Origin of the sequence: Shewanella decolorationis, from assembly GCF_004354305.1 — a bacterium.
GTDB lineage: Bacteria > Pseudomonadota > Gammaproteobacteria > Enterobacterales > Shewanellaceae > Shewanella > Shewanella decolorationis.
Window position 1 is genome coordinate 922744 of record NZ_CP037898.1, and the last position, 57671, is coordinate 980414.

Here is a 57671-nt window from a genome sequence, read left to right on the forward strand (position 1 = left end):
CAAAGGTCATTTCCACGCCTTCGCTGCGACCAATCCAGTTGCGCTGCATGGTCTTAACTTGCTCAGGCCAGCCGTCTAAGGTGTCGATGTCGTTTAACAGTTCTTCGGCGTAGGCGGTGATCTTAATAAACCACTGTGGAATTTCTTTTTGTTCTACAGGGGTATCACAACGCCAGCAGCAACCGTCTTGTACCTGCTCGTTAGCCAGTACGGTTTCATCGTTAGGGCACCAGTTAACAGAAGCTGTCTTCTTGTAAACTAAGCCTTTTTCGTACAGTTTAGTGAAGAACCATTGTTCCCAGCGGTAGTATTCTGGGGTGCAAGTGGCGATTTCACGGCTCCAGTCATAGCCAAAACCTAACAGTTTTAGCTGATTCTTCATGTACTCAATATTTTGATAAGTCCATGGCGCAGGAGCGGTTTTGTTGTTGATTGCGGCGTTTTCTGCTGGCAAACCGAAAGAGTCCCAACCGATAGGTTGTAGCACGTTTTTGCCTTGAAGACGCTGGAAGCGGGCAACCACATCGCCTATGGTATAGTTGCGAACGTGTCCCATGTGGAGTCGACCTGAAGGATAGGGGAACATCGAAAGGCAATAAAACTTTTCTTTGTTTGGATCTTCAGTAACTTCAAAGGTTTTGTTGTCGTGCCAGTGCTTTTGCACTAAGGCTTCAATTTCTGAGGGATTATATTGCTCTTGCATCACGCTATTTCCGGCAGTGCCGCCTATTTATTTGATCTAACGCCATATCGACGCGAATAAGATCTGCATAGAATAAACTAGAAGCGATGCATTAAAAAGGTTCTATGAAGGAGTATTGGTTATGAATGATAGAAGTAGTGCGCTACTAGGACTGTATCAAGCCTTAATTAACGAAGTGAAAGCGCAATTTACGGAAGATAACTCGCTGACTGCAAAGAATTTATTTAAGTCTGTCACTCAAGGGAAAGAGTTTTTACGCCTCAAAGAACAAGCGGGGGAAGATGAGCTCGCCTTAGTGGAGCAATTCTTAAAGCGTGATATTGCCAGCTTTTTGCGTGAGCAAAACGCCGATAGCTTAAGTCACAGCCCAACGGTGATCACCCTAGAAAATACTCTATGGCATTGGTTAAGTGAAATCACTGACCGCAGCCAAGTGGAGTGGCATGAGTTGGCTCAAGACTTCAAACATCACGGTTATTATCAGAGCGGCGATATTGTTAGCCAAGGGGTGATGGTGTGCACTAACTGCGGCCATGAAATGAGTATCGAGTTCCCGGGAGTGATCCCAGATTGTCCCGAGTGTGACCATGAAGAGTTTACCCGCGAGGCGTTAACGCCTTAGTCTTATAGTTTTCCCAAAAATAAAAAACGACGCTTAGCGTCGTTTTTTATTAATCATCAACAGCCTTGGATATTGATATCGTAAAGCGGTGGTGTGCTGGCATCGGCGGCTTGGGTGTAGCGGAAATAACACTGATCGTCATCGACTAAGGTGTTGTCATTCAAGTCGTAGCCAATATACGTAATATCAATCCCTTGGTATTGAATAACGAGTTTATCGTCTTTCTCAATCCATTTTTGGATATCGGTATTGTCTAGATATCCCCATTTGAGTCGGGTTTCGGCCACGCCATCACCATCAAGATCAACGTCAATAATATCGTCACGGCCAGCAACGGCTTGGCTCTGCAAGCTCGGCATTTGGGTCTTGGAATAGGCTAAGGTATTCGCGGTTTTAACGCTGGCTTGGAGTTGCAGCAGGCTTTTTTCCCGCGCCTCTTTACTCATGCCGATAAATTTCGGTGCCGCGATAACCGCTAAAATCCCCAGCACGATAATAACGACCACGAGCTCGATTAAGGTAAAGCCTTGATTGCGTTTGTGATTAATCATTTCAAATTCTGTTGCTGCTTTTGACGACGAATAAAACCGAGTAACAGCAGTGCTCCACATAGGGCTAACAGTGGTGTTTGGCCAATTTTGGCAAACCAAGTTTGACCTGTGACCAATGGAATCGTTGCGCTCAGTACGCCCGTTTCAAATTGTGGCAGTGCAGCTGTTATATTGCCATGCTCATCGACAACCGCTGTTACACCATTATTGGTGGCGCGAACCAAAGGGCGGCCCAATTCAATGGCGCGCATTTGGGCTATTTCCATATGCTGCAACGGACCATTTGAGGTGCCAAACCACGCATCATTCGATACGGTTAATAGCAGATCCGTACCGAGGTTAACACTGTCACGCAGCTGCTCTGGGAAGGCAATTTCATAACAAATTGCCGGAGCAATTTTATGGCCTACGGCGCTCAAATTCGGCTGTTGATAATCGCCCCGCGCGAAGGAGGACATGGGCAGATTGAAGAAAGGGGCAATCGGGCGCAGTAAAGCTTGAAAGGGCACAAATTCGCCGATAGGCAGTAGATGGTGTTTCTTAAACTGGTTGCTGCCATCGCTCTCATAATCGGGCGTGTCTTGCTGCTTCTGATTATGGTTACCTAGCACTATCAAAGAGTTATAAAACTCGTCCTGTTGACGGCTAATAATCCCGGTAATGATTGAAGTGTGGTTAAGGTTGGCGACCTTGTTAGCATTATCCAAAAAGTCTTGCACTTGGTAGTCTGGTGCAGGGATCGCGGCTTCTGGCCAGACGATAATGTCAGCGTCAAAGTGCTCACGGGATAAATCCATGTATTTCAATAGGGTTGGCCAGAGTGACTCGGGTTCCCATTTCATACTTTGGGGGATATTCCCCTGAACAAGTGCAACTTTAACCGACTCGCCCGTTGGCTGGATTTGCGTTAGCTTTGGCGCAGCCCACGCCGCAGCTGCGATGATGGGCAGTAAAATCAATAGGCTTTTGTAGCGCTTGCTAAAACACAGAGCTAAGGCGCCCGCGAGCATCGCAATTAAGAAACTGAGTCCTAGGGCGCCAATGATACTCGCGAGTTCCTTTAATGGACCTTGGGTTTGGGAGTAGCCGGCCCAGATCCAGGGAAACCCTGTCATCACCCAGCCTCTGGCCCATTCGGTCAAGACCCAAAGCGCGGGGAAGAGTAATAGGTTACGCCATAAGGAGGGCGTATTAGTGCGGGTCAACCACACTAAACCGAGGCCCGTTAAGGCCGGATAGAGGGCTAAATAGAGGGCTAGCAGCGCCATTAGCCCCACTGACGCGGCTAAGGGGAGGCCACCAAAGGTGTCCATACTGACATGCACCCAACTGATCCCAACGGCAAAACAGCCAAAACCAAAGCTTAACCAATGAAAAAAGCTGGCTTTCGGATTTAGGGAGCCACTCAGCCATAGGGCTAAGGCCATGGCGACGGGATAGATAATCCACAAGGAATAGGGGGCAAAGGAAAGCGCCGTACTGGCGCCTAAAATAAACGCCAGTACGAGCCGTAACACGCTCAGTCGGGACTTTTGTTGGGCAAAAGCCCGAATGTTAGTTAGCACGGATAATTCTTCTTACACTGAGCGTTATTCTTACGCAGAGGGTTATTCTACGTCTTCACCGATATTGGGATCGGGGAGTTTAACTCTGAGTTGGATTAAGCGTCTGGTATCGGCATTGATGACTTTAAATTCAATACCTTCGATCATAATGCTTTCATTGCGCTCTGGCAGATGACCAAAGGCATGGGACACTAAACCACCGACGGTATCAAACTCTTCATCGCTGAAGTGAGTATTAAACTCTTCGTTAAAATCCTCGATAGGCGTCAACGCTTTCACCATGTAGACAGTGTTACCGACCTTGCGGATCTCTGTGTCTTCAGGGCTATCGTGGTCGAATTCGTCTTCAATCTCACCGACGATTTCTTCGAGAATATCTTCAATGGTTACCAGACCCGATACTCCGCCGTATTCGTCGACGACAATCGCCATATGGTAACGCTGGGAGCGGAATTCTTTGAGTAACACGTCGACGCGTTTGCTCTCAGGCACAACGACGGCGGGGCGGATCACGCGCTCAAGGGAGAAGGGTTCTTCACTGTTTGAGAAACCATAAGGGATCAAATCTTTAGCCAGTAAAATACCTTCGATATGGTCCTTATCTTCGTTCACCACAGGGAAGCGAGAATGGCCTGAACCGATAACCGTTGCGAGCAATTCTTCGACGGTATTGTCGATTTGAATCGCGACAATTTGAGCTCGTGGGATCATAATATCCCGAACACGCATATCAGAAACTTCTAATACACCTTTGATCATTTCGCGGGTGTCTTCGGTGATTAACTCGCGCTGCTCCGCGCCATCAATCACATCGACTAAGTCTTCGCGATTTTGAGGTTCGCCCTGAAATAACTGACTTACTCTGTCAAACCAGCCTTTCTTTTGGGCGCTCGTACTCGGGGGGATATCGTCACTCATAGTTTTCTCATTAACTTTGATGTATGACATCTTAGCTAATTATTGTTCCTTATATGGGTCAGTAAAACCTAAGCTTTCAATGAGTTGAGTCTCTAGCGACTCCATCTCTTCGGCTTCTTCGTCTTCAATGTGATCATAACCTAGCAGATGCAGGCAACCATGTACAACCATGTGTGCCCAATGGGCTTCTAGGGTTTTATCTTGTTCACGCGCTTCATTTTCAACGACTGCGGCACAAATGACAAGATCTCCAAGCAGTGGAAGTTCAATTTCTGGTGGTGCTTCAAAGGGAAACGACAACACATTGGTCGGTTTGTCTTTGCCTCTGTAGGTGCTGTTTAGCATTTGGCTTTCACGGGCATCGACGATGCGAATTGTCAGCTCCGCCTGTTCCATGCTGTTACCAATGGCGGTTTTTACCCAGAGAGCAAACTGCTCTTCACTCGGCAGATAGTCACTCGCCGTGGCGTATTGCACATCTAAGGCTAAATCAAGACTCATGCTTTAAAACTTCCGGTTGCGTTTGTGGGTGTGCTTGTTGATAGTCGCGGCGCTCTTTTTCGGCCTTTAATGCCTGCTCTTTACGATCGTAAGCATCATAGGCTTCGACAATCCGAGCAACCACTGGGTGACGCACTACGTCTTGAGACACGAAGAAGTTAAAGCTGATTTCCTCGACTTGGCTCAGGACTTCAATGGCGTGGCGTAGACCCGACTTAACATGTTTGGGTAAGTCCGTCTGAGTGATGTCACCGGTGATGACCGCGCGCGAGTTAAAGCCAATACGGGTTAAGAACATCTTCATCTGTTCAACCGTGGTGTTTTGGCTCTCATCGAGAATAATAAAGGCATCGTTTAAGGTGCGACCGCGCATGTAAGCTAGAGGCGCCACTTCGATGACGTTTTTCTCGATTAAGCGTTCCACCTTTTCAAAGCCGAGCATTTCGAACAAGGCATCATAAAGTGGGCGCAGGTAAGGGTCGACTTTCTGGCTTAAATCGCCGGGTAAGAAGCCGAGTTTTTCCCCTGCTTCAACCGCGGGGCGGGTAAGCAGAATACGGCGCACTTCTTGACGCTCTAATGCATCAACGGCGGCGGCCACTGCTAAATAGGTTTTACCCGTTCCCGCAGGGCCAATACCAAAGGTAATATCATGGCGCACAATGTTGGCCACATAGGTGCTTTGGTTGGGGTTACGCGGTTTAATAACGCCACGGCGAGTTTTGATAAACAAGGCTTTATCATCACCGCTATCGTCCTGCTCTAAGGCGATGGCTTCTTGGATTGCCAAGTGCACTTGTTCAGGATCGAGATCCGGCGTGCTGCCCTTGACCGTTTGGGTCTCGATATAGAGCTGCTTAAGTAAGTTGTTAGCACTTAAACAGTTACGTGGCAGTCCGGTAATTTGAAAATGGTTGTTCTTACGGACTATCTCAACGCCAACGCGACGCTCAATCTGTTTGATATTGTCATCGAAGGGACCGCACAGCGAGGCCAAACGGCGGGTTTCTGCGGGTTCGAGATACAGATTCATTGTGGTTAATTTACTGGACAAATAGTACTCCTATTGTCAAATACCAAGCAAAGTGCTGAGTGAAAAGCCAAGTGCGATGCCTGTTTGCTATCGCAACTTCTGATCAGAAGATAAACTCAGTTTACGAGCCATAGCAGATAATTGCTAACGGAAAATCGTTAAGCCCAAGGGTTTTGAATAGCTTGTTCAATACAAGGCAAAAGTACACAAAACAAAAAGGGCGACACTGAGGTTAATTAAACCATGTCGCCCTGATATAGGTGCTACTCGCTAAATTTTAAACCCTTAAGGTTTAAATTGTGTCACACCGAGATCGTCATCCTGTTTGTGTTTCGCCAGAATATCCGATGGGCGCAGGTTGCGGCGCAGATCCATTTCATCTTCACCGCGGATAAATTTACCGCGCAGTGAGTTAGTGTAAACGTCGACAATTTCGACATCCACAAAGCTACCAATGTGCTTTGGCAGGCCTTCGAAGTTGACGACACGGTTGTTTTCGGTACGGCCGCGCAGCTCCATGGGGTTTTTCACCGATGGGCCTTCAACCAGAATACGTTGTACTGTGCCCATCATATGGCGGCTGTAACGCATGGCTTGTTGAGTGATACGGTCCTGCAGAATCGCCAGACGTTGTTTTTTCTCTTCCATATCAACGTCATCGGGTAAATCTGCCGCAGGTGTACCTGGGCGCGCACTGTAGATAAAGCTAAAGCTGTGGTCAAAGCCTACATCTTCAATCAGCTTCATGGTATCGGCGAAGTCTTCTTTGGTTTCGCCTGGGAAGCCAATGATAAAGTCAGAGCTGATTTGGATATCAGGACGGGCTTTGCGCAGACGGCGGATGATTGACTTGTACTCAATCGCCATATGGCCACGCTTCATTGCCGTCAGAATGCGGTCAGAACCGGATTGCACTGGTAAGTGCAGGAAGCTGACTAATTCAGGAGTATCTTCGTAAACGTCGATAATGTCCTGCGTAAATTCAATCGGGTGACTGGTGGTGAAGCGAATACGGTCGATACCATCGATAGCGGCGACATAGCGTAATAGCTCGGCAAAGGTACAAATGCCGCCGTCGTGGGTTGCACCACGGTAGGCGTTAACGTTTTGACCGAGCAGGTTGACTTCGCGCACACCTTGTTCTGCCAGTTGGGCAATCTCGAGGATGATGTCGTCCGATGGACGGCTGACTTCTTCACCACGGGTATAAGGCACCACGCAGAATGAGCAGTATTTGCTACAACCTTCCATGATAGACACAAACGCCGTTGGGCCTTCGGCGCGCGGTTCTGGTAGACGGTCAAATTTTTCGATTTCAGGGAAGCTCACGTCGATCACGGCCTTTTCGCCACGACGTACTTGGTCGATCATATCCGGCAGACGGTGCAGTGTCTGTGGTCCAAAGATGATGTCGACGCACTGAGCGCGGTCTTTGATCGCCTTACCTTCCTGCGATGCAACACAACCACCCACACCAATGATCAGATCGGGATTTTTATCTTTAAGGGTTTTCCAACGACCTAACTGATGGAACACCTTTTCCTGCGCTTTTTCGCGGATAGAACAAGTGTTTAGCAGTAGAATGTCCGCTTCTTCAGCTTCTTCAGTCAAGGTGTAACCTTGGTATTCGCCTAAAAGATCCGCCATCTTGGATGAGTCATACTCATTCATTTGACAGCCCCAAGTTTTAATATGGAGTTTTTTGCTCATCAGTTGTGTTGCCCTACGCTGCCCAGTAAATATGTGCCCAAGCTGCCTTTGCCCTGTTAGAGACAAATCCGGCCGCCCAGTAAAAATAGCGCGACATTTTACCCGCAGTTATGGCTGCTGACCAGCTTTGTCCACATTTTTACTCGCCAATCCCCTGAGATTGTGATACCCACAAAGAAGCTAGGTTTATCTCAGCGGATGAGTTTTGTGCGAGGGATGGCTGGCTAAATTGGGCTGCATTTGCCATTTCTAACAAGCTATTACGGGCTTGAATGCTAATGTCTTCACGGATTTCGAGTCGAAATACGCTCAACATTTCCGTGGTATGTAGATATAGGGCATAATCGAGTGGGTCGCGGTAACTGACTGTGATGGTTTCCATCACTGGCGTTGCCGCCAGAGCATGACTAAATGGGACTGCGCTGCAAATCAGTAGACTACTGGCTATCTGCAAGTGGATGAGTGTTTTCATGACATCCTCACTAACTCTATTAAGTGGATTCACTGGTAACTCGTCCCGAACGGCTAGGGCTCGCTAAGTGAGATGCTAATCGGCTTATCCCGCAGACCGCCTGAGATCCCCGCGGGGTTGACTTAGAGTGTTGTGGCTTTGTTAAGCGTGAAAACTTGCCTTTGTAAGCAACTGTGAGCAAATGCGCCCCTAGCAACATTTGCTCACCTTTGAGCTGAAATTGACATGCTTTTGATACAATGCCCGCGATCAGCGTGATGCGCTTTAAGCTTGAGCCTTAATTTCGAGCTCTAGCTAAGGGTAAAGTGCGTCAGATAAATGGAAAGAATTCTAAAGAGTGGTAACTAAGATGAGCCAAGCGATAAGCCAAACACAGCAACCAAGCCAGACAACCACAGATGTTCAACAATTTGATGTGATCCTTGTCGGTGGCGGTATGGTGGGCGCGGCAACGGCTATCGGGCTGGCGAAGCAAGGCTTACAAGTGGCGGTGATTGAATCATTTGCCCCCAAGGCTTATTCCCCCGAGCAGGCATTAGATGTGCGCGTGTCGGCGATAAGCGTGGCCTCTGAACAGTTACTCGAGCAGCTAGGCGCGCTCGAGAGTCTGCTTAACATGCGTAATGTGCCTTATCTGGGCTTAGAAACCTGGGAGCTTGATGGTTGCATTACTCAATTCCATAGCTCACAAATCGGCGCGAGTCATTTAGGGCATATTGTAGAAAACCGCTTGGTGCAACTCGCCCTGTGGGAGCAAATGCAGCAATGGGATGCGATTAAATTGTTTTGCCCCGAGCGTGTGGCGACATTTTCGCGCCTCTCAGACGGGGTGAGCGTACACTTACAATCCGGTATTCAGCTTGAGGCAAAGCTGCTCATCGGGGCCGATGGCGCCAACTCGCAGGTGCGTCAATGGGCGGGGATTGGCATTTCGGGTTGGGACTATGCCCAATCGGCGATGCTGATTAATATCCAAACCGCCCAAGGCCAGCAAGATGTCACTTGGCAACAATTTACCCCTAACGGCCCGCGCTCGTTATTACCTCTACCCGGCAATCATGCGTCGTTAGTCTGGTATGACGATGCCAATCGCATTAAACAGTTAATGCAGCTGAATCATAAGCAGCTTGCCGACCAAATCCGCCAGCATTTTCCCGCTCGCTTGGACAGTGACTTTACCGTTGAAGCCAAAGGCAGTTTTGCCCTCACGCGCCGCCACGCGAATGCCTATTTTAAGCCGAATGTGGTGATTTTAGGGGATGCGGCGCACACCATTAATCCGTTGGCGGGCCAAGGGGTTAACCTCGGCTTTAAAGATGTAGAAGCCTTACTGGCGGTCATCAAGACTGCATTAACCGAGGATAAACCTTGGTGGTCCACCGAGGTTTTAAATGCCTATCAAGCTAAACGTTATCGCGATAATCAACTGATGATGACGACCATGGATGTGTTTTACGCAGGCTTTAGTAATGACATTCTGCCGCTTAAATTACTGCGTAACGGCGCGTTAAAACTGGCCAATATTAATTCTCCTATCAAGCGAACCGTGCTGAAGTATGCGATGGGGCTCAATTAGGCCACATCGTGAGTGTTGACTCACTCGGCATTTGTTGACTTACGCATTGAGTGCTAAAATGCCGCGTTTTTAACGAGCGTAAGCGGCATTATTAACTCAAGATGGTCGTCCATGTGCGTTTTGCCAGCGACCAATTAACGCAGTATTGAGTGCCATTAGTGAGTGTCATGAGCGAAATTAAATTAATCGTAGGTCTTGCCAATCCGGGCGCCGAATATGCGCAGACTCGCCATAATGCGGGCGCTTGGTATGTGGAAGAATTGGCCCGCATCTGTGGCGTCAGCTTAGTGCCGGACAGCAAGTATTTTGGCCTCACCGCCAGAGCCGTATTGCATGGCAAAGATGTGCGTTTGCTGATCCCAACCACTTATATGAACTTAAGCGGCAAAGCCGTGGGGGCCTTAGCGAATTTCTTCCGTATTACGCCTGAAGAAATTCTAGTGGCCCACGATGAGTTGGATATGCCGCCAGGTGTGGCTAAATTTAAACTCGGTGGCGGTCATGGTGGCCATAACGGTTTAAAAGACATTATTGCTAAACTGGCTAATGATAAAAACTTCTACCGTTTACGGATTGGGATTGGCCATCCTGGCGATAAGAATAAAGTCAGTGGTTACGTACTGGGTAAGGCGCCAGCCAAAGAACAAGAGCTGATCAACGCCGCCGTGGATGAAGCCGTACGTTCCACTGAAGTGCTATTTAAAGAGGACATGGTGAAAGCCATGACTCGCTTACACTCCTTTAAAGCGGAGTAAGCCAAGTGCTCGCGGCCTGCATAAAGGACGGCGAACACCAAGACAATAGAATTAATCAATGTACTGCCGAAGGGCAGGGTGACTATAAACTTGCTGGTGAGTGTGACTCGCCAGCCTATCATCGAGAGAAAGGTAAGAATATGGGTTTTAAATGCGGCATTGTTGGTCTTCCTAACGTAGGTAAATCAACGCTTTTTAATGCGTTAACTAAGGCTGGCATCGAAGCGGCAAACTTCCCGTTTTGTACCATCGAGCCAAACACTGGCGTAGTACCTGTGCCGGATCCACGCTTAGACGCGTTGGCGGCAATTGTAAATCCGCAACGTGTACTGCCAACCACCATGGAATTCGTGGATATTGCTGGTCTAGTGGCGGGCGCGTCTAAAGGTGAAGGTTTAGGTAACAAGTTCCTTGCCAACATCCGCGAAACCGATGCTATCGGTCACGTGGTGCGTTGCTTTGAAGATGACAACATTGTCCACGTGGCTAACCGTGTTGACCCTGCACGCGATATCGAAGTCATCAACACTGAATTGGCATTAGCCGACTTAGACAGCTTAGAGCGTGCGGTGATCCGCCAACAAAAACGCGCTAAGGGCGGCGACAAAGACGCTAAGTTTGAAGTGGATGTTCTCGAGAAGATGCGTCCCATCCTCGATGAAGGCCATATGCTGCGTTCTATGGATCTTTCAAAGGAAGAATTAGAAGCCGTTGCTTACTTAAACTTCTTAACCTTAAAGCCAACCATGTACATTGCTAACGTGGCTGAAGATGGTTTCGAAAACAACCCACACTTAGATGCAGTACGTGCCATTGCTGAAAAAGAAAATGCCATTGTCGTGTCTGTGTGTGCCGCCATTGAGTCAGAACTGGCTGAAATGGAGGCCGAAGAGCGTGATGAGTTTATGGCGGACCTCGGGTTAGAAGAGCCAGGGTTAGACCGCGTGATCCGCGCTGGATACCAATTGCTGAACCTGCAAACTTACTTCACTGCGGGTGTAAAAGAAGTGCGTGCTTGGACAGTTTCTGTAGGCGCGACGGCACCACAAGCAGCGGGCGTTATTCACACCGACTTCGAACGTGGCTTTATTCGTGCTCAAGTGATGGCATTTGATGACTTTATTACCTATAAAGGTGAAGCGGGCGCCAAAGAAGCAGGTAAGTTACGTGTAGAAGGCAAGACATACATTGTACAAGACGGCGATGTAATGCACTTCCTGTTTAACGTATAACAGCTTTGATAAAAAGGGCTAAGCTTTAGAAAGTAAGGCAAAATACGGGCAACAGAGGTTGATTTAGCGCATCTGTTGCTCAGTTTGGTGAAGTAATAGCCGAACGGTTTGTCTCGAGGGAAATAGCGAAAAAAAGCTGTTGACCTCGATACCTCGAATAAGCATAATACGCCCCGTTCCTCGCTACGAGGGGCGCGCAATAACGAAGTGGCAATGTAGCTCAGCTGGTTAGAGCACAGCACTCATAATGCTGGGGTCGCAGGTTCAAGTCCCGCCATTGCTACCATTTCGTTATCCTAGCGTTTGCTAGCATCAATTCAGGATGTCAAATTGAAACAGTGCGGGAATGGTGAAATTGGTAGACACGCCAGATTTAGGTTCTGGTGCCGAAAGGTGTGAGAGTTCAAGTCTCTCTTCCCGTACCATTATTTTTAAACATCGGCGTTAGCGGATGTATGAAACAAGTTAGTGATGGGGTATCGCCAAGCGGTAAGGCACCGGGTTTTGATCCCGGCATACCTAGGTTCGAATCCTAGTACCCCAGCCATCATTTCATGTTTCTCAGTTTTTGGGGTATCGCCAAGCGGTAAGGCACCGGGTTTTGATCCCGGCATACCTAGGTTCGAATCCTAGTACCCCAGCCATGGCAATGTAGCTCAGCTGGTTAGAGCACAGCACTCATAATGCTGGGGTCGCAGGTTCAAGTCCCGCCATTGCTACCATATTTAAATCCACGTTAAATCAATTTGATTTATCTGGTAAAAATCCAGAGACGCCTTTGTTTGCCAATCTGGTACATTTTGATGCGGGAATGGTGAAATTGGTAGACACGCCAGATTTAGGTTCTGGTGCCGCGAGGTGTGAGAGTTCAAGTCTCTCTTCCCGTACCATCAAAATGCAACCTTTAGGTTGATGACAAGTTAATTGGGGTATCGCCAAGCGGTAAGGCACCGGGTTTTGATCCCGGCATACCTAGGTTCGAATCCTAGTACCCCAGCCATAGTTAAAAAGCCCGTCCTACGACGGGCTTTTTGCTTTCTGTCTTTTGTATGTGCTTATCGAGTCACTCTCTCATTACTTCGTTATTTTCCAATCTTCTTTCCGATATGGTTAGCGTGCTATGGCATCACTAGCGCAAGCCTTGAATTTTGGCTATGTGCTAATGGCTAAGATGTGCTTAATGGGTGTTTATAGAGATAAAAAAGCCACAGTGTTGAATAAACACTGTGGCTGACACCGACAAAAGTGAAATGCGGCTAAAACGCTCGCCGAGCGTCGAGCAGTCGTTATTGTACGGGTTTTACTTCTTTAATCGCTGCGGGGGCTGCGACTTCACTCACCGCCTTTTCAAGCACTGCTTCCTGCGTCGCTTTTACATCGCCTGTGGCAACCGCTTTTAGGGGCGCAGCCGCTGGGACTTGTTCTTGTAGTTTTTCCGTGCCTGCATCTATCGCCTTTTGCTGTAGTTTTTGCGGATCTGTGTAGTCAGCCAGTTCTTTAGGCCAGCTTGGTACCAGTTTCTCTGCCTGATCGGTAAATTGCTCAGAGATAATTTTTGGCGAGCCACCCGTAAGCAACATCACCGCTATTTGGTTGGTTTCTGAGTTCCACACAAAACCTGCTTTTTCGGCCATTTCCGGCACAGGCGTATAGGTCGACACCATATAAAACAGCGGACCTTCCTGTTGGATTTTATCGGCGGTTTTTAGCAGCGATACCGTGGTCTCGTAATTGTCTCCGAGCAGGGCCTTCATCCGATCTTTAATCAGTGGCTGTTCGAACAGCCCCACGTCATTTGGATTTAATCCGACAAGGGGTTTTAGCAGTGCCCACATCAGTTGGCCTTGGGGGGACATTAACAGCAGCGGAGCAACACAGGCATTAAGCATTAATGCGAGCCAGATAATGTGTAGGCAACGCATTTTTTTGAGCAGAGTTGTACTCAAGATGATATTTCCTTTGGAAGTACCAGCAAGTCGCCGGCGGCGGATTGTAGCCGATTGCGATTCTGTAAACGAGAGGGGTGAATAAGTAAATTTTTACAGTGATTAGAGGGTAAAAGGTTAGGTTTTATCTAATTGAAATTGTATTGGTTTTACAATTGTTTCTGTGTTCTCAGCTTCTTTTTTCACACTGTGAGTTTGTGATATTTCCCATCAACCTTGCCGTTATACCGTACTTGAGATGTAAAGAATGTAAATTTGAGTTTGTTGATAATAAATATCATTTAATCTCTATCCAATTAATTTTCGTTAATACAGGCTATTAGCTAACGGTTGGTGGCGATTTAGGCGCTCGCCTAATATCCCTTCTTGAGAGTCAGTCATTGAAATTAAAAGTCAGTAAATCATCGCTTTCCTTCGCTCGGATTATTCATGTTTATGTCTCTATGGCACTGCTGCTGTTAATGCTGTTTTTTGCTATTACTGGGATCACTTTAAACCACCCCAATTGGTTTTCTTCAGCGGATCAAGAACCGCGACATGAACAGTTTGATATTCCTAACTACTTGATACCAGCTGCGCCACAGGAGCCTGAGTGGCGTTTAGCGGCGGGGCATTGGTTAAAAAGCCAATGGGATATGGATATCGGTACTGCCGATATTGATGAGGATGAGATAAGCCTAGTGAATAAAGGCCCTGGCACCTATCGCACCGTCACCTTAGATCTGCTCGACGGTAAAGCCTATGTTGAGACCTTAGATTATGGCGTTATTGCGGTGCTGAACGATCTACACAAGGGGCGCAATACTGGGATTGTCTGGGCTTGGGTGTTAGATCTCTGCGCCTTGTTGATTATTCTCTTTTCGCTCACCGGCGCCTATTTGCTAGTACCTCAAACGAAACGATTGAAAAAATCCTTGTTGTATATGGTGCTTGTCAGTTCAGGCTGCGCACTTGTGTATGTCTATTTTGTTCCATAGGGAGAACCGATTAATGATGCGTCAGCTTATACGCACCAGCGCCATCGGTGCGTTGTTTGTGAGTTCAGCGGTATTTGCCGCACCGAAAATGACCATTGATTTGACCTTACCTGAAATTACTGAGGGTCAGTATCACAGACCCTATGTGGCAGTGTGGGTTGAGGATGCCAAGGGTCAAACCGTTAAAACCATAAGCCTATGGGTATGGGATGAGGGGCATAAATGGCTCAAGGATATTCGTCGTTGGTGGCGAAAGGCTGGGCGCGAAGACATGAGCTTTGTTGACGGTATCGCCTCGGCGACTAAGCCCGCAGGCCATTACAAAATTGATTGGGACTTAACGGATGATGCGGGTAAACCGCTGACTCCAGCCTCCTACACAGTGTTTATCGAAGTGGTACGCGAGCACGGTGGGCGTGATCTTGTGAGACAAAATATTGATTTAACTGCGGGGGATTTTACCGCCCAGCTACCAGCGACCACTGAAACTGGCGTGATTGATATTCGCTTAAGCGGTATGACTCGCTAAGCCTTGCACTTTACTGAAAGGATATGAAGATGAAACTACGTTTACTTGCCTTAGTTAGCGCGCTCTGCATCAGCCCATTGGCGAGCAGCCATGATCGCTGGATTTTACCTAGCCACTATAATGTCTCGGCCGAAAGCCAAGAGGCGGTGTGGATCACCTCCGACGTTTCCGCCAGTAACCAAGTGTTTATGTTTGATAAACCGGTCACCGCAAGCGATGTGCGAGTGTACTTACCCGATGGTAAGCCAAGCTCCCCAAGCTCAAGCTACACTGGTGGTCGTAAATCGGTTTTCGACGTGCAATTATTGCAAGATGGTACCTATAAGTTCGAGAAAGAAGTCACGCCGAGATACTTTTCTGTCTACAAAATCAAAGGTAAAGAAGGCATGGTACGCAGTCGACTCGATAAAAAAGCGACAGCGGCCGTGATGCCAAAGGATGCCTATGAGCTTAAAGGCTCATTAAATGTGGCGCGGGTCGAAACCTATGTGACTCGCAACAAACCCACCGATAAGGTATTAGCGCCGAAAGGTGAATACTTGGAATTGGTGCCTATTACCCATCCCGCTGATATTGTTGAAAATGAACCCGCAACACTGCAGTTTGTTTACGATGGTAAGCCTGTCGAAGGCGTGAGTGTGGCGATCATGAAGGATGGCAGCCTGTACCGTAACAAGCCAGAAGAAATCAGTTTAACTTCGGATAAAGAAGGTAAAGTGGCGATGACGCTGCCAGCAGCTGGTCGTTATCTGCTGCATGCCTCTATTGAACGTCCAAGTCCTGATAAATCGCTTGCCGATAAAACAGTTAGCGAAATCTTTTTGACCTTCGAAGCAGGGCTTGAATAAGCGCATGCTTTAACGCTCCCCATGCCCACGAATTCATTTGTGGGCATTTCCTACTTAAGTTCGCACTATTATACTTTGGCACTAGCATCTGAGCCTGAGCTTCAGTAAGCTGCACTGGTGTATCGTTCTTGATGCATCCCAAGCGCATAACGATTAGAATAGCGCAATTCCACCCCAATTTGACTGTGTTGACCTTTAGCGTCGGCACGGGTTGCTTTTGTTTTAAAGGAGACGAAAGAAGTTATGACTAAGGTTCCTATGACAGTTGTCGGTGCAGAACAGCTGCGTAAAGAGTTAGATATGCTCAAGTTTGAACGTCGCCCGAAAATCACTGAAGCGATTGCCTCAGCGAGAGAGTTAGGCGACCTAAAGGAAAACGCGGAATATCATGCAGCCCGTGAAGAGCAAGGGATCTGTGAAGCGCGTATCCGTGACATCGAAGGCAAACTTTCTAACGCGCAGATCATCGATGTGACTAAGATGGTGAACAATGGTCGTATTATTTTTGGCGCGACTGTCACTATCTTAAATTTGGATACCGATGCAGAAGTCACTTACCGTATCGTGGGCGATGATGAAGCCAACATCAAAGAAAACCTGATTTCAGTTAATTCTCCGATTGCCCGTGGTTTAGTGGGTAAGAATGAAGGTGATGAAGTGTCGATTGCCACCCCAGGTGGTTTGACCGATTACGAAATTATTTCGGTACAATATATCTAAGTCTTAGTACGCCAGACTCGATTGTTTTACCGATAAAAAGCCGCCTAGGGCGGCTTTTTTATGCCCTTTTTATACCTAAAACACTGCAAGATCAGAATCTTCAGCGCACAAATTCGCAAGATGGATAAAGTTTAACTTGCCTCTAAAGCGGTAGTTACCTAAGCTGCATGCTTGGAGTTTTCTATGTATTCATCAGGTTCTTTACGAAAGCTATCCAAGAAAGTGTGGTTTCTTCTGTAAATATTTCATCACGTAAATGGTTGCGTGTACCTTTTAGGAACTGAGTTTGATTAAGCACTGGCGCCAAGGATTAATGTTACTCTGCATGTCGATCATCTTGATCGCCCATGCGGGTGGCTATGCGCCGCGCAGCTTAACCGCGCAGCAACTGCATTTAGCGCCTCAAACGGTAGTGACAACGGTGCTTACCGCGGATACGCTTTCACTCTCTATGCAAGAGAGCACTGCCTCACATCACTCAACGCCACCATCGACTGCGAGCGATAGCAAAGCTGTCTGCATAGCTTCAGATAATACACAAGCCACCGATTGCTCAGAGTCTGAATTAGTCAGTCACTCGGATGATTTTAACTTTGCTCCGATAAACTCCCAGCGTTTTATCAATCTTGTTCAGCATGATATGCGTGAGGTGAAACCTAATTATCTGTTGGCTTTCGAGTTTGTGCCTGAGCCCGCGCCTGCATTAGGGGAAAATATTCGCCTCGATGCTCGTCCGGATTGGACCCTCTTAGCCGAGTCTTCACCCGCGCGGATCTCCGGCTGGAAAGTCTCCAACCTTCAATATCGCTTTAGTCAGCAAGCCGCTTAACTCACTTCTCTGTCGCAAGTTAGTAAGGCTTATCCAGCAAGATACCGTTTGAGTTTGTCACCTGAACTATACGCTTCTACGGATACCTTTGATTAACTTTGCATTTTGTCATCCGAAACCTGTACCCGATAACCTAGCGTCAAAGCCTGCGGAGTGATTGCCGAAGGTGCGACTAAATCGCATTGGATTTAAATCCATTCGGCTTAGACGAATTTAACTGGTTATCACCATTGAGTTTGCAAGCGCTTAGCGCACTCCTTGTGGGAGCCGTGTTTACAGGTTTCACCGTACATACAGTGATTGTTCGCTCATGTTTATTAGCGCTACAGATGGCTATCAGATCGGGCAATACCATGCGAGTGATATCTATGGATAAAATTCAGAGTAAAAAGCTGCTAAATCATTATTCAGCTTGGAAATACGTTGTGCTTATCGTCACGATTATCGTGATGTTATTTAGCGCCTTACCGACTTGGTATGGAGAAGACGCCGCCGTGCAGGTGGGCGCTAAAGCGGGGCTTAATTTAACCCCCATTGAACTGCGGGATAAATTAAAGGCGCAGGGCGTTGAGGTTAAGCGTATCGAAGTTAAGCATGCCCAACATGGCAGTGCCAACAACTCAGAAGACGGGCAAACGCTTATCGTGCTCAATGATGACAGCGAGCAAACCTTGGTAAAGACCTTAGTGTCATCCATGGTGAATGAGCCTAAAGAGCTCACGCTGGCACTGGTGAGTGCTGCGCCGAGTTGGCTGCAAAATATGGGCTTTGAACCGATTAAACTCGGGCTCGATTTGCGCGGTGGGGTGCAATTTTTGCTGGATGTGGATGTGCAGCCTGTCTATCAAGCCCAAGCAGATGCATTAGTTGAGTCCCTTCGACAGTTTTTGCGTGAACAGCAAATTCGCGGCGCCAGTGTGCGTATTGATAGCACGCGCGATGACGCAGGATTGCAAATAGCAATTGCATTTAATGACGCGGCTCAATCCACCAATAACACACGCTCAACCATTCGCCAGTTTATGCAGCAAAGCTACCCGACTTGGCAATTAACCAATGCGGATAATGGCTTAGTGGTAAAACTCGCTCAAGAAGAGCAAATCAAGTTACGTAATTTAACCGTGCAGCAAAACCTGCAAATTATGCGTAGCCGGATTGAGGAGCTGGGTATCACTGAGGCTCTAGTACAGCGTCAGGGCGAACACCGTATCCGTATCGAACTCCCCGGCGTACAAGACCCAGCTGCCGCGAAAAACGTGATTGGTGCGACCGCAAGTTTGGCCTTTTTTGAAGTTAAAGAATCGGGTTCAGTGAACGCACAGGTGCTGAAGGATAAATCTGGCAATCCTGTTTATGTGGCTCGCACGCCAGTATTGGGCGGCGATCATATTGTCGATGCCCGCGCCAATATTGGCGAAATGGGCATGGCCGAAGTGAACATTCACCTCGACCGTATCGGTGGCAAAAAAATGTCGGAGTTTTCCCGCGCCAATATCGGTAAGCCGATGGCAACGTCTTACAGCGAATATAGCCGGGATGAGCAGGGAAAAGCTAAGCAAACCCAAGAGATCATTAGTGTCGCAACCATTCAATCACAGCTCGGAGATCGCTTTAGAATTACGGGCGCTGGCACCTATCAAGAGGCGCAGCAATTAGCGCTGCTGCTACGCGCGGGCTCAATGACGGCGCCCGTGACCATTGTTGAAGAGCGCACCATTGGCCCGACCCTTGGCGCCGAAAACATTCAAAACGGGTTTGCTGCGCTCGGCCTTGGCATGGGAATCACCTTGCTGTTTATGGCACTCTGGTATCGCCGTCTTGGTTGGGTGGCCAATGTGGCCTTGATTGCCAACATGGTTATTCTCTTTGGTTTGTTGGCATTGATCCCCGGCGCGGTATTGACCTTACCAGGCATTGCCGGTCTGGTGTTAACAGTCGGCATGGCGGTCGATACCAACGTACTGATCTTCGAGCGGATTAAAGACAAGTTGAAAGAGGGGCGCAGCTTCGCTCTGGCTATCGACACTGGCTTTGACAGTGCATTTTCAACCATTTTCGACGCTAACTTCACCACTATGATCACCGCGGTTGTGCTCTATTCCATCGGTAATGGCCCCATCCAAGGCTTTGCCTTGACCTTAGGTTTAGGTCTGCTGACCAGTATGTTTACCGGTATTTTTGCCTCAAGAGCCTTAATCAACCTTGTTTATGGGCGTGATGCGCGCCGCCATGTGAGGGTATAAGTATGAAGAATATCAATCTGACTAAATGGCGCTATATTTCGAGCGCTATCTCTATCTTTTTAATGCTGGCCTCACTCACTATCATCGGGATGAAAGGCTTTAACTGGGGCCTAGACTTTACGGGCGGTGTGGTGACCGAAGTTCAGCTCGATAAACGGATCACCAGTAGTGAGCTGCAACCCTTATTAAATGCGGCTTATCAGCAAGAGGTGACGGTGATTTCGGCCAGTGAGCCTGGGCGTTGGGTATTGCGCTATGCCGACACTGCACAAAGTAATGTTGATATTGCGCAAACCTTAGCGCCACTAGGTGAGGTGCAAGTGCTGAACACTAGTATTGTCGGCCCGCAAGTGGGTAAAGAGTTAGCCGAGCAGGGCGGTCTTGCTTTGTTGGTGGCCATGCTGTGTATTTTAGGGTATTTGAGTTATCGCTTCGAATGGCGTCTCGCCTCAGGTGCGATATTTGCACTGGTGCACGACGTGATTTTTGTACTCGCCTTTTTCTCACTAACCCAAATGGAGTTTAATTTAACCGTGCTCGCCGCCGTGCTGGCGATTTTAGGTTATTCGCTCAACGATTCGATCATTATCGCCGACCGTATTCGGGAGTTATTGATTGCTAAGCCGAAACTTGCAATTCAAGAAACGAATAACCAAGCGATTGTGGCAACCTTTTCCCGAACTATGGTGACCTCTGGAACCACCTTAATGACGGTCGGAGCGTTATGGATTATGGGTGGTGGGCCGTTAGAAGGATTCTCGATAGCCATGTTTATCGGCATCTTGACTGGCACCTTTTCATCCATTTCTGTTGGTACTTCATTGCCTGAGTTTTTAGGATTAAACTCTGAACATTATAAAGTACAAGTCATCACCGACACGCCTTAAGTGCTAAAAACAAAACGGCCACTCGCTTGAGTGGCCGTTTTGTTTAAGGCTGGAAAATTACTTCGCTCTTGGCAGAGCAATTTTCATTTCAGGCGATTGACGATAAATCACCAGAATATGACCAATAAGTTGCACTTTTGCAGATTGAGTTTCACGTACTATGGCATCAACGATGGCATTTTTTAGCTCTCTATCGGTAGAGGCTACTTTCACTTTAATCAGTTCATGATAAGCGAGTGCGCTTTCAATTTCAGCGAGTACACCTTCAGTCAATCCATTGGCACCAAGCAGCACCACTGGCTTTAAATTATGCGCCAGGCCTTTTAAATGCTGTTTTTGTTTGGTTGTTAAGTTCATTTCTACCAACTTTTGCTGAGTTACTGTTGAAAAACCGCTATTCTACCCTTATATAGCCTTTGTGTAACTCTCAATTGTTGCGGATTTTAAATGTCAGGTAAAAAACGTACGGCCAGTTCCACCCGTTGGATGCAGGAACACTTTGATGATCATTATGTCAAACTAGCACAGAAACGGGGATTGCGTTCTCGCGCTGCGTTTAAGCTTGAGGAGCTCCAAGAAAAGGACCAGTTGATCCGCCCAGGAATGACAGTAGTTGATTTGGGGGCAGCGCCAGGTGGTTGGTCTCAGGTAGCCGTTAAGCTAGTCGGAGACAGAGGTAAAGTTATCGCCTGCGATATTTTGCCAATGGATCCCATCGTCGGCGTGGATTTCTTGCAAGGGGATTTTCGTGAAGAGAAAGTGCTCGAAGCATTGCTAACTCGCGTCGGTGCGGATAAGGTTGACGTTGTATTATCTGATATGGCGCCCAACATGAGTGGTTCCGATGGTGTCGATCAGCCGCGCGCCATGTATTTAGTCGAACTGGCGTTAGATATGTGTCATCAAGTATTGGCACCTAACGGCAGTTTTGCGGTCAAAGTCTTTCAGGGGGAGGGGTTTGACGAATATATGAAGGCGGTAAAAGACGCATTCAAAGTAGTAAAAACACGTAAACCGGACTCGTCGCGGGCACGCTCCCGTGAAGTCTATCTTGTGGCGACAGGGTACAAGTTGTAGTACCCTAGCGTTAATCATCGCAAGACTTTATGAGGTCTAGTAATTTGAGTGACATGGCAAAAAATCTAATACTCTGGGTTGTCATCGCCGTCGTGCTGATGTCAGTGTTTCAGGGTTACTCCCCCTCTTCTTCGTCATCGCAGAAGATGGATTATTCTACTTTCCTAGACAATGTTCGTGATGGACAAGTCGCCAGTGTTGAAGTGAAAAGTGACCAACGTACTATCGAAGGTTCTAAGCGCACGGGTGAAAAATTCACGACCATCATGCCACTGTATGACCAAGATTTAATTAATGATCTTGACCGTAAAGGCATCACCATGAAAGGCCAAGAAGCCGAAGAATCGGGTTTCTTAACCCAGATATTTATTTCTTGGTTCCCGATGTTGCTGCTGATTGGGGTATGGATTTTCTTTATGCGCCAGATGCAGGGCGGCGGTGGCAAAGGCGCAATGTCCTTTGGCAAGAGCAAAGCCAAGCTGATGAGCGAAGACCAAATCAAGACCACTTTTGCTGACGTTGCAGGCTGTGATGAAGCCAAAGAAGAAGTGAAAGAGCTGGTCGATTATCTGCGTGATCCAACCAAATTCCAAAAACTGGGTGGCCGTATTCCAACGGGCGTGCTCATGGTTGGCCCACCAGGTACTGGTAAAACTCTACTGGCTAAAGCGATTGCGGGCGAGTCAAAGGTACCTTTCTTTACCATTTCAGGTTCTGACTTCGTAGAAATGTTCGTCGGTGTCGGTGCCTCTCGTGTGCGTGACATGTTTGAACAGGCGAAAAAATCTGCGCCATGTATCATCTTTATCGACGAAATCGATGCCGTAGGTCGCCAACGTGGCGCAGGCTTAGGTGGTGGTCACGATGAGCGTGAGCAAACCCTTAACCAAATGCTGGTTGAGATGGACGGCTTCGAAGGTAACGAAGGGATTATCGTGATTGCGGCGACCAACCGCCCTGACGTATTGGACTCTGCACTGCTGCGCCCAGGTCGTTTCGACCGTCAAGTGGTTGTTGGTTTACCGGACGTTCGCGGTCGTGAGCAAATCCTTAAAGTGCATATGCGTAAAGTGCCACTTTCTGAAGATGTGAAAGCAAGCGTAATTGCCCGTGGCACACCTGGTTTCTCTGGTGCTGATTTAGCAAACTTAGTTAACGAAGCGGCTCTGTTTGCGGCGCGTGGTAACCGCCGTGTTGTCGGTATGGAAGAGTTCGAGCGTGCAAAAGACAAGATCATGATGGGTGCAGAGCGCCGCTCTATGGTGATGTCGGAAGCCGAGAAAGAAATGACGGCATACCACGAAGCGGGCCACGCGATTGTGGGCTGTTTAGTGCCAGAGCATGACCCTGTGCACAAGGTAACCATTATCCCGCGTGGTCGTGCGTTAGGTGTGACCTTCTTCTTACCTGAGGCCGATGCGATTAGCCAAAGCCGTCGTAAGTTAGAAAGCCAGATTTCGGTTGCCTACGGTGGTCGTTTAGCCGAAGAGCTGATCTACGGCAGCGAAAAAGTGTCTACAGGCGCTTCGCAAGACATTAAATATGCGACATCGATTGCCCGTAACATGGTGACCCAATGGGGCTTCTCCGACAAACTCGGTCCATTACTCTATGCCGAGGAAGAAGGTGAAGTGTTCTTAGGTCGTAGCATGGGTAAAGCCAAGGCGATGTCCGATGAAACCGCGACGCTTATCGATGCCGAGGTGAAAGCCTTTATCGATAAAAACTATGGCCGTGCTAAGCAAATCCTGCTGGATAACATCGATATTCTGCATTCGATGAAAGACGCGCTGATGAAGTATGAAACCATTGACTCACTGCAAATTGACGATTTGATGAACCGTCGTGAAGTGCGTCAGCCTGCCGATTGGCAAGCGGATGACAATGGTTCAAACGACAAAGGCAATGGCAAAGGTGAACCTGCCGTTAAAGTCGACGAAGTGGTAAAAACCGCTCCCGTTGAGGCAGAGCTGAAAGATGCAGATGAGTCACCCGTTAAGTAGCGGTTGTTAATTGAAAGAAAACCCCGTTAAGGGGTTTTCTTGTTTTATCTTGCTAGAAAATTGACTGCGCTGTCATTCAATATAAATCAGTCACATGAGTGAACCGCGCAGAAAACGGATGAAACGCGCTAGCAAGCTGTCCCAAATGGAGTCAATGCGTGTTTGAATTAATTGCTGGAACCAAACGCTTATCCTTAGCTTCGCCCGTCGTGATGGGTATTTTGAATGTTACTCCTGATTCTTTTTCCGACGGTGGAAAGTTCTCTTCCTTTGAATTAGCTTGCCAACATGCCGATGAGATGGTCGCCCAAGGGGCGCTTATCATCGACATCGGTGGCGAGTCGACAAGGCCGGGTGCGGCCGATGTGACGGTTGAGGATGAACTCGCACGGGTGATCCCTTTGGTAGAGTATGTTGCCAAGCACCATGATGTGTGGATTTCGGTCGATACCAGTAAACCAGAAGTGATGCGCCAAGCGGTGAATGCCGGTGCGCATTTAATCAACGATGTCCGCGCATTATTAGAGCCTGGGGCTTTAGAGACCGCGGCACAACTGAATGTACCCATCTGTTTGATGCATATGCAGGGCGCGCCGCGCACTATGCAAACGGCGCCTGAATATCAAGACCTTGTTGCTGATGTGTCTCAATTTTTGAGTGAGCGTATTCAAGCCTGCATCGAGGCGGGGATCCCGCGGGAGCGATTGCTAATCGACCCAGGTTTTGGCTTTGGTAAAACCTTAGAGCATAACTATGAACTGCTAGCGAAGTTAGAGCGTTTTGAGCAGTTTGATCTGCCGATATTGATAGGTTTATCCCGTAAGAGCATGATAGGAAACCTCCTTGCTAGACCGACCTCCGAGCGTCTAGCGGGGAGCCTTGCTGGTGCCATGATAGCGGCCCAGAAAGGGGCACATATCATTCGTGTCCATGATGTCCCTGAAACTGTCGATGTGCTGAAAGTGTTACAAGCGACACAGGCATATCTATAAAGGCTATTTTTGTTAAGTATTTTATTAATATTATGATCCCAACCGAAGGGACACATTGAAGTTTGTGGGGCAATATGAGCGAACGTAAATTTTTTGGAACCGATGGTATTCGTGGCAAGGTAGGTTCAGGCCAGATGACTCCCGAGCTGGCATTAAAGTTGGGTTGGGCTGCAGGGCGGGTGTTATCCCGCAGCGGCACCAAAAAAGTGATTATTGGTAAAGATACCCGTATTTCGGGTTATATGTTTGAGTCAGCTTTAGAGGCGGGTCTTTCTGCAGCCGGCCTGAACGTGATGTTGATGGGGCCAATGCCAACACCTGCCGTGGCTTATCTCACTCGCACGTTTCGCGCCGAGGCGGGGGTGGTGATCAGTGCATCCCATAATCCTTATTACGATAACGGCATTAAGTTTTTCTCAACCGATGGCAGCAAGCTTGACGATAATCTAGAGCTGGAAATTGAAGCCGAATTAGAAAAGCCCTTAGAATGTGTTGAGTCACATCTATTGGGCAAAGTGTCACGTATTGAAGATGCGCGGGGCCGTTATATCGAATACTGCAAGGGCAACTTCCCTGCGGATCAAACCCTCACAGGGCTAAAAATTGTGGTGGACTGCGCTCACGGTGCGACCTATCACATTGCTCCTGCGGTATTTCGTGAGTTAGGCGCTGAGGTGATTACCATTGGTGATAAGCCCAATGGCGTCAACATCAATGACAAAGTGGGCGCCACGTCCATGGCGAAAATTTGCGAAACCGTATTGACCGAAGGCGCCGATTTAGGGATTGCGCTTGATGGTGACGGCGACCGTATCATGATGGTCAACAGTCGCGGAGAGGTCATCGATGGTGACCAAATTCTCTATATTCTGGCCTGTGATGCTAAAGCCCGTGGCGTGCTGCGTGGTGGCGTTGTCGGTACGCTAATGTCTAACTTAGGTCTCGATTTAGCCTTGCAGGCCTTAGATATTCCCTTTGCCCGCTCTAAAGTGGGTGACCGTTATGTGATGGAGTTACTGAAAGAACTCGATTGGCGCATTGGCGGTGAAAACTCGGGCCATATCCTTAACCTCGACCATGGCACAACGGGAGATGGTATCGTGGCGGGTATCTTAGTGCTGGCGGCAATGCGTCGACAAAATGCCACACTAGAGCAACTCACTGCCCCGATGGAGATGTTGCCACAGGTGTTAGTTAATGTGCGCTTTGAGGGGGAACACGACCCATTAAGCTCAGATAAAGTTAAAGCCGCTCAGGCTCAGGTTGAGTCACAACTGGGTGCCCGAGGTCGCGTATTGCTACGTAAATCCGGTACTGAACCGTTAATTCGTGTGATGGTTGAAGGCGATGATCACAATACAGTGTTAGCGCACGCCAATTTAATTGCAGATGCGGTAAAATCGGCGAGCTAATCAAGTTAATCTTTCGTTGAGTGCAGCTGATACCGATTAAAAATGAAGGTGTTAGCTGCATTAATGAGCAAGAATAGGGTTTGGCGTGTAAAAAGTAAGCATTCCAACCTAATATCTGAAAAATTTCGAATTTAGCTATTGTAACTTAATAAGTGGTTCGCTATTATTCACGCCGCTTTCAGAGGAGACAGTGATGGCACTCAGACGTCCTATGGTAGCTGGCAATTGGAAGATGAACGGCAGTGCGGCATTAGCCCAAGAGTTGTTCAAAAAATTTGCCTCAAAGCTCCAAAATGATTCAGCTGAAGTGGTTTTATGCCCGCCTTCTATCTATCTAGAAAGCGTAAGGCAACTGCTAGAAGCAAACAAGGAAGCGTTAGACGGTTCACTTGTTAGGATGGGCGCTCAGAATTTAAGTCAACATGACTTTGGCGCTTATACCGGAGAAGTTTCGGGCCAGATGCTTAAGGATTGCGGATGCCGATATGTCATTATCGGGCATTCAGAACGTCGCCGTATGTACGGAGAGACGAGTAATATCGTAGCGGAGAAGTTCGCCGCTGCACAAAAGCACGGTTTAACCCCAATCTTATGTGTGGGTGAATCCGGTCCAGCACGTGAAGCAAGACGTACCTTCGAGGTGATTGCGGAAGAGTTGGATATAGTGATCCAGAAAAATGGCACTATGGCTTTTGATAACGCCATTATCGCTTACGAGCCATTATGGGCTGTAGGGACTGGTAAGAGCGCGACACCAGAGCAGGCACAAGAAGTACATGCGTTTATACGCAAACGTCTCTCTGAAGTGTCTCCGTTTATCGGAGAAAATATCAGGATTTTGTACGGTGGCAGTGTGACACCGAGTAACGCGGCAGATTTATTTGCCCAACCTGATGTTGATGGTGGACTGATTGGCGGTGCCAGTTTAAACTCTACCGAGTTTTTAAGTCTGTGTACCATAGCGATGAGCGCATAATATGTATGAAGTTTTAGTTGTTGTTTACTTGTTGGTTGCATTAGGTTTAATTGGCCTGATATTAATCCAGCAAGGAAAAGGAGCTGACATGGGGGCCTCGTTTGGCGCCGGTGCATCAGGTACCTTATTCGGTTCAAGCGGTTCAGGTAACTTCCTGACACGTACAACGGCGATTCTGGCCATTGCGTTTTTCACCTTAAGTCTGCTGATTGGCAACTTAAGTGCAAACCACGCAAAAAATGAAGATGCATGGAAAAATTTAGGTGCTGATGAACAGGTAACTCAACCAGTTGATCAAGCAACCGAAAAGTCAGAAACCAAAATTCCTGACTAGTAAAAGGTGTCGCCGAGGTGGTGAAATTGGTAGACGCGCAGCCTTGAGGTGGCTGTGTCCTAACGGACGTGCGGGTTCAAGTCCCGCTCTCGGCACCATAATATAGCTAAGTGAGACGAAGTAAGCGCTGACTTAGTTATTGCAAGCAAAGACGATAGTCAATATACTTGCACACAGTTGACGCGGGGTGGAGCAGCTTGGTAGCTCGTCGGGCTCATAACCCGAAGGTCGTCGGTTCAAATCCGGCCCCCGCAACCAGCTCCTAGTAACGAATAAGATTTAAATTCGTTATGGTTTACAGGTTCTTAAAGCTAAAAACCTCGTTATTACGGGGTTTTTTGTTATCTGGACTTTTAAATTTGTCGTATCCAATACGACGCTTTACTAGGGCTATTAAGCCCTTTTTTGTTTTTTCCGGGGGTCAATTTTGGCAACATTAGAATCCAGACTGGCAGACATGCTCAAAGTGCCTGTGGAGGCATTAGGCTTCCAACTTTGGGGCATTGAATATGTACAAGCGGGTAAACATTCAATCCTGCGCGTGTTCATTGATGGTGAGAATGGTATCAATATCGAAGATTGTGCCAACGTAAGTCGCCAAGTCAGCGCTGTTCTCGATGTTGAAGACCCTATTTCGACCGAATATACCTTAGAGGTTTCTTCACCAGGAGTAGATAGACCGCTGTTTAATGCTGAACAATATGCGGCCTACATCGGTGAGGATGTCAAGCTTCAATTGACTATGCCCGTTGCGGGTAGTCGTAATTTAAAAGGCGCCATTACACAGGTTGACGGCCAAATGCTGTCACTTAATGTGAATGGTAAAGAGCTGGTTGTCGCCTTGGATAATATCCGTAAAGGCAACATCATCGCTAAGTTTTGATGGTTTCAAGGTGAACGAGGCAAGACGAAATGAATAAAGAGATTCTGCTAGTCGCTGAGGCGGTTTCAAATGAAAAGGCCGTTCCACGCGAGAAAATTTTTGAAGCGCTAGAAACTGCGCTGGCAACTGCGACCAAGAAAAAATACGAAGGCGATATCGACGTTCGTGTTTCTATCGACCGTAAAACCGGCGCCTATGAAACTTTCCGCCGCTGGATGGTTATCGACGATAACGGTGTTGCGTTAGAAAACCCATATCGCGAAATCACCTTGGAAGCTGCGCGTTTTGAAAACCCAGAAATCCAACCAGGGGATTACATTGAAGATCAGATAGAATCTGTTGCCTTCGACCGTATTACTACTCAAACCGCTAAGCAAGTGATCGTACAAAAAGTGCGTGAAGCCGAGCGTGCACAAGTGGTTGAACAGTTCCAAGATAAAGAAGGCGAGCTGATCACTGGTGTGGTGAAAAAAGCGACCCGTGAAAGCGTGGTAGTTGACTTAGGTAACAACGCTGATGGCGTATTGTTCCGTGAAGATTTAATTTCACGCGAATCTTTCCGTCCTGGTGACCGCGTACGTGCTCTGCTGTATTCAGTACGTCCTGAGGCACGCGGCGCGCAGTTATTCTTAACTCGCACTAAGCCAGACATGCTGATTGAGCTGTTCCGTGTTGAAGTACCGGAAATTGCCGATGAGCTTATTGAAGTGATGGGCGCCGCCCGTGACCCAGGTGCACGCGCTAAGATCGCCGTGAAATCAAATGACCGTCGTATCGACCCAATCGGTGCTTGCGTGGGTATGCGTGGCGCACGCGTCCAAGCGGTATCGAATGAACTGGGTGGCGAGCGTGTCGATATCGTGTTGTGGGATGATAATCCAGCACAATATGTGATCAACGCAATGGCGCCTGCCGATGTGGCTTCTATCATCGTTGATGAAGACAACCACTCAATGGATATCGCCGTTGAAGCGGAAAGTCTGGCGCAAGCCATTGGCCGTAACGGTCAAAACGTCCGTTTAGCGACTCAACTGACTGGTTGGGAACTGAACGTGATGACAGTGGAAGACATGAACAAGAAGCACCAAGCCGAGAGCGCTAAGGTGAAAAGCTTATTCATGAACGCACTGGATGTAGATGAAGATTTTGCTCAAGTACTGGCTGACGAAGGCTTTACTTCTCTCGAAGAAGTAGCTTACGTACCTGTATCTGAATTATTAGCAATTGATGGCTTCGATGAAGATATTGTTGAAGCATTACGTGAGCGTGCAAAAGCGGCGATCTCAACTCGAGCTCTCGCCTCTGAAGAAGCACTAGATGGTGTGGAGCCAAGTGAAGAGTTATTAGCACTTGAAGGTGTTGAAAGACACTTAGCCTATGTTTTAGCAAGCAAAGGTATCGTGACTCTAGAAGACTTGGCTGAACAAGGCATTGATGATTTGATCGAAATTGAAGAATTGACAGAAGAAAAAGCAGGTGCGCTGATCATGGCTGCCCGCAACATCTGTTGGTTTGGCGAAGAAGCATAAGTCGATCAACAGGGGGATTTAACTGATGGCAGATACTACCGTAGAGAAATTGGCCACGGAAGTGGGTAAAAGTGTTGAACGTCTGATTGAGCAATTCTCTCAGGCCGGAATTAAGAAAGGCCAAACTGATAACGTGTCTGAAGCTGAGAAGCAACAGTTACTGGATTATCTGAAGAAGCAGCATGGCGGCGAAAGCGCACCGACCAAAATGACACTGCAACGTAAAACCGTATCGACCCTGAGTGTGGCCGGTAATGGTGGTCAATCTAAAGACGTCAAAGTGGAAGTGCGTAAAACCCGTACTTTCGTAAAACGTGACGTGAGCGAAGCGGTTCTAAAAGCTGAAGAAGAAGCGAAGGCAAAAGCCGAAGCAGAAGCTAAGGCGAAAGCCGAAGCGGAAGCCAAGGCAAAAGCGGAAGCCGAAGCTAAGGCGAAAGCTGAAGCCGAAGCCAAGGCAAAAGCCGAAGCAGAAGCTAAGGCAAAAGCGAAAGCCGCAGCTGATGCTAAAGTGACTAAAGACGCTTCACCAGAAGTTGAAGCAGCTCGTTTAGAAGCTGAGCGTTTAAAAGCCGCGCAAGCCGAGGCCGCCAAGCGTAAGCAAGATGAAGAAGCGGCTAAAGCGGCTGAAAAAGCGCGTCTGTTAGCGGAAGAAAACTCTAAGCGTTGGGACGAAGAAGAGCGTCAACGTAAAGAGGCTGAACGTTACAGCGATCACCATATCACGACCTCTAAAGTGGCCCGTGCTGCTGAAGATTCATCGGATATGGATGAAGAAAAACGTGGTCGTCGTGCACGTAACAAAAATACCGCCAAGACTAAACGTGGTGGTAAAGATGCCCGTGACGGTCGCGAAAAACACATGCGTAACCGCAGCACTGCGCCAGAATCAATGGCGCACGGCTTTAACAAGCCTGTTGCTGCCGTGACCCGTGATGTGCGTATCGGCGAAACCGTTACTGTGGCAGAACTTGCCCACTTAATGGCGGTTAAAGCGACTGAAATCATCAAACAAATGATGAAGATGGGTTCAATGGTGACGATCAACCAAGTGTTAGATCAAGAAACCGCCCAGTTAGTAGCTGAAGAAATGGGCCACAAAGTGGTACTGATCCGTGAAAACGAATTAGAGCAACAAGTGCTGTCTGAGCGTGATGAAGACGGTGGCGTTAAACTTGAGCCTCGTGCGCCAGTTGTGACCATTATGGGTCACGTTGACCACGGTAAAACGTCTCTGCTCGACTATATTCGCCGCGCGAAAGTCGCTGCGGGTGAGGCAGGTGGTATTACTCAACATATCGGTGCATACCATGTTGAGACCGAAAACGGCATGATCACCTTCTTAGACACTCCAGGTCACGCCGCGTTTACCGCAATGCGTGCCCGTGGTGCTAAAGCGACGGACATCGTTGTACTGGTTGTTGCTGCCGATGACGGCGTAATGCCACAAACCATCGAAGCGATTCAACACGCTAAAGCGGGTAACGTGCCATTGATTGTTGCCGTCAACAAGATGGACAAACCAGAAGCCGATATCGACCGTGTGAAGAGCGAATTAGCGCAACACGGCGTTATGTCTGAAGAGTGGGGCGGAGACAACATGTTCGCCTTCGTATCTGCGAAGACAGGTGCTGGCGTTGACGACCTACTCGAAGGCATTCTGCTGCAAGCTGAAGTATTAGAGCTTAAAGCGGTACGTGACGGTATGGCGGCAGGTGTGGTTATCGAATCACAACTGGACAAAGGTCGCGGCCCTGTGGCAACGATTCTGGTTCAAGAAGGTACACTGCGCCAAGGCGACATCGTTCTGTGTGGTTTAGAGTACGGTAAAATCCGTGCGATGAAAGACGAGAATGGCCGTTCAATCACTGAAGCGGGCCCATCAATCCCTGTTGAGATCTTAGGTCTGTCAGGTGTGCCATCAGCCGGTGATGAAGCAACTGTGGTTCGCGACGAGCGTAAAGCCCGTGAAGTAGCACTGTACCGTCAAGGTAAGTTCCGTGACGTGAAATTAGCACGTCAGCAGAAGTCTAAGCTGGAAAACATGTTCGCGAACATGACCGAAGGCGAAGTGAAGGAACTGAACATCGTTCTGAAGGCAGACGTTCAAGGTTCACTCGAAGCGATTACCGACTCCTTAATGGGTCTGTCTACCGACGAAGTGAAAGTGAACATTATCGCTCGCGGTGTGGGTGCTCTGACCGAAACCGACGCGACCTTAGCTGCAGCTTCTAACGCGATCATGGTTGGCTTTAACGTCCGTGCCGATGCACAGGCGCGTAAGACTATCGAAAGCGAAAGTGTTGACCTGCGTTACTACAGCGTTATCTATAATCTGATTGATGAAGTGAAGGCGGCGATGACGGGTATGTTGTCACCAGAATTCAAGCAACAGATTATCGGTCTGGCTGAAGTTCGTGACGTGTTCAAGTCACCAAAACTGGGCGCAATTGCCGGTTGTATGGTGACTGAAGGTACCATCAAGCGCAGCGCACCAATCCGCGTACTGCGTGATAACGTGGTGATCTTCGAAGGTGAACTCGAATCGCTACGTCGCTTTAAAGACGACGTTAACGAAGTTCGCAACGGCATGGAATGTGGTATCGGTGTTAAGAACTACAACGATGTCCGCGTGGGTGACCAAATCGAAGTATTCGAAACCGTCGAAGTGGCACGTACACTGTAACGATAAAGAGGGCGGCATTAGCCGCCCTTTCAATTTTATACATTAGCTATGGTAACTCTATTATGGCAAAAGAATTCAGTCGTACACGTCGCATAGCCCAGCAGTTGCAGCAAGAGCTGGCTGTTGTGTTACAACGCGACATGAAAGATCCCCGTATTGGCTTTGTAACCGTTAATGATGTCGATGTGTCCCGCGATTTAAGTTACGCCAAAGTTTTTGTCACCTTCTTTGAAGAAGACAAAGATGTGGTGCAAGAAAAGCTGAACGCGCTGATTGCTGCCGCTCCTTATATCCGTACTTTAGTGGCGGGTCGTATGAAGCTGAGAGTCATGCCTGAAATCCGTTTTGTGTATGACAGCTCATTGGTTGAAGGTATGCGTATGTCTAACCTCGTCAGCCAAGTCATCAACAGCGATAAAGCGAAACAACAGCAGTTTGGTAGCGCCGACGATGTAACAGACAGTGACATCGACGAAGCCGATGACACCGAAGGTAAAGCGTAATGGCGAGACGTTCAAAGGGCCGCTTTATCGACGGTATTGTGTTGTTGGATAAGGCCACTGGCATGAGCTCCAACTTTGCATTACAGCGGGTAAAGCGCTTTTTTAATGCCAACAAAGCGGGGCACACGGGTGCACTCGATCCCTTGGCAACGGGTATGCTACCAGTGTGTTTAGGCGAAGCGACAAAGTTTTCGCAGCATTTGCTCGATTCGGATAAACGTTATCTGGTCACTGCAAAACTAGGGCAGCGCACTGATACCAGCGACTCTGACGGTGAAGTGGTACAGACTCGTCCGCTCGAGTTTACTGAGGCGCAGTTAATGTCCGCCTTAGAACATTTCCGTGGTGATACCCAGCAAGTACCCTCAATGTATTCGGCGCTGAAATACCAAGGCCAGCCTTTGTATAAGTATGCCCGCGAAGGCATTGAAGTGCCGCGCGAGGCGCGTCCAATCACAGTCTTTGAGCTGAATTTCATCGGTCTTGAAGGCGATGAGCTGACCTTAGACATTCATTGCTCTAAGGGCACGTATATTCGCACTATCATCGATGATTTAGGTGAGATGCTCGGTTGTGGTGCCCATGTGATTATGCTGCGCCGTACTCAAGTTGCCCATTATCCCTACGACAAAATGGTCACTCTTGAGCAGCTCGAGGCCTTAGTCGCTAAGGCGCAGGAGGAGCAGCTTGACCCAAGTAGCTTACTTGACTCGCTGTTGCTGCCTATGGATACGGCGGTTGCTGACTTTCCCGAGGTCAATGTGCCTGATGCGAGCGCAGCTTACCTTATGCAAGGTCAGGCAGTACGAGTCTCTGGACTCGTTGCAGATACACTAGTGCGCATTACCTTAGGAAGTGAGCGTCGTTTTGTCGGTATCGGCGAGATGAATGAAGATGGTTTACTGGCGCCTAAGCGCTTAGTCGTGTTACATGACCAAGCTAAAGCATCTTAATTGATTATCTTGGGTTATTAATCCATCGCATTTATTGCGCGCGCCAAGGTTTATGGGTAGAATAGCGCGCCCTCTGGCTGAGTTAGTGATCGGCTAGAGATTCACATTTTATATTTGGAGAGACACATGTCACTAAGTACTGAAGCGAAAGCAAAGATCCTGGCTGAATTTGGCCGTGGCGCAAACGACACTGGTTCAACTGAAGTTCAAGTTGCGCTGTTAACTGCTCAAATCAACCATTTGCAAGATCACTTCAAAGAGCACATCCACGATCACCACTCTCGTCGTGGTCTGTTACGCATGGTTAGCGCTCGTCGTAAGTTATTAGCTTACCTGAAGCGTACTGAAGCAGCGCGTTACAATGAGCTGATCCAAAAGTTAGGTTTACGTCGTTAATCACGCGTTTTCTGACGTAAAAAAGGAGGCTAAGCCTCCTTTTTTATTGCCTCAAATTTGCTGCTTGAATATAGATATTAAGCGCCACGCAATCCATCAATAGCGCTGATTGTGGCCGTTTGGCTTGCAATATATAACGCTTCAAACTCTGCCTGTGGTAACGGTTGGCTAAAGTAGAAGCCTTGACCGATTTGACATTGGTTACGCTTGAGCCAATCGAGTTGCATCTCGTTTTCAATCCCTTCGGCCACAATCGTCAGATTCAATTGTTTACCTAACATCAAAATGGTCGAGGCAATCGCGCTGTCTCCCGGTAAGTCCGACACGAAGCAGCGGTCGATTTTCATCGTGGTTATTGGCAGATGGCGCAGGTAAGACAGGGAAGAGTAGCCGGTACCAAAGTCATCGACGGCAATACCAAACCCAGCCGACTTAAGCTGCTCTAACTTGTTGATCGCAAGCTCAATGTCATTCATTAACGATGTTTCGGTGATTTCAATTTCGAGCAATTCTGGCTGGATTTGGTAGCGCAGCGCCATTTGTTTGATATCTGACACTAGGCTCGCATCAGCAAATTGTTGCGAAGCAACGTTAATGGCAATAGGGATGGCATAGTTATATTTTTTCTGCCATTCACGTAATACGCGGCAGCTTTGCTCGATTACCCAGCGGCCAATAGGAATAATAATACCCGTTTCTTCCGCTACAGGAATAAATGACATAGGGCTAATTAAGCGGCCCTCTTTTTGCCAACGGATCAAAGCCTCACAGGCTGTAATTTTACCAGTCTGTAAATCCAGCTTTGGCTGAAAGTAGAGCAAGAATTCATTATTTTTTAACGCATCATGCAATGATGCTTCGGTACGCAGTCGTACGGCCGCACGCTCGGTCATTTGTTGCTTGAAGAAAGCCCATTGATTCGACCCCGCAGCCTTTGCGCTGTACATTGCGATGTCGGCATGGCGGATAAGATCTTCGGCACTATTGCCATCTTCTGGATAAATAGAAATCCCAATCGATGCCGCAGGGTGAATGGCATGTTCGTTTAACTGAATAGGCACATTGAGCTGTACTAATAGTTTATCGACAAAGTCCGCCGCTTGGTCTGGGGAGTGAACTGAGTCAGCTAAAATGACAAACTCATCACCGCCAAGGCGCGATACAGTGCCTTTATCACCGACGACGCGTTCAAGGATGCGAGCGATGCGTGCCAAAAATTGATCGCCCAACGCGTGGCCAAGGGAGTCATTGATATTTTTAAAGCGATCTAGGTCGATAAACATTAATGCAAAATTACGTTTATGTACTCGCGAGCGCTGGATTGTCACTGCGATCGTTTCAAGTAACAGAGTTCTATTTGGCAAGCCGGTAAGAGGGTCTCGAGTTGCCATCTTACGTAATTTGGATTGTGTCTGGCTGAATTGAATAAGAATTTGATTAAACTTCGATGTCACCAAGCCAAGCTCGTCATCCTTATGGGCATTTGACATCGGCAGCAGGTTTTCATCGGGTGAATCGGGAGAAATTTTATCGATCGCTTCACTTATTCGAGCTATCGGTTGGGTTAAAAAACGATGGAATACAACAGATAACACTAAGGTGAGTAACAGTGCGCGGGCTAAGGTAGCAAAAAAGCTGAATCTTAATTGGCTAAAGAGTGTGTTGGTCAGTTCTTGTGTGTCATAAAAAATGGTGAGAGTACCGATGAGTTGCTGTTTTTGAGTGCCTTCAAAGTAAAATGGCCGGTATAAGGGGCGCGAAATTTCCTTCAAATCATCGAAAAGTTTGTTGCTCAGGCTGACAAAGGTTTGTGAACTGTTCGTCTTATTATTACTGACTGAAACAAACATCGAACCATCATCGAGTTCTATCACTGCTGAGCCAACATGCTCAACTTTTATTGCCCCTTCAAGGGTTTGCCTTGCGAGATTATCATCCAATGCCCATACGGCATTAGCTGCGGGTTGTTCAACGGAATCCAGTAATTCTTGCTGAGTGGTAGTTAACTGTTGCTTAGTGGATATTACGACAAGAGCGATTTCAACAATAAAAATAGCGATAGCAAAAAATAACGCTGTAAAAACGACGAGGTTAGTTTGTTTCCAAGTTAGAGATTTAAAGCGACCCGTCATTCAGCTCTTCCTTTTATTGTTGTTTTCACCAGAGGGAATTGTCCAGTCACAATTGAGCATAACTCTTTGTTGATTTAACCACTTTAGTGAAAAGATAACACTTTGTCATCATTATCTGCTCTTTATCTATTGTTCCTAATTGCAGTATACTTACGCGCGTAATTCAAGGTCATTAATTAAGGAATGGGTCACGTGAATCCAATTGTAAAGAGTTTTGAGTATGGTCAACATACAGTCACCCTGGAAACAGGTGTCATTGCACGTCAAGCAGACGCTGCCGTTTTAGCTAGCATGGGCGACACGACAGTGTTAGTCACTGTTGTTGGTAAAAAAGATGCTGAAGCTGGCCGTGACTTCTTTCCTCTGACTGTTAACTATCAAGAAAAGAGCTACGCAGCGGGTAAAATTCCTGGTGGTTTCTTTAAGCGTGAAGGCCGTCCTTCAGAAGATGAGACATTAATCGCTCGCCTGATCGACCGTCCAATTCGTCCTCTTTTCCCTAATGGTTTCACCAACGAAGTTCAAGTTATCATCACTGTTGTATCTGTCGATCCACAAATCGAGCCGGATATTATTTCGATGATCGGTACTTCGGCAGCGCTTGCCATTTCGGGTATCCCATTCAGCGGTCCATTAGGCGCGGCGCGCGTGGGTTACATCAATGGCGAATACGTGCTGAACCCAACTGTGACTCAGTTAGAAAGCAGCCAATTAAACTTGGTTGTTGCTGGTACTGAGAGCGCGGTATTGATGGTTGAGTCAGAAGCTCAAGCCTTACCAGAAGAAGTGATGTTAGGCTCTGTGGTTTATGGTCATGACCAACAACAAGTGGTTATCAAAGCGATTGCAGAATTCAAAGCAGAAGCGGGTAAACCTGCTTGGAATTGGACTGCACCAGTTGCCAATGAAGCCTTAGTTGCTCAAGTTAAAGAATTAGCTGAAGCGGGTTTAGCACAAGCGTACCAAATTCAAGTAAAGCAAGAGCGTTATGCTCAAGTTGCAGTGGTTAAAGCCGCGGCAAAAGAAGCGCTGCTGGCTGCAAACCCAGAAGTGGATTTACGTGAAGTTGACGGTCTGCTCGGTAGCTTAGAGAAGAAAGTGGTTCGTGGTCGCATCATCCGTGGTGAGCCGCGCATCGACGGACGTGAGCCAGACATGGTTCGCGCATTAAGCGTATTAGCTGGCGTATTACCACGTACTCACGGTAGTGCACTGTTTACCCGTGGCGAAACTCAAGCACTGGTGACTTGTACTTTAGGTACTGAGCGTGACGCTCAGAAGATTGATAGCATTATGGGCGAGCGCACCAGCCGCTTTATGCTGCACTACAACTTCCCTCCTTACTCTGTGGGTGAAACAGGTATGGTGGGTTCACCTAAGCGTCGCGAAATTGGCCACGGCAAGTTAGCATGGCGCGGTATCAACGCGGTTATGCCAACGGCTGAAGAATTTCCATACAGTGTTCGCGTGGTTTCTGAAATCACAGAATCTAACGGTTCAAGCTCTATGGCTTCAGTGTGTGGTACTTCTCTGGCGCTGATGGATGCGGGTGTGCCCATCAAGACTTCTGTAGCGGGTATCGCTATGGGTCTAGTGAAAGAAGGCGATGACTTCGTTGTTCTGTCTGACATCTTAGGTGATGAAGACCACTTAGGTGACATGGACTTCAAAGTAGCTGGTACTCGTGATGGTGTGACTGCACTTCAGATGGACATCAAGATCGAAGGTATCACCAAAGAAATCATGGAAATTGCACTGCAACAAGCCTACGGCGCACGTGTACATATCCTGAACGTGATGGACCAAGCGATTGGTTCGCACCGTGATGATATCTCTGACCACGCTCCACGTATCACAACTATCAAGATCAACCCAGAGAAGATCCGTGATGTTATCGGTAAAGGCGGCGCGGTAATTCGTGCTCTTACCGAAGAAACTGGCACCACTATCGAACTGGAAGATGACGGTACTGTGAAGATTGCTTCGTCAAATGGCGATGCAACCCGTGAAGCGATTCGTCGTATCGAAGAAATCACTTCAGAAGTTGAAGTGGGTCGTATCTACAACGGTAAAGTTATCCGTATCGTTGACTTCGGTGCCTTCGTGAACATTCTGCCAGGTAAAGATGGTTTAGTGCACATTTCGCAAATCAGCGATGAGCGTGTTGCTAACGTCTCTGACCACCTTGAACTGAACCAAGAAGTGACTGTTAAAGTTATGGAAGTGGATCGTCAAGGTCGTGTACGTCTGTCAATCAAAGAAGCACAGACGAAAGAACCTGCTGCTGAATAATCGTCTTTACTGACATTATCGGCGTCAGTTTCGACATGACCTGACCAAAAGGAGATCAATTGATCTCCTTTTTGTTTGTTTGGGTTTAATAAAGTTGTGTTTAATGCTATTCCTCAATAGCAGTCCAGTTGTGGGATTGCTATCATGAACATTCTTCTGCGTTAGTTGGGAATCTAAAAAGGTAGAAATGGATGAGTCTTAAAATTAGAACCGCTGTTGTTGCTGTGCTGGCGGGTGCCAGCTTGATGTTGGCTGGATGTGCGACCACTAAGTCTCCCTTAGACAACCAAAATGACCTTGAAGGCAAGTTAGTCATCGCCCCCGTGATGCCAGACTATAAAGTTGAAGTCACCCTTGCCAAGCTGAATGAGATTTTATCGGCGGTTGAGCTAACCAACGAGCAGCGTGCACGTTTTCATTACGATCGCGGCGTGATTTACGACAGTGTTGGTTTACGCTTAATGGCGCGCATTGATTTTATGCAGGCACTTAAACTGCAACCCGACTTAGCCGATGCCTATAATTTCCTTGGAATTTATTACACCCAAGAAGGTGAATACGATAGCGCCTATGAGGCATTTGACGGTGTATTAGAGCTGTCACCAAACTATGATTATGCCTACTTAAATCGCGGTATCGCGCTTTATTATGGCGATCGGAACGATCTCGCCTTAAAAGATATGCAGGCATTTTATGCCGGCGATAGTAAAGATGGTTACCGCGCTCTGTGGTTATACCTCATCCAGTCGAAAGATAATGCCGAAGAAGCCAAACGTCAGTTACTAGAGCACCGCAAGGGGCTGGAAGCCGATGCTTGGTCAACCGTGATTGTTGATTATTACCTCGGTGCTAAGAGTCGTGAGCAGGTATTTGCCGATGCCAAGTTAGGCCTGACTCATCCGAAAGAATATGCTGAGCGTCTATGTGAAGCCTATTTCTACCTCGCCAAAATCGAAATCGCCAAGAAGCAATACCAAGAGGCGGCGAATTATTTCCGTTTGGCCCTTGCGACCAATATTTATGACTTTGTTGAGCACAGATACGCGCGAATCGAGCTAGCAAAAGTTAAAGGTTTGCTCGAAGGTACAAAATAAGCTATATCGCCCGAGGCTCATCTCGGGCTTTACCTAGCCAAGTACGCACTGAGGCGCTATAATTTGCGCCTTTTTTAGCGATACGAGTGCATAGGTTAAATGTCAGACAATAAAGTAGAGGTCGATAAACGTCGCACCTTCGCGATTATATCGCACCCCGACGCGGGTAAAACCACCATTACCGAAAAAGTGCTGTTATTCGGAAACGCGCTGCAGAAAGCGGGTACCGTTAAGGGCAAAAAATCGGGTCAGCACGCTAAGTCTGACTGGATGGAAATGGAAAAAGACCGTGGTATTTCGATTACTACGTCTGTCATGCAGTTCCCATATGGCGGTGCGCTCGTTAACCTACTCGACACTCCCGGCCACGAAGACTTCTCGGAAGATACTTACCGCACCTTAACGGCGGTTGACTCTTGCCTGATGGTTATCGACTCGGCAAAGGGTGTTGAAGACCGTACCATCAAATTGATGGAAGTAACGCGTCTGCGCGATACGCCTATCGTCACCTTTATGAACAAACTCGACCGTGATATTCGCGATCCCATCGAACTGATGGATGAAGTTGAGGATGTACTCAATATCGCCTGTGCGCCTATCACTTGGCCGATTGGTAGTGGTAAAGAGTTTAAGGGTGTTTACCATATTCTGCGTGATGAAGTGGTGCTGTACCAAAGCGGTATGGGGCACACTATCCAAGAGCGCCGCGTGATTGAAGGCATCGATAACCCTGAGCTGGATAAAGCGATTGGTAGTTATGCTGCTGATTTACGTGATGAAATGGAACTGGTTCGCGGTGCATCGAACGAATTTGATCACCAAGCCTTCTTAAAGGGTGAGCTTACGCCCGTCTTCTTCGGTACCGCTTTGGGTAACTTCGGTGTTGACCATATCCTCGATGGTATTGTGGAGTGGGCACCAAAGCCGCTACCTCGTGAAAGCGATGTGCGAATGATCATGCCTGACGAAGAAAAATTCACCGGTTTTGTGTTCAAAATCCAAGCAAACATGGATCCTAAGCACCGTGACCGCGTTGCCTTTATGCGTGTTTGTTCGGGTCGCTATGAGCAAGGCATGAAGATGCACCACGTGCGTATCGGAAAAGATGTTAACGTCAGCGATGCCTTGACCTTTATGGCGGGTGACCGTGAGCGTGCCGAAGTGGCATATCCTGGTGATATTATTGGTTTACATAACCATGGGACCATTCGTATCGGTGATACTTTCACCCAAGGTGAAAAGTTCCGCTTTACCGGTGTGCCAAACTTTGCACCTGAAATGTTCCGCCGTATTCGTCTGCGCGATCCGCTCAAGCAAAAACAATTGCTTAAGGGCTTAGTGCAGTTGTCAGAAGAAGGCGCTGTGCAGGTGTTCCGTCCATTAGACTCGAACGATTTAATCGTTGGTGCTGTAGGTGTACTGCAGTTTGAAGTGGTTGTTGGCCGCTTAAAGAGCGAGTACAACGTTGAAGCGATTTACGAAGGTATTAGCGTTTCAACTGCACGCTGGGTTTATTGTAAAGATGAGCGTAAGCTAGAAGAGTTCCGCCGCAAATGTAGCCAAAACTTGGCACTCGATGGTGGCGATAACTTAACTTATATTGCGCCAACTATGGTTAACTTAAATCTTTCGATGGAAAGATACCCTGATATCGAGTTCGCTAAAACACGCGAACACTAACAGGTAAGTGACTCTAGGGTAAAAGGCGGTGATTCACCGCCTTTTTTGTATCTAAAATTTGAGGGGTGACTGATGATAAGTTGGATAACTCGAACGTGGCAGGCTTATATCCGTTGGTGCGACAAGATGGGGCTGACACCGGAGAATCGCCGCTGTTGTATGCCTCGATTGGAGGACCCGCCATTAGTCCGCAATAAGCCGAATTGCCAAGAAAAGGCTGCTGCATCCCATGGAGAGACAAAATCGGAGTAATGGATTGATGATATTAGATACCCACGCGCACCTCGATTTTGTCGAGTTTGATAGTGACCGCGATCAAGTCATACAGCGTATGCATCATGCGGGCATCGATAATCTGATTATCCCAGGAGTATCACCACAACACTGGACTAAACAATTGGCCATTGCTGAGCAATACCAGTGTTATTTTGCCTTAGGGATCCATCCTTGGTTTTGCCCGGAAGATGTTGATAAGGCCATCACAGAATTAACATTACAGGTTGCTCAGTTACGAGAATCTCCCCGTTTTGTTGCCATTGGTGAGTGTGGGTTAGACAAACTTTATGCTGACAATTGGAGCAACCAGTTAGCATTTTTTGACGCTCAGTTGGCGCTTGCTTATGAGCAAAATTTGCCTGTTATCGTCCATGCCGTCAAAGCACATCAAGAAGTATTGTTCCATTTAAAGCGCCATAAACTCCCAAAAGCGGGCGTAATACACGCCTTTTCTGGCAGTCCTGATATTGCACTCGAATACACTAAGCTAGGTTTTAAACTTGGCATTGGTGGTTTAGTGATGAATCCGAATGCGAAAAAACTGCTCAAAACTGTCAGTGAATTGCCCTTAGAAAGTTTCCTACTTGAGACTGATTCTCCAGCCATGACTCCACTAAATGTTACAGAAAAACGGAATCAACCCGCTAATGCTGTACTTTTTATAGACAAAATTGCAACTTTGCAAAAAAAATCTAGTGTTCTAATATCAGAACACTTGGTGTCGAATGCAATGCAACTGTTTGACCTTTAGTTGTTTTTGGTTAAACAGGTGTAGGTCGCAATAGCATTTTGCGCTAAGCGGTTGAAATTAAACTCCAAAATTTTGATCAAAACGACGATTTTCGACTTTCTCTCGGGTATAATCTGACTCGGAAATAGGTTGATTAACAACATAATTAAAAAGTGTTAACAATAGGGTGATGGTTAATGAATATATTGATGAGCTTAGTAGGGGTGGTCGTCCTACTTGCGATAGGTTTCCTCCTATCGAATAACAAAAAAGCAATTAACTTGCGTACTGTGGGTGGTGCATTAGCCATCCAGGCTGCCTTCGGTGGTTTTGTACTGTACGTTCCTGTGGGTAAAGATATCCTGAAAGGTGTATCTGACGCTGTTTCAAGCGTTATCGGTTATGCACAAAACGGTATCGGCTTCCTGTTCGGTGATTTAGCTAACTTCAAACTTGGCTTTATCTTCGCGGTAAACGTGTTGCCAGTTATCGTGTTCTTCTCTTCTTTAATCGCCGTTCTGTACTACTTGGGCGTAATGCAGTGGATCATCCGTATCATCGGTGGTGGTCTGCAAAAAGCATTAGGCACAAGCCGTACTGAATCTATGTCTGCGACAGCTAACATCTTCGTTGGTCAAACTGAAGCGCCGTTAGTGGTTCGTCCATTCATTCCTACAATGACTCAATCAGAACTGTTTGCGATCATGGTGGGTGGTTTAGCTTCTATCGCAGGTTCAGTACTGGCTGGTTACGCACAAATGGGCGTGCCTATTGAGTACTTAGTTGCTGCGTCATTCATGGCGGCACCAGGTGGTCTATTAATGGCTAAACTGATGCACCCAGAGACTGAAGTGGCTAAAAACGACATGGATGAATTACCTGAAGATCCTGATAAGCCAGCTAACGTATTAGACGCTGCTGCTGCGGGTGCTTCATCTGGTATGCACTTAGCGTTAAACGTAGGTGCAATGCTGTTAGCCTTCGTTGGTTTGATCGCAATGATCAACGGCATCATCGGTGGTGTAGGTGGTTGGTTTGGTGTTGAAGGTTTAACACTGGAACTGATCCTTGGTTACATCTTCATGCCTTTAGCTTTCTTAATCGGTGTACCTTGGAACGAAGCGCTGGTTGCTGGTTCTTTCATCGGTCAGAAGATCGTTGTTAACGAATTCGTAGCTTACCTGAACTTTGCTCCATACTTAAAAGACATCGCTGATGGCGGTATGGTTGTCGCTGAAACTGGTTTAGCTATGACTGACAGAACCAAAGCAATTGTTTCGTTTGCTCTGTGTGGTTTCGCTAACTTGTCATCAATTGCGATTCTGCTGGGTGGTTTAGGTGCTATGGCTCCTAACCGTCGTCACGATTTAGCTAAAATGGGTGTTCGTGCTGTTATCGCCGGTTCTTTAGCTAACTTAATGAGTGCAACAATTGCGGGTCTGTTCTTAGCTATCTAAGTGCAGAAACGTTGGGGAGTCTCTCCCCACTAACTGGGCCTTGACCATGCAGGGCAGGGCCTAAGTTAATTCAACCATTTTCCAATAGTGATTCCTGAAGTGAGTAGTTTCTCCGATTGTCTAAGGTAGATGACGGTTAAACTATAGCTGTAATGCTGCCTAAACTGTCGTGATGTACGGTTAAGTTAATTAGTCGTAAACAATAAGTCGCGACTTTGTTCACAATTAAGAATTTTGTGTTCGTGATTTTACGCCAGATTATTGAGATTTTTTTTAATCGAGGTAAAATGCGAGCGCCACAAAAAGAACGCTACCCTAGACGGTAGCAACCAAAATAATGGGGTTGATGATGAAAAACGTTAAAACTTTAGCTTTAGCCGCTACAGCAGTAGCTGCAATCTCTGGTAACGCATTTGCTGCAGACCGTACAGACCTTCACGGTTCTGACTACAAGTGGATGCAGTTCAACGCTATGTACTCTATTGGCGAAAAGCCAGAGAACCCAGCGGCAGGTGACCAACACAACTACTTAGAAATGGAGTTCGGCGGCCGTTCAGGTATTTTCGATCTGTATGGTTATGTTGACGTATTTAACTTAGCAAACCAATCAAGCAGCAACGGTGACAAGAACCCAGGTTCAGGCAAAAGCAAACTGTTCATGAAATTTGCTCCACGTGTGTCTATCGATGCATTAACGGGTAAAGATTTATCTTTCGGCCCAGTACAAGAAGTTTACTTCTCAACTCTGTTCAACTGGGACGGTAATGTTGGTTCAGGCGTTAACTCTACTTTCTGGGGTGTTGGTGCTGACGTAAACGTGCCTTGGTTAGGCAAAACAGGTATGAACCTGTACGGTTACTACGACATGAACGCGAAAGAGTGGAACGGTTACCAATTCTCTGCTAACTGGTTCAAGCCTTTCTACTTCTTCGACAACAAGAGCTTCCTGTCATTCCAAGGTTATATCGATTACCAATTCGGTGCTGATGAAGCTTATTTCCCTAACAAAGATAATGTTGTTATGAAGGGACTTAGTAGCAGCGGTGGTAATATCTTCTTCGGTCTATACTGGCACTCAGATCGTTACGCTCTGGGTTATGGTCTAAAAGGCTTTAAAGATGTTTACTTACTGACAGACGATGGCGCTACTGGCCTAGAATCAACAGGTTGGTCACACTACCTGTCAGCTACTTACAAGTTCTAATTTCTTGTAAGAGCCGTTGGAGCCGCGATGGCGGCTCCATCTTTTATGTGTCATGAATCTTTATCTAAACCCATTTATAATTCGAGCAGTGCGTTTATATAAAGGTTTGTGTTTTTCTCGCGCTAAAACGGATTTTTCGCGGAAAAGTAGGAACAAGACATTATTCGTATCCTCTCTTCCGGTCTTCAAGGATTCAAGTCGTGATCACTTATAGTCAATTTAAGTGTCAGGATGCCTAGTTATATATAGGCAAGATTGAATACCTAATAAAAATGTAATTTGCCCTACACAAATTACTCGGCATCGCCTGAAGGCCCGGCCATATAAAAATAATCAAAATAATGCCACCTCTAAGCGTTGCTTATAAGCGACTGATTTCTGTTTATTTGTTTTTTCTTTTGGAGAGCTATTATGACTGATTTAAAAAAAGCAGCACAACGCGCCATCGAGCTTATGGATTTAACCACCTTAAACGATGACGATACCGATCAGAAGGTGATCGATCTGTGTCACAAAGCCGTGACGCCAGCGGGTAATACTGCTGCCATCTGTATCTATCCTCGCTTCATTCCTATCGCACGTAAGACCCTCGATGAATTGGGCGCCGAAGACATTCAAATCGCGACAGTAACCAACTTCCCACACGGTAACGACGATATCGCTATCGCGGTATTAGAAACCCGTGCCGCCGTTGCCTATGGTGCCGATGAAGTCGACGTGGTATTCCCTTACCGCGCGCTGATGGAAGGTAACGAAACAGTCGGCTATGAGTTAGTCAAAGCCTGTAAAGAAGCCTGTGGTGAAGTATTACTGAAAGTGATTATTGAATCGGGTGTATTAGCCGATCCTGCGCTTATTCGCCGCGCTTCTGAACTGTCTATCGATGCGGGCGCAGATTTTATCAAGACTTCTACTGGTAAAGTGCCAGTCAACGCGACACTTGAAGCGGCTGAAATCATGCTAACTGTGATCAGTGAAAAGAACACCAAGGTGGGCTTTAAGCCTGCTGGTGGCGTACGTGATGCTGCTCAAGCTGCAGAGTTTTTAGGTGTGGCTGAGCGTATTCTCGGTGCAGATTGGGTTTCTCCACGTACCTTTAGATTTGGTGCTTCAAGCTTACTCAACAGCTTGTTACACACATTAGAATTAGCCGATGCGCCTAAGCCGACTCAAGGCTATTAATCGAACATTGCATCTCGATTAATACCAAAATCGTATATCGAAACTAATTAAGTGTGACCTAAATCTAGTTGGAAACATCAAAACTTCGATAGCATGTAATTGTAATATTGCTACAGTTTTGATGTTTCATTGCAAAGCTAAATAACGGATATGTTGTATTAGTATTTAGCTTGGAGGCAGTATCATGTTTCTAGCTCAAGAAATTATACGTAAGAAACGCAATGGTTTAGCCTTGAGTACCGAAGAGATCCAGTTCTTCGTTAAGGGTATAACCACCAATGCAGTGTCGGAAGGTCAGATCGCCGCATTGGGCATGGCTGTGTATTTTAATGACATGAATATGGATGAAAGAATCGCTTTGACCACAGCAATGCGTGATTCTGGCACTGTACTCAATTGGCAATCACTTGGGCTTAATGGCCCTGTCATCGATAAGCACAGTACTGGTGGTGTCGGTGATGTGATTAGTCTGATGCTCGGCCCTATGGCTGCTGCCTGCGGTGGTTATGTACCGATGATTTCGGGTCGCGGACTCGGACACACAGGCGGCACGCTCGATAAGTTCGACGCTATTCCCGGTTATCAAACCGAACCTTCGAGTGAATTGTTCCGCAAAGTGGTTAAAGACGTTGGTGTGGCGATTATCGGCCAAACTGGCGATCTGGTTCCCGCTGATAAACGTTTCTACTCCATCCGTGACAACACTGCGACCGTCGAATCCATCTCCCTCATTACCGCCTCTATTCTCTCTAAGAAATTAGCTTGTAGTCTCGATGCATTGGCGATGGACGTTAAAGTCGGTAGCGGCGCATTTATGCCAACTTACGAAGCCTCTGAAGAGCTTGCTCGCAGTATTGCTGCGGTAGCCAATGGCGCAGGCACTAAAACGACGGCCTTACTCACCGACATGAACCAAGTATTAGCCTCATGTGCGGGTAATGCGGTTGAAGTGAAAGAAGCCATCGACTTCTTAACCGGTGCTTACCGTAATCCTCGTCTGTACGCTGTGACTATGGGTCTTTGCGCCGAGATGTTACTCCTTGGTGGCTTAGCTACTGATGAAGCGGATGCCCGTGCCAAGTTAAACCGTGTACTCGATAATGGCCGTGCTGCCGAGATCTTTGGCAAGATGGTTTCAGGCCTCGGTGGCCCTGTCGATTTTGTCGAAAACTACAGTAAATATTTACCGCAATCGCAAATTATTCGCCCGGTCTTTGCTGATACCCAAGGTTATGCCTACAGCATGGACACCCGTGAACTCGGTTTAGCCGTGGTTACCTTAGGTGGTGGTCGTCGTAAACCTGGTGATGCACTCGACTACAGTGTCGGTCTGACGCAAGTCTGTGCCCTTGGCGATAAGATTGATGCTTCTACGCCGATTGCCGTTATCCACGCGCAATCCGAAGATGCCTTTGCTCAGGCGGAAGAAGCGGTGAAAAAAGCGATTCGTATTGATGAAGTCGCTCCAGAAAAAACACCTGAGATCTATGCTTATATTCGAGCTTCGGATCTTTAAGGAAGAATTATGAAACGTACAGTTATAATGATGTTGGATTCCTTTGGCGTGGGCGCAGCTGGTGACGCCGCCAAGTTTGGGGATCTAGGTGCTGACACTTTTGGCCATATCGCTAAAGCGTGTGCTGAAGGTAAAGCCGATATCGGCCGTGAAGGTCCATTAACGCTGCCAAACTTAGCACGTTTAGGTTTGGCCCATGCCGCGATGGAAAGCACCGGGGCGTTTGCGCCAGGCTTTGCGGACAATGTTGAGCTGATTGGTGCCTATGGCCACGCTCAGGAATTAAGTTCGGGCAAAGATACCCCGAGCGGTCACTGGGAAATGGCGGGTGTGCCCGTATTGTTCGACTGGGGCTATTTCAGCGAGCACCAAAACTCGTTCCCTAAAGAGCTGACCGATAAGATTTTGGCCCGTGCGGGACTCGATGGCTTTTTAGGTAACTGCCATGCTTCTGGTACTGCGATTCTGGAAGAATTAGGCGAAGAGCATATGCGTTCTGGCAAGCCGATTTTTTACACCTCGGCGGATTCGGTATTCCAGATCGCCTGCCATGAAGGCACATTTGGTTTAGAAAACTTATATCGTCTTTGCGAAATTGCCCGTGAAGAGTTAGAGCCGTACAACATTGGCCGCGTGATTGCGCGTCCATTCGATGGTACAGGCCCAAGCGACTTTGCTCGTACAGGTAACCGTAAGGATTACTCCCTCGAGCCGCCAGCGAAGACAGTATTAGATAAGTTAAAAGCCGCTGGTGGTGAAGTGGTGAGTGTGGGCAAGATTGCCGATATTTACGCTTACTGTGGCATCACCAAAAAGGTGAAGGCAAACGGTTTAGAAGCGCTATTTGATGCGACGTTAGCCGAAGTGAAATCAGCGGGTGAAAATACTATCGTATTCACTAACTTTGTTGATTTTGACTCCCACTATGGTCACCGCCGTGATGTGGCAGGTTATGCGAAAGGGCTAGAGTATTTCGACTCGCGTTTACCTGAAATGCTCGCGCTGCTGGATGAGGACGATCTGTTAATCCTCACCGCCGACCATGGTTGCGATCCAACGTGGCAAGGTACTGACCATACCCGTGAATATGTGCCTGTATTGGCCTATGGCGCAGGACTGAAAGCCGGTTCACTCGGTCGCCGCAACAGCTTCGCCGATATCGGCCAATCTATCGCAAGCTACTTCAAGCTTGAGCCGATGGAATACGGTGAGTCGTTTATCTAAGTAAACGTGCAAGATCTCGATTTGGCGGCCAGCATTGGGCCGCCAGTAAACAAAGACTTAAGTCTTAATAAAATAAACAGGGGTTATTTCGATGGCAACACCACACATTAATGCTGTAGAGGGCGCATTCGCTGAGACGGTTCTGTTTCCAGGCGATCCATTACGTGCAAAATATATTGCTGAAACATTCTTAGAAAATGTTGAGCAAGTGACTGACGTTCGAAACATGCTAGGTTTTACCGGTACTTACAAAGGTAAACGTATTTCTGTTATGGGTTCTGGCATGGGTATTCCTTCATGCTCAATCTATGCAACTGAATTAATTAAAGACTACGGCGTTAAGAACCTGATCCGCGTGGGTACTTGTGGCGCGATCAGCACTGACGTTAAAGTGCGCGATGTGATCATCGGCATGGGTGCTTGTACCGATTCGCAAGTTAACCGTTTACGTTTCAAAGGCCAAGATTTCGCTGCTATCGCGAACTACGAGCTGATGAATGCCGTGATCGAGTCTGCCAAAGTGAAAGGCACTAAGATCCGTGTTGGTAACGTTTTCTCTGCCGATCTGTTCTACACTCCTGATCCACAAATGTTTGACGTGATGGAAAAAATGGGCGTGTTAGGCGTAGAAATGGAAGCCGCTGGTTTATACGGTGTTGCCCATGAATTCGGTGCCCGTGCACTGTGTGTGGTAACTGTATCTGACCATATCCGTACTGGTGAAAAAACCACTTCTGAAGAGCGTCAAACCACGTTCAACGATATGATCGTGATGACATTAGACGCAGCAATTACGCTGTAATCTGTCGCTAATCTCGTCATAAGAAAAGGGTTCGCACTGCGAACCCTTTTCTATTGTCTCTGACCCCAAGACGCTTCAGTTTGGGCTGATACGTCTCAATTAACCCGTAGAATCGGTATCTAAATCGCTCGGTTGAGTTAGGGTTTTCTCTGTGTTGGATTTCGCCGCATTGGTTTTCACGCGGCGTACCGATTTTACCTTAGGTTTATTTGGTGCGGGCGTTGAGCTTTGCGGCTCAGTTGTTGAAGCTGTCACTTGGGTCGCCTGTGCCTTGGTATCCACTTTAGACTGCGACAGAGACGTAGACTCAGATGATGACTTGTCCTTAGTATCTTTCTCTGGTTTAAGCTCCGGTTCCGTATCAAGCGCTTTCTCTGATGCAACTCTTTCTGGCGCAAGCACAGCTTTTGTCCCTGTGGTTACTTTGGTTTTCCTTGCTTTATATTCGGCAATGGCTTCATTGCTGTCTTCATTTGGCGCTTTACTTGCTACCGATTTCTCCAAGGGCTGAGTGTCAAGGTCTGTTGCTTCTTTGCTTTCTTTGGTCTTCTTAGCTTCTATCGGCTTTTGAGCGGCCTCAGTGTCACTTGCGATAACAGCATCTTGCTGCGTATCTTGATTATCTGCGGGCGTAGCTTCCTCAGCTGCTTTTATAGCTTTATTTTTCTTAGGATTTTTACGTAATTTGGCGCGGGTGCGACGGCGGTCAAAATCGGCGCGCTTAAAAGATAAGGCGCGCGATAACAACATGCCGATAAGGCCAGCAACCAGAAGCATCATTTGCTGCTGCTCCATATTCAGGTTATGCGCTTCTTTGATTTCATTAAAAAATAGTTTGGTATCGAGCCTAACCTCGACATAGCCTAAATTCTTTCCATCTTGGATCACGGGTTCGACATAGGGCGGATATTTACTCAGGAGCAAACTCATGTCTTCGGATTCGGGATCTAAGGCTTCCTTGGTAATACTTTGGGCGAAGGCTAAGCGTATACCTTGGTCGCTGAAAATGGCCGCCGAAATCACCTTAGGATCTTCGACTAATGCGCTAGCCAGCCATTGGAGCTGTTCATCGTTTTGCAATTGTAGGGCGGGCGTCGCGCTGTAGGCCGTTTGTTGCACCAGTAATCTAGCCATCTTTTGCGTTTGGGACTTTAGAAGCAGCTGACCTTGTAGTAGGCTTGTCTGCCACAATTGCACTAAGCCGACCATCAAGGTCAAGGCGATGGCGATTTGGAGCAGTCTACTGATTTTATGGCTTTTCTTTAGCCCTTTAAGATATAACACTTTGACCCTTAATAGTGAGAGCGCTTGCCTAATCATAATTGATTCTGAGTGAGCCCGATAGTTGGAGAACACGAGTCCTATGGAAAGCTTGAACCAAAATGCGCTGTTTGTATGGTTAGCTGCTAGCCCTTCACCTCGCTTTGAATATCAGGGGCTTGGTTTCGAGGCTTATCAGGAATCGTCTACGCGGCCATCCCAGAGCGGATATGCTATGCGTCTGATTTACGAAGATTTAAGCATTGAAGACTCATTAGCAGCTTGGATTGTTTCTCTAGCTAAAAGCCTTAAATTAACTTCGCTCTCCATCGCACCTATTCGCCGTCAAGTGGCGCTACACTGCGTTGAAGTCGTGCTTCCCGTGGAGCCGAGTGCCGAGCTGTTAGCTACTTGTCCATCGCAGGTGGAGTTACACCTTATTCGCGGCCCATTACCTAAACTGAGCGAGCCGGGTTTATTGGTGATGGACATGGATTCTACCGCGATCCAAATTGAATGTATCGACGAACTTGCCGCAATGGCAGGGGTAGGCGAGCAAGTGGCGGCAATCACGGAGCGCGCCATGCAGGGCGAGCTGGATTTCGAGCAGAGTTTGCGCCAAAGGGTTGCCCAGCTTCAGGGTGCTGATGCCAAGATCATCCAAACCTTGTGTGACACTTTGCCACTGATGCCGGGCCTTGAGGCCATGCTGACCGAGCTTAAGTCGCACCATTGGCGTTTGGTTGTTGCGTCAGGAGGCTTCACGCCGTTTGTTGGTCACTTAAAACAGCTGCTGAATTTAGACGCGGCATTTGCCAACGAATTAGTGATTGTGGACGGCAAGCTCGCGGGAACCGTTACGGGGAAAGTCGTCGATGCCCAGTTTAAGGCCGATGTCGTTAACCGTTGTAGCCAAGACTGGCAGATCCCAGTTGGGCAGCGTGTTGCCATCGGTGACGGTGCCAATGATATTCCTATGGTGCAGGCGGCGGACTTTGGGATTGCCTTCCATGCCAAGCCTAAACTTGCGGCGGCGGCTGATGCGCGGATCCGCAGTTTAGACCTACGCGTACTGCCTTATCTGCTGCAGTTTTAACTCATCCTCTGTATCAGAGTCGTTTACATTAGAGTAATGACTCTTGTTTTTTGACGCTTAGCTGGTAGTTTAGTGTTCATTAATGGACTACCAGCGACAGACTTTGACTTCCTCTGCATCCCAACACTCGGCGCCAACGCCCGCACAAACTTCCCTCTATATTCCGTACCGAGATGGGCAGCTGCATCTGCGTCAGTTGTTGCCTGCTAATGCGGATTTTTCGAAGCCACCGATCTTGATGTTACATGGTGCCATGTCCAATGGCCGAGTATTTTACAGCCAAAGTGGCCGAGGCTTAGGATGCTTTCTCGCTCAGGCGGGCTTTGTGGTGTATGTGCTGGATACGGCGGGCAGAGGTTTGAGTCTACCCAAAATTGCGCGTGGCTTTACTCTCGGGCAAGGGGAGGTGATCCGCGAACAGCTGCCATTAGTGCAGCAGCATATTTTGAATATGCATCAACAGCTTTGTCAGGAGCAGGGGAAACCTGCACCATCGCAGCTGCATTGGTGTGCGCATTCTTGGGGTGGCGTGTTGATGGCGAGCGCCTTAGCGCGTTACCCAGAATTACAGCAAAGTGTGCGGTCACTACTGACTTTTGGCAGTAAACGCACGATTCGAGTGAAGTCCTTTAAAAAATGGTTGATGGTCGATGTGTTTTGGAATCGTCTCGCCCCGAGTTTAGCCGTCGGACAGGGGTATCTCGCCGCCGATAAGCTGCGTGTCGGTATGGATAACGAGAGCCGCGCATCGTTAACTCAAAGCATAGATTGGGTGCGTGGAGAGTGGCGTGACCATGATGATGGCTTCGATTACGGCAAGGCGGCGAAGGCGGCCAATTGGCCCGTCGCGTGGTTTATTGCCGGGCAAAATGATACTGTGCTTGGACATCCCGAAGATGTCGCCGATATGATCTCTGAGTGTGGTTTTCGCCAAGTGAAATATACTCTGCTCTCAAAGGCGAACGGCTTTAAACACGACTACGGCCATGCGGATATGCTGACCCATCTGGATGCGATGGGGGACCATTTTCCAATGATCCGCGATTGGTATCTCGGATTTGAATTAGCGGTGTTAAAAGACTAGGGCGACGTGCTCTCACTTATTTTTGCAGCGCAGGGTAGCGCAGCTCCACCTCTTGGGTGATATCGAGTAGTTCCCCTACACCGATAATCCGCCAGAGTTGTTCCTCGAGTTGTTTCGCCCTGTGGTTTGCATGGATATTGATGTATTCCAATTCGCGGCGCAGATAACCCATATCCGGTTTCTCGGTCGCTCCACGGTAAATCCGCAGCGCCATAAAGCGTCCCGCCAGTTTGCTTTGGTTGATAAAGGCGATTTTGGCCTGCGCATCCCTAAGCTCGGTGGCGGGAACACATTTTAAATGGAATTGGCCGCGGGACTGGCGGGTCAATTGGATAAATACCTCAATAAAATCCATATCTTGCTGTGGCTTCATTTGGCGAATAGGATCGAGAATATCCCGTTTAAAGAATCCATCTTTTAACAGCGGAGCGAGATTATATTGCAGGGTATCCGAGGAGCCTGCGGCAAAAATATCGCTAATTTCATCATGTTCAGTGCTGACACCTAGGCAGGCGACTTGGGCTGATTTTGTTGTTTTCTCAACAAAATAGGGGACTGAGTGTAGCTCGCGTAAAAGGATGTTTTTTAAGCCATCAGAAAGTTCGTTTGCTTCACTATTATTTTCAGTGAGTTGCTCAAGTTTTTCGCGATTGTGAGCGAGCAGCTTATTTAAAAACTCAACGCCAACATGGGGGGTATGTCCCATGACCGCGGCTAAATGAAGAGTCACGCCATTTTTACGGGTACGCACTAGGCGATAGGGCAAATTATCTAGTTGGGTTTTACCCGCAATAGTCTGCAACTTAGGCAAACTAATCATTAATGGTTTATTCGCAACAAACGCTGCGGGATTATCTAAGGTGAGTTGCATGCCGCGCCCAGAAATATCTAAGGTAATCCCAGTCGCTTTTATGCCTCCTTGTGACACATTCACTAAGGTTTTAAAGGCGAAACGCGCTTCCTGCCTACGCTCACTAAATTGCATCGAAATTGGCTTAATTTGATGTGCGGTGAGGCGCTGCTGACCAAAGGTCTTGAGCGCATTGGCATTACTATCGTCTTGCCAGGCTTTATAGGTCGCTCTTTCATCCTCGTTGGTCAGATCGATAAGTTGCAGCATATGGCTGAACTGGGCTAATTGTTGCTCTACCAGCGGGCTGTATTTAGCTTCATCCCCTGGCAAGGTCGCACGGCGATAGCCTTTCGCATGGTAAATCTTATCGGGAATAAGCTTAAAAATACGCCAGCTTGGTTTTGTTGAGGCAAAACCTAGGAATAAGGGCATCATGCCCTTGGATTTTAATTCGGCTAAGGTGGCGGAATAAAAATATAACGCGCCTTGGGCATTGTAGGTAAAACTAAAAAACAGTCCGTAATCCGGATTTTCAGGGTGGCTGAGCAGCGCAGAGAGCCGCGCGGGTGTCAGCATGGCGGGCAGCTGGCTGATATCATTCTCATCTTGAAAATAATGTACTATCTGCTGATTGTCGCGGCTTAGCAGCATATGGCTAATCGATTGCGTTTGTTGATTAAAAAACAAAGGCAAATGCGGCAAATGTGGAAGATAGTGGCGTTCAAAGCCTAGGCCTGATGCTGTCACCAAGACATCGTTCACATCGAGTTTGTAGCGGAGTTTGTAGCCCCTAATCAAATTACCTAGCATTTCACCTAGTGCGTCAGTGCCACTAATTCGCTTTAACCTTAGCCAAATAAACTCACCGTTGGCTTGGCTGTCGACAATTTGATAATCGACCCCGAGTTGCAGATCGGGATAATAATATTCCTCGCTCAGCTCGAGCAATTTGACCTTGAGAGGCTTGTCGAGATCGAAGGGATGATTCGCCCCCAAGCGAATACGCGCGCCACCAATGGATAAGTCCACGGTGATCCCCGGCATTTCGGTTCGCCCGGGTTGCGAAACTGCAATACGGATACTGTAATTCATCCGCTCTTCGGCGCGGTTAAAATAGCTGCCGAGCACCACACCCGGAACCATAAAAGGTTCGGGTTCAACGCCGTCCGTTTGTTGTGTCACCTGACGTAGCTTTTGTCGCCGTTGTTGATGAGCAGCGATGACGTATTCATACACGCCCAGCGTATATTTATTACGATATAAGGACATCGCTTCTTGCAGACTATGTTTGGCAGGCTCATCCAGGAAATGACGTTGTTGGCCAAGCATGACTTCGGTGCAGGGTAACTCAGATTTGTCCCTAAGATCGATAATCCGAGTGCAGGGCGAGGCCAAACGATTCAACTCCATTTTCAACAGAAAACGGGTGGAATTGTTTTCATCGGCAGTCAGCTGCTGAAAAATCTCTTGGAAATTGGGTTCCATGAGTAGCGGCTTGAGCTGTTCTATGAGCGCATTATGGTTATCTAAACTCATGTAGGGATCTTTTCTAATGCTTATTTCATCTCAAGCTAAGTGAAACTCATGTCTTCAGATGGTTTGGGTATATGCCGTGCTGTGTTAGTCTTATGTCGGCAGTATTCATAGTTACTTAAATTGATTTTATACAGATTTTAATAAGTTATGGCAAAGAATAAAACCGCGTACGTGTGCAATGAGTGTGGACAAGATTTTCCACGTTGGCAAGGGCAGTGCAGTGCTTGCCACGAGTGGAATACCATAACCGAAGTGCGTTTAGGTGCCGCTTCGCCTGGACGGGGAACGAAGTTTGCGGGTTATGCCGGTGCTGGCAGCAGCGAGGTTAAAACCTTAGATCAAATAGATCTCAATGCCTTACCTCGTATTGTGAGCCATTTTGGCGAGCTCGACCGCGTACTTGGGGGCGGCATAGTCCCAGGCTCCGCGATTCTGATTGGTGGTCACCCCGGTGCTGGTAAGAGTACGTTGTTGCTTCAAACACTTTGTTATCTTGCCGAGCAAATGCCAGCGCTTTATGTCACAGGGGAAGAATCCCTGCAGCAAGTCGCTATGCGGGCCCATCGCTTAGGGCTGCCGACCAATAAATTGAGGATGTTATCCGAGACCAGTGTGGAGCAGATTTGCGAAGTAGCCCTGCAAGAATCGCCAAAAGTCATCGTCGTCGACTCTATTCAAGTTATGCACATGAGCGATGTGGCTTCGAGTCCGGGCAGTGTATCGCAGGTACGTGAATCGGCCTCCTATTTAACTCGCTTTGCTAAGCAAAACGGTATTGCCGTGATTATGGTAGGGCATGTCACCAAAGACGGCAGCCTCGCTGGGCCTAAAGTGCTCGAGCACTGTATCGATTGCTCAGTGATGTTTGAAGGGGATAGCGACAGCCGTTATCGCACCCTGCGCTCCCACAAGAACCGTTTCGGAGCGATTAACGAGTTAGGCGTATTCGCCATGACCGAGCGCGGTTTGAAGGAAGTAGCTAACCCTTCGGCGATTTTCCTCTCCCGCGGCGAGGAGGAATCCTCGGGCTCCTTAGTCATGGTGGTGTGGGAAGGCACGCGTCCGCTGTTGGTTGAATTGCAGGTGCTGGTGGACAATTCAGCCATGTCGAACCCGCGCCGTGTGGCAGTGGGGATGGATGCAAACCGTTTAGCCATGTTATTGGCTGTGATGCATCGCCATGGTGGTTTGCAAATGTCGGATCAGGACGTGTTTGTGAACGTCGTTGGTGGGGTTAAAGTGACGGAAACCAGTGCCGACTTAACCTTACTGCTGGCCATGGTGTCGAGTTTCCGTGGCGATATTTTACCGAGCGATTTGGTTGTGTTTGGTGAAGTGGGTTTATCTGGCGAAATTCGTCCCGTGCCAAATGGTCAAGAACGCTTAGTTGAAGCCGCGAAACATGGCTTTAAGCGGGCGATAGTGCCCCGCGCTAATGTGCCGAAAAAGCCGCCCGCAGGCATGGAAGTCGTAGGGGTGTCGAAACTATCGGAAGCGCTTGAAGCGATTTAATTTTCAATAAAAAAAACAGCGCCCAATGGCGCTGTTTTTTTATGGATTCTTCGGCGGTGCAGCCTGTTTCACACTCAACTTTTTCACTTAATCAGCGCTGTTGTGTTTTTCGATAAATAGCGCTAATTCACGATTCAGTATCGACGCATCGCCCAGGTTCAACTCAACGATGCGTTTCAGATGGCTGATACTATCAACATCAATAAAGTTACACTTCAATCCCAACTGTTGATTGCGTTGATGCACTAACTCGGTTTCCATTTGCAGCTCAATATCCGAGCCCTGCAAGCTAAAACTAAGGGTAATAGGCTCTCCTGCATGGCTGAAACCAGCAGGTTCTTCCACTAGAGCGCCATTCAGGCTGAGGTCAAGAATGGTGGTTT

At 47.7% G+C, this 57671-nt stretch carries 51 protein-coding genes and 9 tRNA genes (2 of these 60 only partly in view); 46 read left to right on the top strand and 14 right to left on the bottom strand.

Going from position 1 to position 57671, the window contains the following annotated elements:
- Positions 1-703, bottom strand: partial view of a leucine--tRNA ligase gene (gene leuS / locus EYR25_RS04040; protein ID WP_133178627.1) — the 5' end (the start) only. 1877 nt of this gene lie to the left of the window's left edge; only the first 703 of its 2580 coding nucleotides appear in the window; it begins with the start codon at positions 701-703; its stop codon lies off the left edge, out of view.
- Between the two features lie 121 nt (positions 704-824).
- Between leuS and EYR25_RS04045 the strand changes: the two genes are divergently transcribed.
- Positions 825-1325 carry a zinc ribbon-containing protein gene (locus tag EYR25_RS04045; protein WP_133178628.1) on the top strand — a complete coding sequence of 167 codons (501 nt, stop codon included), beginning with the start codon at positions 825-827 and terminating at the stop codon, positions 1323-1325.
- Between the two features lie 56 nt (positions 1326-1381).
- Here the strand turns inward: EYR25_RS04045 and EYR25_RS04050 are convergent, their stop codons facing one another.
- The 7 genes from EYR25_RS04050 to EYR25_RS04080 all read right to left on the bottom strand — a co-directional run bounded on the left by EYR25_RS04050 (position 1382) and on the right by EYR25_RS04080 (position 8075).
- Positions 1382-1876 (bottom strand): type II secretion system protein, encoded by a 495-nt coding sequence (locus EYR25_RS04050; protein WP_165953460.1) that lies wholly within the window; start codon positions 1874-1876, stop codon positions 1382-1384.
- Positions 1873-3441 carry an apolipoprotein N-acyltransferase gene (lnt, locus tag EYR25_RS04055; RefSeq protein ID WP_133178629.1) on the bottom strand — a complete coding sequence of 523 codons (1569 nt, stop codon included), beginning with the start codon at positions 3439-3441 and terminating at the stop codon, positions 1873-1875. Before lnt ends, EYR25_RS04050 begins: the two co-directional genes overlap by 4 nt.
- 42 nt (positions 3442-3483) lie before the next feature.
- On the bottom strand, positions 3484-4359 hold the full coding sequence (gene corC, locus EYR25_RS04060; protein ID WP_039978917.1) for a CNNM family magnesium/cobalt transport protein CorC: 876 nt from the start codon (positions 4357-4359) through the stop codon (positions 3484-3486).
- A gap of 39 nt (positions 4360-4398) precedes the next feature.
- Positions 4399-4860, bottom strand: a complete 462-nt coding sequence (ybeY, locus tag EYR25_RS04065; protein WP_023268295.1) for an rRNA maturation RNase YbeY — start codon at positions 4858-4860, stop codon at positions 4399-4401.
- Complete coding sequence (locus EYR25_RS04070; protein WP_088210888.1) at positions 4850-5914, bottom strand: PhoH family protein; 1065 nt, start codon at positions 5912-5914, stop codon at positions 4850-4852. The genes ybeY and EYR25_RS04070 overlap by 11 nt, the downstream gene beginning before the upstream one ends.
- Positions 5915-6178: 264 nt before the next feature.
- Positions 6179-7603: a tRNA (N6-isopentenyl adenosine(37)-C2)-methylthiotransferase MiaB gene (gene miaB / locus EYR25_RS04075; RefSeq protein WP_023268293.1), complete on the bottom strand. Its 1425-nt coding sequence runs from the start codon at positions 7601-7603 to the stop codon at positions 6179-6181.
- 139 nt (positions 7604-7742) lie between these two features.
- Positions 7743-8075 carry a hypothetical protein gene (locus EYR25_RS04080; RefSeq protein ID WP_133178630.1) on the bottom strand — a complete coding sequence of 111 codons (333 nt, stop codon included), beginning with the start codon at positions 8073-8075 and terminating at the stop codon, positions 7743-7745.
- A 349-nt stretch (positions 8076-8424) separates the two neighbouring features.
- On the opposite strand from EYR25_RS04080, the gene EYR25_RS04085 reads away from it, so the two are divergent.
- The 10 genes from EYR25_RS04085 (at position 8425) to EYR25_RS04130 (ending at position 12638) form a co-directional block, all read left to right on the top strand.
- Entirely contained in the window at positions 8425-9651 is a 1227-nt protein-coding gene (locus tag EYR25_RS04085; protein WP_165953461.1) for an FAD-dependent monooxygenase, read from the top strand.
- Between the two features lie 167 nt (positions 9652-9818).
- The gene (gene pth, locus EYR25_RS04090) at positions 9819-10406 is read left to right on the top strand and encodes an aminoacyl-tRNA hydrolase (RefSeq protein ID WP_011621799.1); all 588 of its coding nucleotides are present in this window, start codon (positions 9819-9821) and stop codon (positions 10404-10406) included.
- Positions 10407-10546: 140 nt separating this feature from the next.
- Positions 10547-11638: a redox-regulated ATPase YchF gene (ychF, locus tag EYR25_RS04095; protein ID WP_133178631.1), complete on the top strand. Its 1092-nt coding sequence runs from the start codon at positions 10547-10549 to the stop codon at positions 11636-11638.
- Between the two features lie 209 nt (positions 11639-11847).
- Positions 11848-11924, top strand: a tRNA-Met gene (locus EYR25_RS04100).
- Positions 11925-11978: 54 nt separating this feature from the next.
- Positions 11979-12063, top strand: a tRNA-Leu gene (locus EYR25_RS04105).
- 47 nt (positions 12064-12110) lie between these two features.
- Positions 12111-12185 (top strand) — tRNA-Gln (locus EYR25_RS04110).
- Positions 12186-12207: 22 nt separating this feature from the next.
- Positions 12208-12282, top strand: a tRNA-Gln gene (locus EYR25_RS04115).
- A 1-nt stretch (position 12283) separates the two neighbouring features.
- Positions 12284-12360 (top strand) — tRNA-Met (locus EYR25_RS04120).
- An 83-nt stretch (positions 12361-12443) separates the two neighbouring features.
- Positions 12444-12528: transfer RNA gene (locus tag EYR25_RS04125), tRNA-Leu, on the top strand.
- Positions 12529-12563: 35 nt separating this feature from the next.
- Positions 12564-12638: transfer RNA gene (locus EYR25_RS04130), tRNA-Gln, on the top strand.
- Between the two features lie 286 nt (positions 12639-12924).
- Here EYR25_RS04130 and EYR25_RS04135 read toward each other — a convergent pair.
- A complete protein-coding gene (locus EYR25_RS04135; protein WP_165953545.1) occupies positions 12925-13560 on the bottom strand; it encodes a hypothetical protein in 636 nt (211 codons plus the stop codon).
- 404 nt (positions 13561-13964) lie between these two features.
- On the opposite strand from EYR25_RS04135, the gene EYR25_RS04140 reads away from it, so the two are divergent.
- From EYR25_RS04140 to secF, 7 genes are all read left to right on the top strand, one after another.
- Positions 13965-14561: a PepSY-associated TM helix domain-containing protein gene (locus EYR25_RS04140; protein ID WP_023268288.1), complete on the top strand. Its 597-nt coding sequence runs from the start codon at positions 13965-13967 to the stop codon at positions 14559-14561.
- 16 nt (positions 14562-14577) lie between these two features.
- Complete coding sequence (locus tag EYR25_RS04145) at positions 14578-15090, top strand: DUF2271 domain-containing protein (protein WP_039978915.1); 513 nt, start codon at positions 14578-14580, stop codon at positions 15088-15090.
- A 29-nt stretch (positions 15091-15119) separates the two neighbouring features.
- Positions 15120-15938 carry a DUF4198 domain-containing protein gene (locus EYR25_RS04150; RefSeq protein ID WP_011716132.1) on the top strand — a complete coding sequence of 273 codons (819 nt, stop codon included), beginning with the start codon at positions 15120-15122 and terminating at the stop codon, positions 15936-15938.
- Between the two features lie 243 nt (positions 15939-16181).
- Positions 16182-16658: a transcription elongation factor GreA gene (gene greA / locus EYR25_RS04155; RefSeq protein ID WP_039978624.1), complete on the top strand. Its 477-nt coding sequence runs from the start codon at positions 16182-16184 to the stop codon at positions 16656-16658.
- Positions 16659-16971: 313 nt separating this feature from the next.
- The gene (locus EYR25_RS04160) at positions 16972-17487 is read left to right on the top strand and encodes a hypothetical protein (RefSeq protein WP_133182733.1); all 516 of its coding nucleotides are present in this window, start codon (positions 16972-16974) and stop codon (positions 17485-17487) included.
- 368 nt (positions 17488-17855) lie between these two features.
- Complete coding sequence (gene secD, locus EYR25_RS04165; protein WP_133178633.1) at positions 17856-19730, top strand: protein translocase subunit SecD; 1875 nt, start codon at positions 17856-17858, stop codon at positions 19728-19730.
- Between the two features lie 2 nt (positions 19731-19732).
- On the top strand, positions 19733-20617 hold the full coding sequence (gene secF / locus EYR25_RS04170) for a protein translocase subunit SecF (RefSeq protein WP_023268282.1): 885 nt from the start codon (positions 19733-19735) through the stop codon (positions 20615-20617).
- Positions 20618-20674: 57 nt separating this feature from the next.
- Here secF and yhbY read toward each other — a convergent pair whose 3' ends face one another.
- Entirely contained in the window at positions 20675-20974 is a 300-nt protein-coding gene (gene yhbY / locus EYR25_RS04175) for a ribosome assembly RNA-binding protein YhbY (RefSeq protein WP_011716136.1), read from the bottom strand.
- Between the two features lie 90 nt (positions 20975-21064).
- On the opposite strand from yhbY, the gene rlmE reads away from it, so the two are divergent.
- From rlmE to rpsO, 14 genes are all read left to right on the top strand, one after another.
- On the top strand, positions 21065-21694 hold the full coding sequence (rlmE, locus tag EYR25_RS04180; RefSeq protein WP_023268281.1) for a 23S rRNA (uridine(2552)-2'-O)-methyltransferase RlmE: 630 nt from the start codon (positions 21065-21067) through the stop codon (positions 21692-21694).
- 29 nt (positions 21695-21723) lie between these two features.
- Entirely contained in the window at positions 21724-23697 is a 1974-nt protein-coding gene (gene ftsH, locus EYR25_RS04185; RefSeq protein ID WP_039978623.1) for an ATP-dependent zinc metalloprotease FtsH, read from the top strand.
- Positions 23698-23855: 158 nt separating this feature from the next.
- Positions 23856-24689: a dihydropteroate synthase gene (folP, locus tag EYR25_RS04190; protein WP_133178634.1), complete on the top strand. Its 834-nt coding sequence runs from the start codon at positions 23856-23858 to the stop codon at positions 24687-24689.
- A gap of 74 nt (positions 24690-24763) precedes the next feature.
- Complete coding sequence (glmM, locus tag EYR25_RS04195) at positions 24764-26101, top strand: phosphoglucosamine mutase (RefSeq protein ID WP_023268278.1); 1338 nt, start codon at positions 24764-24766, stop codon at positions 26099-26101.
- 193 nt (positions 26102-26294) lie between these two features.
- Positions 26295-27077 (top strand): triose-phosphate isomerase, encoded by a 783-nt coding sequence (gene tpiA / locus EYR25_RS04200; RefSeq protein ID WP_011071430.1) that lies wholly within the window; start codon positions 26295-26297, stop codon positions 27075-27077.
- Position 27078: 1 nt separating this feature from the next.
- A complete protein-coding gene (secG, locus tag EYR25_RS04205) occupies positions 27079-27411 on the top strand; it encodes a preprotein translocase subunit SecG (protein ID WP_011716140.1) in 333 nt (110 codons plus the stop codon).
- Positions 27412-27422: 11 nt separating this feature from the next.
- Positions 27423-27509: transfer RNA gene (locus tag EYR25_RS04210), tRNA-Leu, on the top strand.
- Positions 27510-27592: 83 nt separating this feature from the next.
- A tRNA-Met gene (locus EYR25_RS04215) sits at positions 27593-27669 on the top strand.
- 169 nt (positions 27670-27838) lie between these two features.
- The gene (rimP, locus tag EYR25_RS04220; protein ID WP_133178635.1) at positions 27839-28294 is read left to right on the top strand and encodes a ribosome maturation factor RimP; all 456 of its coding nucleotides are present in this window, start codon (positions 27839-27841) and stop codon (positions 28292-28294) included.
- Positions 28295-28323: 29 nt separating this feature from the next.
- Positions 28324-29823: a transcription termination factor NusA gene (nusA, locus tag EYR25_RS04225; RefSeq protein WP_023268275.1), complete on the top strand. Its 1500-nt coding sequence runs from the start codon at positions 28324-28326 to the stop codon at positions 29821-29823.
- A gap of 25 nt (positions 29824-29848) precedes the next feature.
- Positions 29849-32506: a translation initiation factor IF-2 gene (infB, locus tag EYR25_RS04230; RefSeq protein ID WP_133178636.1), complete on the top strand. Its 2658-nt coding sequence runs from the start codon at positions 29849-29851 to the stop codon at positions 32504-32506.
- A gap of 62 nt (positions 32507-32568) precedes the next feature.
- The gene (gene rbfA / locus EYR25_RS04235) at positions 32569-33009 is read left to right on the top strand and encodes a 30S ribosome-binding factor RbfA (protein WP_023268273.1); all 441 of its coding nucleotides are present in this window, start codon (positions 32569-32571) and stop codon (positions 33007-33009) included.
- Complete coding sequence (gene truB / locus EYR25_RS04240) at positions 33009-33962, top strand: tRNA pseudouridine(55) synthase TruB (RefSeq protein WP_133178637.1); 954 nt, start codon at positions 33009-33011, stop codon at positions 33960-33962. Before rbfA ends, truB begins: the two co-directional genes overlap by 1 nt.
- 126 nt (positions 33963-34088) lie before the next feature.
- Positions 34089-34358, top strand: coding sequence for a 30S ribosomal protein S15 (gene rpsO, locus EYR25_RS04245; protein WP_011621820.1), 270 nt, complete (start codon positions 34089-34091; stop codon positions 34356-34358).
- A gap of 77 nt (positions 34359-34435) precedes the next feature.
- Here the strand turns inward: rpsO and EYR25_RS04250 are convergent, their stop codons facing one another.
- Positions 34436-36490 carry a putative bifunctional diguanylate cyclase/phosphodiesterase gene (locus EYR25_RS04250; protein ID WP_133178638.1) on the bottom strand — a complete coding sequence of 685 codons (2055 nt, stop codon included), beginning with the start codon at positions 36488-36490 and terminating at the stop codon, positions 34436-34438.
- Positions 36491-36682: 192 nt separating this feature from the next.
- Between EYR25_RS04250 and pnp the strand changes: the two genes are divergently transcribed.
- The 11 genes from pnp (at position 36683) to deoD (ending at position 49947) form a co-directional block, all read left to right on the top strand.
- A complete protein-coding gene (pnp, locus tag EYR25_RS04255; RefSeq protein ID WP_039978621.1) occupies positions 36683-38782 on the top strand; it encodes a polyribonucleotide nucleotidyltransferase in 2100 nt (699 codons plus the stop codon).
- A 191-nt stretch (positions 38783-38973) separates the two neighbouring features.
- Complete coding sequence (gene nlpI, locus EYR25_RS04260; protein WP_023268269.1) at positions 38974-39876, top strand: lipoprotein NlpI; 903 nt, start codon at positions 38974-38976, stop codon at positions 39874-39876.
- 99 nt (positions 39877-39975) lie between these two features.
- Positions 39976-41556, top strand: coding sequence for a peptide chain release factor 3 (prfC, locus tag EYR25_RS04265; protein WP_133178639.1), 1581 nt, complete (start codon positions 39976-39978; stop codon positions 41554-41556).
- Between the two features lie 69 nt (positions 41557-41625).
- Positions 41626-41808: a hypothetical protein gene (locus EYR25_RS21525; RefSeq protein WP_341785868.1), complete on the top strand. Its 183-nt coding sequence runs from the start codon at positions 41626-41628 to the stop codon at positions 41806-41808.
- Positions 41809-41815: 7 nt separating this feature from the next.
- The gene (locus EYR25_RS04275) at positions 41816-42583 is read left to right on the top strand and encodes a TatD family hydrolase (protein ID WP_133178641.1); all 768 of its coding nucleotides are present in this window, start codon (positions 41816-41818) and stop codon (positions 42581-42583) included.
- A gap of 176 nt (positions 42584-42759) precedes the next feature.
- Positions 42760-44019, top strand: a complete 1260-nt coding sequence (locus EYR25_RS04280; protein ID WP_023266654.1) for a NupC/NupG family nucleoside CNT transporter — start codon at positions 42760-42762, stop codon at positions 44017-44019.
- A gap of 349 nt (positions 44020-44368) precedes the next feature.
- Positions 44369-45223, top strand: coding sequence for a nucleoside-specific channel-forming Tsx family protein (locus EYR25_RS04285; protein WP_133178642.1), 855 nt, complete (start codon positions 44369-44371; stop codon positions 45221-45223).
- Positions 45224-45634: 411 nt separating this feature from the next.
- On the top strand, positions 45635-46405 hold the full coding sequence (gene deoC / locus EYR25_RS04290) for a deoxyribose-phosphate aldolase (protein ID WP_011625501.1): 771 nt from the start codon (positions 45635-45637) through the stop codon (positions 46403-46405).
- Between the two features lie 184 nt (positions 46406-46589).
- Complete coding sequence (gene deoA / locus EYR25_RS04295) at positions 46590-47921, top strand: thymidine phosphorylase (protein ID WP_133178643.1); 1332 nt, start codon at positions 46590-46592, stop codon at positions 47919-47921.
- 9 nt (positions 47922-47930) lie between these two features.
- On the top strand, positions 47931-49145 hold the full coding sequence (locus EYR25_RS04300; RefSeq protein ID WP_133178644.1) for a phosphopentomutase: 1215 nt from the start codon (positions 47931-47933) through the stop codon (positions 49143-49145).
- A 91-nt stretch (positions 49146-49236) separates the two neighbouring features.
- On the top strand, positions 49237-49947 hold the full coding sequence (deoD, locus tag EYR25_RS04305; RefSeq protein WP_011071449.1) for a purine-nucleoside phosphorylase: 711 nt from the start codon (positions 49237-49239) through the stop codon (positions 49945-49947).
- A gap of 99 nt (positions 49948-50046) precedes the next feature.
- On the opposite strand, the gene EYR25_RS04310 is transcribed toward deoD, so the two are convergent.
- Positions 50047-51231 (bottom strand): AhpA/YtjB family protein, encoded by a 1185-nt coding sequence (locus EYR25_RS04310; RefSeq protein WP_133182735.1) that lies wholly within the window; start codon positions 51229-51231, stop codon positions 50047-50049.
- A gap of 79 nt (positions 51232-51310) precedes the next feature.
- Between EYR25_RS04310 and serB the strand changes: the two genes are divergently transcribed.
- Positions 51311-52303 (top strand): phosphoserine phosphatase SerB, encoded by a 993-nt coding sequence (gene serB, locus EYR25_RS04315; RefSeq protein WP_133178645.1) that lies wholly within the window; start codon positions 51311-51313, stop codon positions 52301-52303.
- Between the two features lie 82 nt (positions 52304-52385).
- Positions 52386-53387, top strand: a complete 1002-nt coding sequence (locus EYR25_RS04320) for an alpha/beta fold hydrolase (RefSeq protein WP_133178646.1) — start codon at positions 52386-52388, stop codon at positions 53385-53387.
- Positions 53388-53403: 16 nt separating this feature from the next.
- Here EYR25_RS04320 and EYR25_RS04325 read toward each other — a convergent pair whose 3' ends face one another.
- Positions 53404-55776, bottom strand: a complete 2373-nt coding sequence (locus EYR25_RS04325; protein ID WP_133178647.1) for a PilZ domain-containing protein — start codon at positions 55774-55776, stop codon at positions 53404-53406.
- A 147-nt stretch (positions 55777-55923) separates the two neighbouring features.
- Here EYR25_RS04325 and radA point away from each other — a divergent pair, with 147 nt between their 5' ends.
- Positions 55924-57288 (top strand): DNA repair protein RadA, encoded by a 1365-nt coding sequence (gene radA / locus EYR25_RS04330; protein ID WP_023266646.1) that lies wholly within the window; start codon positions 55924-55926, stop codon positions 57286-57288.
- A gap of 87 nt (positions 57289-57375) precedes the next feature.
- Here radA and EYR25_RS04335 read toward each other — a convergent pair whose 3' ends face one another.
- Positions 57376-57671: the 3' portion of a PilZ domain-containing protein gene (locus tag EYR25_RS04335; RefSeq protein ID WP_039977896.1), read on the bottom strand. The gene runs 76 nt beyond the window's last position; 296 of the gene's 372 nt are visible here — the last part of the coding sequence; the start codon falls outside the window, past its right edge; its stop codon occupies positions 57376-57378.

What these genes read in the sequence shown, in the direction of transcription:
- tpiA (WP_011071430.1), top strand. Translation starts at nt 26,295, where the DNA reads ATGGCACTCAGACGTCCTATGGTAGCTGGCAATTGGAAGATGAACGGC.
- EYR25_RS04135 (WP_165953545.1), bottom strand. Translation starts at nt 13,560, where the DNA reads ATGCGTTGCCTACACATTATCTGGCTCGCATTAATGCTTAATGCCTGT.
- secD (WP_133178633.1), top strand. Translation starts at nt 17,856, where the DNA reads ATGGATAAAATTCAGAGTAAAAAGCTGCTAAATCATTATTCAGCTTGG.
- ybeY (WP_023268295.1), bottom strand. Translation starts at nt 4,860, where the DNA reads ATGAGTCTTGATTTAGCCTTAGATGTGCAATACGCCACGGCGAGTGAC.
- greA (WP_039978624.1), top strand. Translation starts at nt 16,182, where the DNA reads ATGACTAAGGTTCCTATGACAGTTGTCGGTGCAGAACAGCTGCGTAAA.
- EYR25_RS04085 (WP_165953461.1), top strand. Translation starts at nt 8,425, where the DNA reads ATGAGCCAAGCGATAAGCCAAACACAGCAACCAAGCCAGACAACCACA.
- EYR25_RS04300 (WP_133178644.1), top strand. Translation starts at nt 47,931, where the DNA reads ATGAAACGTACAGTTATAATGATGTTGGATTCCTTTGGCGTGGGCGCA.
- serB (WP_133178645.1), top strand. Translation starts at nt 51,311, where the DNA reads ATGGAAAGCTTGAACCAAAATGCGCTGTTTGTATGGTTAGCTGCTAGC.
- EYR25_RS04080 (WP_133178630.1), bottom strand. Translation starts at nt 8,075, where the DNA reads ATGAAAACACTCATCCACTTGCAGATAGCCAGTAGTCTACTGATTTGC.
- truB (WP_133178637.1), top strand. Translation starts at nt 33,009, where the DNA reads ATGGCGAGACGTTCAAAGGGCCGCTTTATCGACGGTATTGTGTTGTTG.
- miaB (WP_023268293.1), bottom strand. Translation starts at nt 7,603, where the DNA reads ATGAGCAAAAAACTCCATATTAAAACTTGGGGCTGTCAAATGAATGAG.
- infB (WP_133178636.1), top strand. Translation starts at nt 29,849, where the DNA reads ATGGCAGATACTACCGTAGAGAAATTGGCCACGGAAGTGGGTAAAAGT.
- EYR25_RS04325 (WP_133178647.1), bottom strand. Translation starts at nt 55,776, where the DNA reads ATGAGTTTAGATAACCATAATGCGCTCATAGAACAGCTCAAGCCGCTA.
- EYR25_RS04150 (WP_011716132.1), top strand. Translation starts at nt 15,120, where the DNA reads ATGAAACTACGTTTACTTGCCTTAGTTAGCGCGCTCTGCATCAGCCCA.
- deoA (WP_133178643.1), top strand. Translation starts at nt 46,590, where the DNA reads ATGTTTCTAGCTCAAGAAATTATACGTAAGAAACGCAATGGTTTAGCC.
- yhbY (WP_011716136.1), bottom strand. Translation starts at nt 20,974, where the DNA reads ATGAACTTAACAACCAAACAAAAACAGCATTTAAAAGGCCTGGCGCAT.
- ychF (WP_133178631.1), top strand. Translation starts at nt 10,547, where the DNA reads ATGGGTTTTAAATGCGGCATTGTTGGTCTTCCTAACGTAGGTAAATCA.
- deoD (WP_011071449.1), top strand. Translation starts at nt 49,237, where the DNA reads ATGGCAACACCACACATTAATGCTGTAGAGGGCGCATTCGCTGAGACG.
- pth (WP_011621799.1), top strand. Translation starts at nt 9,819, where the DNA reads ATGAGCGAAATTAAATTAATCGTAGGTCTTGCCAATCCGGGCGCCGAA.
- EYR25_RS04285 (WP_133178642.1), top strand. Translation starts at nt 44,369, where the DNA reads ATGAAAAACGTTAAAACTTTAGCTTTAGCCGCTACAGCAGTAGCTGCA.
- rpsO (WP_011621820.1), top strand. Translation starts at nt 34,089, where the DNA reads ATGTCACTAAGTACTGAAGCGAAAGCAAAGATCCTGGCTGAATTTGGC.
- rbfA (WP_023268273.1), top strand. Translation starts at nt 32,569, where the DNA reads ATGGCAAAAGAATTCAGTCGTACACGTCGCATAGCCCAGCAGTTGCAG.
- EYR25_RS04160 (WP_133182733.1), top strand. Translation starts at nt 16,972, where the DNA reads ATGTTACTCTGCATGTCGATCATCTTGATCGCCCATGCGGGTGGCTAT.
- EYR25_RS04280 (WP_023266654.1), top strand. Translation starts at nt 42,760, where the DNA reads ATGAATATATTGATGAGCTTAGTAGGGGTGGTCGTCCTACTTGCGATA.
- deoC (WP_011625501.1), top strand. Translation starts at nt 45,635, where the DNA reads ATGACTGATTTAAAAAAAGCAGCACAACGCGCCATCGAGCTTATGGAT.
- EYR25_RS04145 (WP_039978915.1), top strand. Translation starts at nt 14,578, where the DNA reads ATGCGTCAGCTTATACGCACCAGCGCCATCGGTGCGTTGTTTGTGAGT.
- EYR25_RS04050 (WP_165953460.1), bottom strand. Translation starts at nt 1,876, where the DNA reads ATGATTAATCACAAACGCAATCAAGGCTTTACCTTAATCGAGCTCGTG.
- nlpI (WP_023268269.1), top strand. Translation starts at nt 38,974, where the DNA reads ATGAGTCTTAAAATTAGAACCGCTGTTGTTGCTGTGCTGGCGGGTGCC.
- prfC (WP_133178639.1), top strand. Translation starts at nt 39,976, where the DNA reads ATGTCAGACAATAAAGTAGAGGTCGATAAACGTCGCACCTTCGCGATT.
- EYR25_RS04250 (WP_133178638.1), bottom strand. Translation starts at nt 36,490, where the DNA reads ATGACGGGTCGCTTTAAATCTCTAACTTGGAAACAAACTAACCTCGTC.
- glmM (WP_023268278.1), top strand. Translation starts at nt 24,764, where the DNA reads ATGAGCGAACGTAAATTTTTTGGAACCGATGGTATTCGTGGCAAGGTA.
- corC (WP_039978917.1), bottom strand. Translation starts at nt 4,359, where the DNA reads ATGAGTGACGATATCCCCCCGAGTACGAGCGCCCAAAAGAAAGGCTGG.
- EYR25_RS04275 (WP_133178641.1), top strand. Translation starts at nt 41,816, where the DNA reads ATGATATTAGATACCCACGCGCACCTCGATTTTGTCGAGTTTGATAGT.
- EYR25_RS04045 (WP_133178628.1), top strand. Translation starts at nt 825, where the DNA reads ATGAATGATAGAAGTAGTGCGCTACTAGGACTGTATCAAGCCTTAATT.
- radA (WP_023266646.1), top strand. Translation starts at nt 55,924, where the DNA reads ATGGCAAAGAATAAAACCGCGTACGTGTGCAATGAGTGTGGACAAGAT.
- secF (WP_023268282.1), top strand. Translation starts at nt 19,733, where the DNA reads ATGAAGAATATCAATCTGACTAAATGGCGCTATATTTCGAGCGCTATC.
- secG (WP_011716140.1), top strand. Translation starts at nt 27,079, where the DNA reads ATGTATGAAGTTTTAGTTGTTGTTTACTTGTTGGTTGCATTAGGTTTA.
- ftsH (WP_039978623.1), top strand. Translation starts at nt 21,724, where the DNA reads ATGAGGTCTAGTAATTTGAGTGACATGGCAAAAAATCTAATACTCTGG.
- rlmE (WP_023268281.1), top strand. Translation starts at nt 21,065, where the DNA reads ATGTCAGGTAAAAAACGTACGGCCAGTTCCACCCGTTGGATGCAGGAA.
- nusA (WP_023268275.1), top strand. Translation starts at nt 28,324, where the DNA reads ATGAATAAAGAGATTCTGCTAGTCGCTGAGGCGGTTTCAAATGAAAAG.
- EYR25_RS04320 (WP_133178646.1), top strand. Translation starts at nt 52,386, where the DNA reads ATGGACTACCAGCGACAGACTTTGACTTCCTCTGCATCCCAACACTCG.